We start from the raw sequence: 48,093 nt of genomic DNA, 5'->3' as shown, positions 1-48,093 counted from the left end.
TTTCTTGACCGAAGTCCAATGCATCTTAATTAAGAGTAGATTCTAGCAGAATATTAACGGGAATAAGGTATTTATCAACGGAATAAGCAATTTATCAACGAGAATAAGCAACTTATCAACGAGAATAAGGCATTTATCAACGAGAATGGGGCATTTATCAACGAGAATACCCAATATATCAACGAAGTTCACAACTTTATCAACAAAGTTCATATAGTGTTCGTATTTTCAGCTTTAACTTCCGTTGTATTTTAACAAGCAGAGCCTTCATTAAACAAGAGAAAACAGCTTATGCACAAAAATCACTACCTTATGAACAAAATAACGAACTTTATGCACAAAACCCTCTACCTTATGAACAAAGTTAAAAGTATTATGAACAAAGTACACAAAATATTTGCATTAACTAACCAAAAAAAGTTGCCTCAAAGGTGTCACTTTTGGAGTTACTTTGCACCCCATTTAAGAGATGTTTTGCACTATAAATACAAATAAAAAAGCTATCATACGGAGATAGCCTTTTTATTTGATTCCGATTACTAAACTGTCTCTTGCTGCCTCAACCACTTCGGTTGTTATCTTTTCAAGCTTATTAATTTCAAGAATTCTTTCAATCTGTGTGAATATCCTTTGTATGAGCCTGAGTGGGATCTATTGGAGTGAAATGTTAGTTCATCTTTTTGTCATATGGCTAATAGTTTTAATCACTGTATATTTATTTGTCAATGTCAAAGATTTTTAAAAAATAAATCCCTGCCAAGATAAAGATAGACAGGGATTTATTTTGTTTATCATTAAATTAATCATTTTTGCTCTGTTCAGAAGTAATCAATATTTCTTTTCATTCACAAAAATAGCAACCAACAGTATAGAAGCGAGTGTAAATAAAGTCATTAACCAGATTTCAATAGAAAAATCATTAGTAGCCGAGACAATTAAAGATAAGCCGATTGGCCCGCCAATTTGATGCATGGTATTTGTAACGCCACTCGCAATACCAGCCAGTTCAGTTGGCGCTTCATGAACGCCTGCTGAGGTGACCGGTGCTAAAATCAGTCCTTGCCCCAAACCTAGTATTACCATAGGAATGAAAATAGTACGCCAATAACCATTGGCTGGGTTAGAGAAAGCAAGTAAAATTAACCCTACCACTAATATTATCTCACCAAAAAGTAAAACTTTGCTATTTCCAAATTTAGCGGTTAATCGTGGTAATTGCATGGCTATGATAAAATTGACGATTGTCAGAGGTAAAAATGCCAGACCCGATTGTAAGGCCGAAAAGCCATATTGACTCTGCATCATTTGCGGTAAAAAGAACCAAAATGGCAACATTGCCATCATAAATAAAAGCCGTGCGGCATATGCACCGGATCGTATCTTATTTTTAAAGAGTGATAATGGCAAAATGGGATATGGAACGCTTCGTTCCCAGAAAATGAATAAGCCTAAGATAATCATACCGGAAATGACGAATATACCTTTGCTTTCTGTAAATCCATATATGATACCAATTAATCCTATGATTGAAAATAAACTACCTAGATAATCAATTCTTTCTTTTCGTCGTTCTGAACTTTCTACGTACTTTAATGTTAAGAAAAACAGAAGAAGAGTGAACGGTACATTTATCAGGAAACCAGCTCGCCAAGAAATCAAGCTAGTCAACGCACCGCCAACTAATAAACCGACACTCGAACCAATTCCTGCTGTTGCGCCATAATAAGAAATAGCACGCTGTCTCATATTGTTCTGATACGCATCCATGATTAATGCGAGGGTTGTAGGTGCAATTATCGAGCTGCCAATCCCTTGAATTGCACGCATAGCAATCACCATCTCAGCTGTTCTTGATAGACCAATGATTAGTGAACTGATCCCAAAAATGAGCAGCCCAAACAAAAAAATACGTTTTCTTCCCAGCAAATCAGAAAGCCGTCCACTTAGAAGTAAGAAGCCTCCGAACGTGAGCGTATACGCACTTGATACCCATGAAAGTGCTGCGGCAGATAAGCCCAGGCTTTCTCCTATCTGTACTGAACTGGTAAAAATGATCGAGTTATCCATTAATATCAAAAAGTAGGATAGTAATGTAATCGGTAAGATGATTCCAAATTTTTCTTTATTCAACTTTTCTAACTTCTTTCTATTTCTTTAATTGTTTAATTCTTTCTAGCCAAGTATCTATTTCCTTTGATACCTCAGCTTTATTTTCACCTTTAATTGCAAGCATGATACCGTTAGTTTCTTCTCCGCCCTTTACAGTATATCCTTCTAGAACTTTCGCTCCTTTAGCACCAGCATTTATCTGTCTAAAGGTTGAACCAGAACCGTAACCGCCATTCGTGTTAAATGGAATCACCGTTTTCCCCTCAAAATTATAACTATCTAAAAATGAAACTACCGCTTGAGGCAAAGCCATGTTCCATGTGGGCGCTCCGATAAAAATACGATCATAGTTCTCAAAATTAGTAATGATTGTTTTTAATTCTGGTAGGGTAGCACTCTCTTGTTCTTGCGCATTTTGTTCTACTTCCATTCTGTAATCTGTTGGTCTTGACTCATTTGTTTCAATTTGTACGAGATCCCCACCAACTTTTTCTTGGATAAGTTCAGCAACTGCCTTAGTATTCCCCGTCCTTGAATAATAGACAATCAATGTTTTTGAATTTTTTATGGTTGCTCCTTCCTTTTCATTCTGATTTATTGTTTTTGGTAGAATAATGAGACCAACGATAATGACGCATATAACTGTTATTAGCAAGAAAATAGCATTCTTCTTAATTATCTAAATCTCCACCTTTGCACTGTGCTTTTCCTCCATAAAAAGGCTGTGACATAGTACAAATAATGGACTATGTCACAGTTTTTTCTATTCATTCTGCTGATTGATTTACATTATACTCCCGCTTAAATCAATAAAAATCAGGTTTTGATTTATTTTCTGAGCCAGGTTCCCATAAGCCGATACTTGCTCGGATATCGTTTCGTTTGCCTGTAATATTATCGATAACAAATTGAGCAATTGCATGTCTAGTAATTTGAGCGCCTAAAAATGGTTCTCCTTTTGGGCTTGCGACATAATCCTTTCGTTTGCCATTATATAACCAAGTCATCCGCATATAAGTGTAATCTAAATCACTTGCTTCAAGTGATTCTACTCCGCGGTTATGAGCAACCGATCCGCCCATCATTCGACTATTCCATGTGGCAAAAGGTTCAGCAACTTCGCCGTATACACTTAATACACCTGCTTGAATGATACGCTTAACGCCAGTTTTATGCATTGCTTCAATGACTGTTTCTGTAATTTTTTTATTGTCAAAATTCATATAAACAATCTCTTGGTTTTGCATGGCATTCACCAAATCTGATACATTCCCCGCATCACCAGAAATCTTTGTTACATTCGTATAGGGTAGACTTGTTGCATGACGACCGAACAATGTTAGTTTCACATCAGCTTGTTCTTGTAAAAGTGGTATCAACACTTCTGGAATTTGACCGCCTGCACCAATGATAAGGATATTTTTCATCATTTTTCTGAGTCCAACATGCGATTCATGAACCATTCAACTTGTTGTGGCGCATCATGATCAAAGAAAGCTGATTCTTTCATATCTAAAGCAGCTATTTTTTCAATATCTTCTTTTGAAAGTTCAAAATCAAAGATATCAATGTTTTCAGCCATTCGTTCTGGACGAACAGATTTAGCCAATGCAACAATTCCTCGTTGCATTAACCAACGAAGCACGACTTGTCCAACAGTTTTGCCATATTGTTCTCCGATTTCTGCTAATACAGGATTTGCGAATAGATCGTGACGTCCTTCTGCAAATGGAGCCCAAGCTTCTACTTGTACACCATATTTTTCATGCCATTTTTGATCTTCAATTCTCTGATTCCAAGGGTTCACTTCAATTTGATTGATTTGAGGCTTTACTTCACTCAGCCCAACAAATTCAATCATCTTAGCTGATTTGAAATTTGAAATACCAATTGCACGCAATTTACCTGCTTTTTGCGCTGCAACCATTGCTCTCCATGCTCCATAAACATCGCCATAAGGTTGGTGAATAAGATAAAGATCAAGATAGTCTAGCCCCATAGTATCAAGTGAGTGTTCAATCGTCTCAGTTGCTTTAGATTCCGGTGCTTGTAAAATAAACAACTTAGAGGTGACAAAAAGTTCTTCACGTGTAACAAGCCCTTCGTCAATTGCTCGTTTGATACCTTCACCCGTTTCTTTTTCATTTCCATAAATAGAAGCCGTGTCGATCAATCGATATCCTGCTTTGATTGCTTGATAAACTGCTTCAGCTGTTTCATCCAATGGAATTTGGTAAACTCCAAACCCTAATTGTGGTATTTCCACACCATTGTTTAATTTGATTGTTTGCATGTTGTTTTCCTCCTCTAGATTTGATTACATTACCTATCCTAAACCTTGGAGTTAAGTCCATGGCAAGGAAAAAGTTTTATTTTTTTCGTTCCCACAATTTTTCAACTTTATCAGGTGCCATTACACCTGTCTTGAATTTTGCGAGATGCTCATCATAAGTTTCAATTTTATAAACTAGTAAATCCCTAACTTCCTGCATTACGGCTAACTTTTTATCCAGCTCCTCCAACTGATCAAATAAAATCTGTTTTTGAGCTTCTTCTACATTTTGCGTTTCTCGTAATTGGGCCAACTTGGCAAACTCAATTAAGGATTCAACCGATAATCCGGCATTACGCAAATTTTTAGCTAAATAAATCCAATTCAAATCCTTCGTCGTATAGTCACGATATCCACTTGCATTTCGGTGAACAGGTGGGATAACGCCTACTCGTTCATAATATCGGAGTGTATCAACACTTAAATCAAACATCTCAGCTGCTTTTTGGATATTCATCGAATATTCCTCCTTACTTATATAAACTATAATAAACCTTTGAGCTAACTCAAATGCAAGGATACAGTTATAATTAAAACCCTCACTCTTATAAAATTGATTTTGTTATCAATATCCCCATTTAGGGAACATTCTACATAACACAAAGCTAGGTAATGGTTAATTAGTGAATAAGTATTCTTAAAAAAACGAATACGTTAGTTTAACAAGTGAAAGCATTAAAGATCTTCAACAATCTGGCGCGATTGTTGAGAAACGAAAAAAGCCTAATTTCTCAATTTTAATGAGAAATTAGGCTTTTTATATTTACTTATAGTGCAAAATAGCATTTAAAAAGTGTGCACTTTATCTCTTAAAGTGACACTCAAAGGAGACAGCTACGATCAATATTACAGAATTTCTTCATCCTTCGTTCCATTTATCGTAAAGCTGGCTGTTATATTAGCGTTCAATGAATGAGCAACCGAACAATATTTATCTTTTGATAATTTGATTGCTTTTCGAACTTTTTCTGTATCCAATTCTCCGCCTAATATATAGTGCAAATGGATGTCAGTAAATCGTTTAGGATGCTCTTCTGCTCGATCACCATTTACTTCAACTTCGAATGAAGTCAATTTTAATCTCATTTTTTCAAGGATTAATACGATATCAATCGCTGTACATCCTGCGACAGCATTGATTAATAATTCAACTGGAGTAGGTGCGCTATTCTCCCCACCTAAAGACTCAGCAGTATCCATTTTGATTTCATGGCCAGACGGTGCAGTTCCTGAAAAGGCTAATTTTCCGTCCCATTTAATACTTGTTTTCATCAGATACTTCCCCTTTCAAAGCTTAGATCACTACATCTATTTTATTTTTTCATTTCTACTACTAAATAATGTGAAAAATCTTTTGATTTAATTTTTATATTTTCTTCAATGATTTTCGCAGCATCACCAGCTTCTAGTAGTTCTCCATTTACAACTGCATTTCCTTCTAATAAAACTAAATACGCTTGACGACCATTATTTATCTCAAAAGAAATTTCTTCATTTTCATTTAATGCAAGTGAGTAAATATTTGCATCTTGGTGAATTTTAATTGGGGCATTTCCATCAACTGGAGATACCATATGATACCATTTTCCAACTCTATCTTCCCAATCTGAAACTAAGTCACCGTAATTTGGAGTATGACCTGCTTTGTCAGGAATAATCCATAATTGAATTAATCGTAGTGGATCCTTACCTAAATTGTGTTCACTGTGATACACACCTGTTCCTGCACTCATGTATTGTACATCACCACGTCCAATTTCATGTTTATTTCCCATACTGTCAGCGTGAGTTAATTTCCCGTTTATGACATAAGTTATAATTTCCATATCATTATGTGGATGAGTACCAAAGCCTCTGTGAGCTTTAATTAAATCATCATTTAATACTCTTAGTACACCAAAATTCATATTGTTAGGATCATAATAATTTGCAAATGAAAAATGATGAATTGTATTTAACCAACCGTGATCTGCGTGACCTAATTGTTTACTATTGATTTTTTCGAACATGTTTATCGCTCCTTTAATTTTAATAATAAATTCCACACTCAACATTATCTTTAATTCGAGATATTAAACAAAAAAAATCTATGTGCTTATTTGATTACCGTCTACAATTAACTTCGTTTTTACTATATATAATTTATTAAGTTAGTCTAACTCTTACTTATATTGTATCAATTTTTATCTTTAATTCAAGATATTTTTTAAAGAAAGTTTATCAAAACTTTCTCTTTCAAATATAAAAATTCATATGGGGTTTTGTTTGCTTATAATAATTAATTCGATCTTGCAAAGTCCCTGTATGAAATTCAAACTTATGTCCATCTGGATCTGTAAAATAAATTGATTGTTTATCTCGTTGATCTCTTTCTCGACCATTCAATATATTTACATTAAGTTCTAGCAATTTATCGTACATTTTTTCAAAGTCTTCTTCATCAATTGTAAAAGCCATATGTGTGTAAGATTGATGAATTTCATTTCTAGATATATTCTTTTCTTCATTTAAAGCAAGCCAAATACCATTTAAATCAAAATATGCAGTTGTTCTACCCTTCACTAATAAAGTTGCATTAAATACATTCTTATAGAAATCGATCGCTTTTTCTAGATTAGATACAGAAAATAACAAATGATTGATTCCTTTAATCTCCATCATACTCCCTCATTTCATAGCGTTTTAAATGCTCCATTCAAACCATTTCCCATGACCTTCAGTTTCCCCTACTACTTTCTCATACTTAATCCCATCAATGTAGTAGTCCATATGTAGTTTTCGATCCCAAATATTATTATATAGATGAAATACATCTCGTTTTTTACTAATATCTTCTACAGTTTGTAGTAAACTTTGTTTTCCTTCAACTGGTATTTGATTTGCCACATGTGTGTGAAAAATACATAGAATGGAATCATTTGATAGTTGTTTAACTACCTCTGGAATGATTTTAACTCCATCTGCTTCTATTAAATTGATTTCATTTTCCTTCATACAGTTAACGGCTTTTTCAAATAATTCTCTTCGTTCAATATGCTCTGGCCAAATTAAGGCTTTTAGCCATAAATAGTCTTCTTCGTTTGATAGATTATTAATATGTAGGTCTATTCCATATCGATCAACAACTGGAGGCGCCGTATCTAATAATGAGAGCATAGCTGGTGTTTTATCTTTTACTTCTGATTGAATTAGAACTTTGGATGTTAATTTCCCATAAAGTTCTTCACTTAAATTATAAGAATACTTGTATTGATCCCATAATAGCTGAAGTCCAGCACTTGTTCCTATTTCGATTAATGATATCGGTTTATTGACCTTTTTATAAATATAAGAGAAGCATGGATAAAGATAAGCACAACGTCTAACTTCATTCGTTTGGACCATTTTCGTTTGGATCAAATGAATAATTTCTTTTCTAAATTTTTTACAAAAATTCTGGAAATATAGATAGGAGTCTTTAAATCCTTTTGGAGCATCTACTAAACTTGGATAGAATTCCTTTAACGGATGAGGTTTACCAGACATTAATAAATAATGAACCGAACCAAATAATAAATTAGGAACAGGCTGACCGTCTTGGGCATAAGAACACAGATCAAGTACTTCTTCGTCTTCTGCAATTTTTAATGATAAATATTCATATAAGCTACTAGAATTTTCACATTCATATTTTGCGAATTGTTTAAAACGTTGCTTCAGCTGATTATTCATCTCAATCATCCTTAATATTTTAATTTTTCAAACTTCTATATACATAATAAGGTATAATTTGCTTATTGTACTACGAGTGTTGATTTTAAATAAAAACTTTGAGGTGATTAATTTGATGTCCAGACCAGAATCAAACGAATATAACCCACACTTTAAAGGTTATATTGGCCTAGTTCCTGAAGGTCACTTACGGGATATTTTACGAAAGCAATTAGAGGAATCCATTAGCTTTTTTAAGGCAATCTCTAAAGAAAAATCTGAGTATCGTTACGCAGAAGATAAATGGAGTATTAAAGAAGTCCTTGGACATTTAGTAGATTGCGAACGAATCATGTGCTATCGTCTATTGGCAATTGCAAGAGGAGACCAATCTCCTTTACCATCTTTTGATGAAAATGCTTATAATGAAAATGCAAAATTTAATCGTCTCGAGTTAGAGCATATTATTAATGAATATGAAACTGTACGTCTAGCTACTTTATCTTTGTTAGCAAATTTATCTGATGAAACATTAGAACTTGAGGGTACAGTATTAAATCACCCAACAACACCAAGAGCTATTGCTTATATTATTGCAGGTCATGAATTACATCACTTAAAAATCATCAACGAACGTTATCTTTAAATGAAAAGAAGAGCAGGAAACTTGTCCTGCTCTTTCCCTTTTAATTTTATGAAAAACGACTTTGTAAACGATTTGCTTCAGCGATTACTTTTTCCTCATCGATTGTTAAAGAAATTCGATCTTTTACGATTGCTTTTCCATCAATAAAAACATCACATACATCGCTACCACGTGCAGCGTATAGTAAGTGTGAATACGCATTACTTAATGGTTGTAAATGTTCTTTATCAAATGGATAAATTGTAATAAAGTCTGCTTTCTTATTTGCTTCAAGGGAGCCAGTATTACCCATTCCAATCACTTCTGCGCCACCGCGAGTAGCCAAGGTTAATGCCGTTTGTGCCGAGAATTTAGTAGCATCTTTATACATCCCTTTTTGTAGCAATGCAGCAGTTCTTACTTCTTCAAACATATCAAGATTGTTATTTGATGCTGTGCTATCTGTTGCGATACCGACTTTTACTCCTGCTTCTAGTAGACTAATAACATCCGCTACGCCAGAACCTAATTTCAAATTACTAATTGGATTATGAGCAACACGTACATCGTATTCCTTTAAGATTGCTCTTTCTTCATCATTTAGTATGACACCGTGAGCCATGACTGTCGGCTGATTAAATACACCTAATTTTCGAAGATGTTCGACAGGACGGTTCGAATAACGAGTTTGGATATCTTGAATTTCATAATCTGTTTCAGATACATGAATGTGCATCATTAAGTCATTTTCTTTTGCGATACGCGCACTCTCAATTAAAGCTTCAGGAGTACAAGCATATGGACTATGAGGTGCAACCATCGTTGTCAAACGGCCATTAGCAAAGTTTTTATAATCAATTGAAAACTGCTCAGCACCTTTTAGATTCATTCTTTGCTCTTCTTCTGTCCCGAAGCTAAATATTGAATATGAAAATGCCCCGCGAATTCCAGTTTCACCAATTGTCTCCATTACAACATTTGGATCGATACCATTAGGGTTAAACATATCAGAGAACGTAGTAGTTCCTGACTTTACCATTTCCAAAATTCCTAGTTGTGCACTTACTGAAGCAATCTCAGTCGTATATTGTCTTTCAATCGGCCATATTTTTGTTTCTAGCCAAGGCTTTAATAACATGTCATCCCCAATCCCACGTAAAAGTGTCATGAGTATATGAGAATGCGTATTTACAAGACCTGGCATCACCCATTTCCCCTGAAGATTAACTACTTGATCAGCATCCTTCATTAACTCTTCAGAATGGTTTCCAACATAAGTAATTAATTGATCTTGTACAATCATCATACCGTTATCAAAAATTTGATTTTCCTTATCCATTGTAAAAATCGTTGCATTTATATAAACTGTTTTCATTATTTTTTCCCCCTTAATTATTAGAAAATAAAAAAAATCCTGATTACGAAGAAGGATGTAAATACATTACATTCTTTTTCGTAATCAGGATTTTACGGTTCCTGGTAGAGACCCCCATACCATATCAATGAGGTTATACAATTGGTTTATGTTTTTATATAAAATCATATTAAACGATTAATTAGTAAAGTTCAAGAATTTCTATAAATTGGTATTTTAAATGCGAGCTAATAAGATCAATTTGTCTTTTAAGCACCCTTTAACATCATAAAACTATATGCATAAATTGATTTACCTTTTTTAGTCACTTGAGTCATGATCTCGTTTATTCCTTTAATCTCTTGGTGTGTTTCTAATTTTCCTGTTTTGAGATTGTAAACCTCAATTGAAAATTTATTATTTTTAGGATTATTTCTAAAATAATAGACGTAATTACCTTGAAAATAAACTTGTTCGTTATAATACAATACTGTTTTGTCTGCATCGATCAATGAAAATTTCTTTTGGACTTGTTCAGTTTCTGTATTAAATGTATAAACATCACCTAATCCATCAATATAAAAAAGCTCACCGTTAAAAAGATATGCAGACTGTTTAGTATTATAGACGATCGTGCTTCTAACATCTTCAATATTAGAATAGTGTACAAGTGGCAATGTGTCTAATCTAAATGTTTTCTTATCAATCCTTAACAGAATTTCGTCCTTGTTATGTTCATCACTTGATGCATTTGAAGCGATTATGTAATAAAAATGTTGATCCGCTAATACTTGTGAATCTGGGCTTACTTCATCTTTTGTTTCAAATTTACATAATTGTTTGATAGCTATTTTATTATTTAAAACTACTTCTTGTAAGTTGAATTCTTTTGGCATTTTTGGATTATTCGTTACGATATAAATATTCTCGCCGACTAGACCAGAAGCTACTATATAGCTAGGTATCGTGCCTGTCTGGAAACCATTTTTATTTCCAAAACGAACATCCGAGTTATATCCACCAGTTTTACTGAATCCACTGTTATAAATACTAAAGAATAGATCTTTTCCTTTTATATAACCAGATCGTTCCCCAGTATATTCGCTTTTCCTCATTTGAAAATCCTTGTATTCGTCACCAAGAATTTGAATATGATTTTTATCTTCTAGAAATACTTGATTCGGACTTTTTGTGACAGATCCAAGTTCTAAACCTTTCATTTTTGCACTTTTTGCTTGTCCATTTTCATCAACAAACACTGCGTAACTCAAGCCATCTCCATTTATATCTTGATCAGCAGTAGTTGAAAAGTAAATAACTGCACGTTTATCTTTTAAGAAACTAGTCCTTGTTAATTCATCTTCTTTTGCAATCACTTTCGCACTAGAATCCCAAGCATATACATAAAACCAATAACCTCCGCCTAAACAGAGCGCCACTATAAAGCTGATAATTAAAATCCTTGTTTTCATAATTCCTCCAACATTAACGATCTTCTAGTTCTTAATAATGAATACCGTTTACAATTATATTTACTAAACTACAACAAATCTACCATTTTTTACCAAAACAGTTATATTTAACTGTTATAAATTTTTAATAAATAAGGATTTTCTCTTAATCATTTCTTGAAAATGGCCAAAAAAAAGGAGCCGAAATTGACTCCATTCGCTCCAATATACTCTCTATTCTATTTTCCCAAGTATTCGTATAATCTTGTGCATTGAGTAGTCTAAATCTAGCAAGTCTTCTTCATCAAGCTGCCCAACCCGTTCGATAAAAATATGATAAAAATCTTCCCAACGTTTAGAGACAACCTTTTTCCCTTTTTCTGTCAGTACAATTTTTACGCTTCGTTTATCATTAGCATCTTGAATTTTGGATACATACTCTTTTTCTTCTAATTTCATAATTAACGGGGTCATTTGCTGCTTGGAAATACTTATATTTTGAGCTAGCTCTGTAAGTGAGATTCCATCAGGTGTTTGAAATAATTCCTCAAGTATATGACTTTGCAAATGGGTTAACTCAGACTGTTTATTCTTTAGTGAATTTTTTGAACCTGGCTTGTTAAACTTATTAAAAACTAGCGGGAGTAATTGGATAAATTTCTCTGCTATTTGGTGTGTTTTCGAATTCGTCATGCGACTTTCATACCTTCCTGTACAAAAATTTCCAAATTGACATATAGTAAATAAAGGTTTATTATTTATTCGACCTTAGTTTAGATTATACCACATTTTACAAATAAACCATATTTAAAATAGTAAACAATAATTTACTATAAAAAAAAGGAGAGGTATTATGAAATCAAACGGATTAACTTTCGGAATCTATCCACTTAGCGTAGCCGGTACACCTATAGGATTAGCTACTGGACCAGAAGATAATTATGAAAAAATATCATCCGCACTCAAAGAGCTTAAAGGTAATGCTAAACAGCTTTTACCTAGAATGTATGCAGTCTATATGGGTCCAGAAACGGAAGAAAAAGTATTTAATTCTTTAAATCGCTATAAGAACGCTGGGTTATTAGGTGATTTAACAATTGGATGCCTTATGGAGCAAAGCCTGTCACTAGAATATTGGTTGAATTTCGTTCGTAAAGTAATTAAAGAATATGGTCCTTTTCTTGAATCAATTCAAATTACGAACGAACCTAATTTATCGTTTATGGATGGATCGAAACCATATGTATTTGAAGCACTTGTACAAGGAATACTCATTGCAAAAGAAGAAATAACAAAAAATAATTTAAAAGTTAAAATCGGGTTTGGTTCGGTTCCTGAAGGAGAAAAAACAATTCCACATTTTTGGGAGAACCTAATGAAAATTGGTGGGGATGAATTAATTCATTCAATTGATTATGTTGGTCATAATTTTTATGTGGATGTATTTGAGGAACCACTGGAAATTGAGGAAATTGCAGTCTCAGTAGAGAATATACTACGTAAGTTTCGAGAGACATTAAATCGCAATGGATTCCCAACAACACTTCCAATTCACATTACGGAAAATGGATGGCCAACCGGGAAAAATCCGTTTATTCAAATAGAAAGATCGTATGCAAAGCAATCAGACGTCCTTGAAAAAGTTGTTCGAACGGTCTACGCACTTCGCCAGGAACTAAATATTACTCATTATGAATTTTTCGGTTTAAGGGATGCTGATAGCTCAAAAGACGATCTATTTCATCAATTTGGCATTATGAAGGATGATTATTCACCTAAGCCTGCTTTTTACACCTATCAAAAATTAGTTAATGAATTAAGCAAGTAGATCGATTTTTCATCTTTTGAATGAAGTTAGTCAAATCGTTAAGACTAACTACTATGAAGAATTTCTTCACGTTTCTACTATATATATGGAGGTAATAATTTGACTAAACAAAATAAACCCCTTATAAATGAAGAGCAAATGAAAATACAAGCGAACCTTAATAATCTCGACCCTGGTCATTCAGTGGATGAACTTCGCAAAATTGAAACAGCAAATATGATTTTAGCTGGTGAAGAAATAAGACAGCAAAATGAAAATCTATAAAAAAGATTGCAAATTTAGGAATCCCTCAAAATCAATTTTTGAGGGATTCTTATATTATGATTTTAAAGTTGATTATTACCCCTAATATTAATTACTACATTCCCCTTCTTATGGCCTTGTTCTACATAATGATGTGCTTCAGCAATTTGATCAAGTGGGTAATGCCGATCAATCACAGATGTTAATTTACCCGCTTCAATAAGTGCTTTAATATAATTCAAATCTTCCTTGTTCATATTTGCTACTCCAAGGATGGCTTTTTCATTACTGGTCAAATTACTCCAAAATGCTTTAAAGTACACTGAGGGCTTCCATACTGCACTTAATAAATAGGTCCCATCTTTATTCAGTAATTTTTTACAGTCTGAAAAAGAAGTCTTGCCTACCGTATCAAAAATAATGTCATAAGTTTTCCTACTTTTCGTAACGTCTTCCTTTGTATAATCTACCACTTCTATTGCTCCAAGAGATCTGACCAACTCTAAGTTTGATGTACTACACACAGCAGTAACTTCTGTGCCGAAATATTTTGCGAGTTGTATCGCATAAGTTCCTACACTTCCCGAAGCACCATAAATAAGCACACTTTGCCCGTTTTGGATAATACTCCTTCTTAAAAAATGTAGTGCCGTAATTGCCCCGACAGGCACAGCTGCAGCTTGCTCGAATGACATATTAATTGGCTTTTTGGTAAGCACTCCTTGCTCAGGTAAAGAAATATATTCAGCATTAGCACCAAAAGAAAATCCGCTATACCCGAAAATATGATCACCTGTTTTAAAATTTTTCACTTTTTTCCCAACTGTGACGATTTCTCCTGCTAGCTCACAACCAGGTATTTTATTTCTCGGTTTTGTTAGGCCAAACATAAGTCGAGAAGGTAGCCAATACATAAAAGGGAATTCTGAGGCTCGTAGTTTTACATCTCCTGCTGTTACGGTTGTTGCGTGTATTTTTATCAACACTTCATCATCATTTATTGTAGGTTTTTCAACTTCTTTTAGCTGAAGAACTTCTGGTGGACCGTATTTTGTACAAATTATTGCCTTCATAGGTTCCTCCATTTAAAACTTTGATTTAGTCATTTAAACCTATGAAAAATCATTTTTAAGTATGCCTATCTATATTTGTCTTCTATTAGAATGTAACTCTGTATAAACAAAAAAAGACTGAATACAGCAAATGCCGTATTCAGCCTTAATCTTATTATTATAGACCTGCTTCAGTTTTTAAAACTTCTGCTTTGTCAGTACGCTCCCAAGGAAGATCGATATCTGTACGGCCGAAGTGACCATAAGCAGCAGTTTGTTTGTAAATCGGACGACGTAAGTCAAGCATTTTGATAATTCCAGCTGGACGTAGGTCGAAGTTGTTGCGAATTACTTCAACTAATTTTTCTTCTGAAACTTTACCTGTACCAAAAGTATCAATAGCGATTGAAACTGGTTTAGCTACACCAATTGCATATGCTAATTGAACTTCAGCTTTATCAGCTAAGCCAGCAGCTACGATGTTTTTCGCAACGTAACGTGCAGCGTAAGCAGCAGAACGGTCAACTTTAGTTGCATCTTTACCAGAGAATGCGCCACCACCGTGACGAGCATATCCACCGTAAGTATCAACGATAATTTTACGACCTGTTAAACCTGCATCACCTTGAGGTCCACCAATTACGAAACGACCTGTTGGGTTGATAAAGAATTTTGTATTTTCATCAATTAACTCAGCTGGTACAACTGGTTTAATTACAAGTTCTTTAATATCATTTTCGATTTGAGCTTGAGTAGCTTCTGGACCATGTTGTGTTGATACAACGATTGCATCAATACGAACTGGTTTGTTGTTTTCATCATACTCAACAGTTACTTGAGTTTTACCGTCTGGACGTAAGTAAGAAACTGTTTCATTTTTTCTAACTTCCGTTAAACGGCGAGCAATTTTGTGTGATAATGAAATTGGAAGTGGCATTAATTCAGGTGTTTCATTTACAGCAAAACCGAACATTAAACCTTGGTCACCTGCTCCGATTGCTTCGATTTCTTCATCTGACATGCTACCTTCACGTGCTTCTAACGCTTGGTCTACACCTAAAGCGATATCTGCTGATTGCTCATCGATAGAAGTTAAAACTGCACATGTATCTGCATCAAATCCGTATTTTGCACGATCATAACCGATTTCACGGATTGTTTCGCGAACGATTTTTGGAATATCTACATAAGTAGAAGTTGTGATTTCACCTGCAACAAGTACTAGACCTGTTGTAACTGATGTTTCCGCTGCTACACGAGCATTCGGATCATTTGCTAAAATTGCATCAAGAATTGAATCTGAGATTTGGTCACAGATTTTATCTGGATGTCCTTCTGTAACTGATTCTGAAGTAAATAAACGACGTTGTGACATTGAGTCCCCTCCTAAATTGAATTGACGGATCTCTTTTTTCTCAACATAAGAATAAAAAGTTTGTTCCTATTCCTATGTTTCCCATTTAAGATAAAGATAACTCAGTGTAAATTACGAAATTGCCACTGTATTTAAGTTTTGAGCAAAAAAAAAGCCTTCCTCTTATCAAATATTACCTGAGGAAAGGGTTCTTGGTTATTTGCCTTTCGCTCTTATCGTTCAAGACATAAAAAAAAGTCTTGCATCAGGTTCAGCACCTTTCACTAAAAGTGAGGTTGCTGGGCTTCGTAGGGCCTGTATCCCTCCACCTACTCGGGATAAGAGAGTATCCGTATGAAAAGTATCATATTAAAATTTCACTTTCTTGTCAACAACTTTTATCATTACTTATGACATAATTCTACAATAACTTTTAATTTCTATTTAAATGGAAATTACTATTTATCATATTCTATTGACGAAATTACACCTATTAATTAAATCATTTTACTCAAATTTATTTTTTAATGAAATTCATAACACATTTTGCTAACTAATAGTATACACTATTAAAATAAATGTGTTATACTATTTATCGAGATACCTACATGGCAGACAAATATATTTAAAGGATGGTATTAGTATATGAAGACAGTTGATGTAAACTTTGAATTAAACGAATTACTTATTAGTAATCAAATGTATAACCAACTTAGCGTTTCTGAGTTAGTTGAAAAAGTCCTAACAAGACAAGAAGGAATTTTAACGTCAACAGGAGCAGTTAGCGTTTCAACAGGCAAATATACTGGACGTTCACCTAAGGATAAATTTATTGTTAAAGAGGCATCTGTTGAAAATTTAATCGATTGGGGTTCAGTAAACCAACCAATCTCTGCTGACGTATTCGAAAAATTATATAGCAAAGTACTTAACTACTTAAAAGATCGTAACGAACTATTCTTATTTAAAGGATTTGCTGGCGCAGATACTGAGTACCGTTTACCTATCCAAGTAATTAACGAATTTGCATGGCACAACCTATTTGCTCATCAATTATTTATTCGCCCAACTGAGCAAGAACTTCTAACTCATGAAGCTGAGTTTACAATTGTTTCTGCTCCGACATTTAAAGCAGACCCAGTAGTAGATGGAACAAATTCAGAGGCATTTGTTATTGTATCATTTGAAAAGAAAATAATCTTAATTGGTGGTACTGAATACGCTGGAGAAATGAAAAAATCAATTTTCTCTATCATGAATTTCCTATTACCACAAAATAATGTTTTACCAATGCACTGTTCTGCTAACGTTGGTAGCGAAGGCGATGTAGCATTATTCTTTGGTCTTTCTGGAACTGGTAAAACTACATTATCTGCTGATGCAGACCGCAAATTAATCGGTGATGACGAGCATGGCTGGTCAGATAATGGTGTATTCAATATTGAAGGCGGTTGCTACGCTAAATGTATCAACTTAACATTTGAAAAAGAGCCACAAATTTTCTCTGCAATTAAATTTGGTACTGTTTTAGAAAATGTAGTTGTTAAATCTGATAGCCGTTTAGCTGACTATGATGATACAACTTTAACAGAAAATACTCGTGCTGCATATCCAATGCAAGCAATTCAAAATATCATTGAGCCAAGCGTTGCTGGACATCCACATGCAATTATCTTTTTAACTGCTGATGCATTTGGAGTATTACCTCCAATCAGCAAATTAACAAAAGAGCAAGCAATGTACCACTTCTTAAGTGGATTTACTAGTAAATTAGCAGGTACTGAGCGTGGTGTTACATCTCCACAAGTAACATTCTCAACATGCTTTGGATCACCATTCTTACCGCTTCCAGCTGTAGAATATGCAAAAATGCTTGGTGAAAAAATTGAAAAACATAATGTAAATGTATTCTTAGTAAACACTGGCTGGACTGGTGGAGAATATGGCGTTGGTAAACGTATGAATCTTTCTTACACAAGAGCAATGGTTCACGCTGCACTTGAAGGAGATTTAAACAACATTGAAACTACACAAGATGAGTTTTTCAGATTAGCAATTCCAACTCATGTACCTGGTGTACCTGATAGCGTATTAGTTCCATCAACAACTTGGGAAGATAAATCAGCATATGATCAAAAAGCTCTTGAATTAGTAAAAAAATTCCAAGAAAACTTCAAAAAGTTTGAAGGCTTTGACGCTCAATTAGCTGAGCTTGGTGGACCTTTAAAATAATTTAATAAATAAAAATGTAAGGGCTGTCCTAAAGTCAGAATTAATGACATTTGGATAGCCCTTTTTAATCAGAGTTAAAATTTCGCTATTAATCTAATGCCATATTATAAATCCTAAAATGCAAAAGCATCCAAACTGTTCATTTGGATGCTTTTTTTATATAAAGGCATAATTATCTTTCAGCTGGTGTATTCCCCATTGATATAGAGATTCTATTCCAGCTATTAATTTGATTGATTATAAGGACAAGATTTACATATTCCTTTTCGCTGAAGTGTTTACTAACACGATTATAGAGTTCTCCTGGCACACCTTTATTCGGGATCAATGTGATATGCTCTGTTAACTCTAATGCTGCTTTTTCTGCATCTGTATAAAAAGCACACTCTTTCCATGTAGTAAGACAATATATACGTTGTTCCGTTTCACCTATTTCTCTTGCTTCAGAGGTATGCATGTCGATGCAAAATGCACAACCATTAATTTGTGAAGCACGAATTTTAATAAGTTCACGAAGTTTATGGTCTATACCCGTTGATTTAGTATACTTTTCCATTTCCATCATTATTTTAAGTGCTTCTGGTGCTAACTTATAATAATTAATTTGTTGTTCCATTTTATTTCCCCCTAAAAAAGTTAATTCTAAAAATAAATGTTTAGATGTAGAATTATATTAAACAATTGGCGACTAACTTAATCGCCGATTGATATAATCCATAATAAATCGTTTTTTTTATTTTGTCAAACTCATTTATTTGCTCTAAAAGTAAATGTTTGACAAAGAAATAAAACATTTCTAAGATTAATTAACATAATCTCTTTTATGAAGAAGGTGTTTTAATGCAGTATAGCGTTGGAGTTGAGTATGCACTTCACTGCCTAGTTTATTTAATTGATACTCCTGAAGATTCTCCAATTGGAATAAAGGAACTTTCCTTCTTTCAAGGTGTTTCAGATACATATCTCTCAAAGATTTTTAGTAAATTATCTAAAGCTGGTATTGTAAGTTCAGTTCCAGGAGTTAAAGGTGGTTTTAAACTTGCTAAATCTCCAGAAGAAATTTCTTTTTGGGATGTAATTGAAGCAGTTGAAGGTTCTAAACCCATATTTCAATGTAAAAACATTAAAGATAATGGTTATCTATATAGAGAAAAAGGTTGTACTCCAAGTGCTACCTGCACGATCAATTTAGTCATGCTCTCTGCAGAAGAAAAAATGCATGAATATTTACGTAGTAAAACACTTTCGTGGTTAAACAAAGAATTAGCAACTGTTTTACCTAGCGAAATACGCGAAGATACTCGAAAATATTTTTCGAAGAGCAATAAATAAAAACCTCTCTAATTTCCTAAAAAAGGAATTTTGAGAGGTTTTTTCTTTTGTCCAAAAAATTTCTGCTGTTCTTCAGTCAAACTGCACGTCAGAACTCCGCATTCACCCATTTTCTCCTATTGCATAGGCTAATTGTATATTTTTGATTAGGAGGGATTAAATGAAAATCAAATGGTTCGTTATTTTATTTTTATTAGTTGCTTCTATTTTAGGTGCTTGCTCGAAAGATAAACCAAAAGATGGCAATACAAAAGTAAGAGTTGCAGAGGTGACTCATTCATTATTCTACGCACCTGAATATGTGGCCATAAGTGAAGGGATTTTTAAAAAGCATGGATTAGATGTTGAATTAACGACTACTGCTGGTGGAGATAAAACAATGACTGCTGTGCTATCAAACGGTGCAGATATTGGATTAGTTGGTCCTGAAACAACAATCTATGTATACGCTCAAGGAGCAAATGATCCAGTTAAAAGCTTTGCTCAACTGACTCAAACGGATGGAACTTTTTTAGTAGCGAGAAATCAAACTGGTACATTTAATTGGGATCAACTAAAAGGCACAACGTTTTTAGGGCAAAGAAAAGGTGGCATGCCACAAATGGTTGGCGAATACGTCCTAAGTAAACATGGGATTGATCCACATAAAGATTTGAATCTTATCCAAAACATCGACTTTGCTAATATCGCGAATGCATATGCATCAGGGACTGGACAATATGTACAATTATTTGAGCCTACAGCAAGTATTATGGAAAAAGAAGGAAGAGGCAAAATCGTCGCTTCATTCGGATTAGAATCAGGAAAAGTACCTTACACGGCTTTTATAGCAAAAGAAAGTTATTTGAAGAAGAATGCTAAAACAGCTCAACAATTTACTGATGCAATTTATGAAGCCGAGCAATGGGTTGATTCTCATTCCGCTGAAGAAATCGCAAAAAGTGTTGCACCATTCTTTAAAGATACACCTTTAGATATTTCAATAAAAGTTATTGATCGTTATAAGTCTCAAAACTCTTATTCAACAAATCCAATATTAGAAGAAGATGAGTGGAATAATCTTCAAACGATCATGAAACACTCTGGCGTATTACCAAAAGAGGTTCCACACTCAGTATTAGTTGATACAAAATTCGCTGAAAAATCTACGGAGAAGTAGAAGGTCATTAAAATGAGCTATCTTACAATTGATGATATTTCTCATGTATTTTTATCAAAGCAAAAAGCAATTAAAATATTGGATGGTGTAACGTTTAATGTTGAAAAGGGTGAATTTGTTTCAGTACTAGGTCCAAGTGGATGTGGAAAAAGCACACTTTTGTCTATTATTTCTTCCTTGCTTGTACCATATGAGGGTTCAGTAAAGTTTAAAGGCAAGCCATATAATATAAAATCAGGGGAAATTGGTTACATGCTTCAGCACGATTATTTGTTCCCTTGGAAAACAATTAAGGAAAATATATTTCTAGGTCTTCAAATTCTAGATAAGGACACAGAAGAAAACAAGAATCGAACTTTAGAATTGTTAAATGAAGTTGGATTAAAAGATTACGAAAATGCATACCCAAGAGAACTTTCTGGTGGAATGAGACAACGAGTTGCATTAGTAAGAACTCTCTCTACAAGCCCATCAATTGTATTATTGGATGAACCATTTTCAGCTTTAGATTATCAAAATAAAGTAAAACTAGAAGAATTAGTTTTCAACTTATTTAAAAAGTTAAATACAACCGCTATATTAGTAACTCACGATATCGAAGAAGCTGTAGCAATGTGTGATCGGGTCATTACGCTAACTAATGTTCCTACAAAAATATCAAAAGTTTTTCATTTACCAGATGAATTACGTACGCACTCCCCTTTTGAAGCACGACACCAATCACTTTTTTCATCTTACGTTTCTTCTATTTGGAAGGAGTTGGAGAAACGTGGATAAAGTATATGATGAGCTAAAATCCTATCATGACAAAATAGCAAAAAAAAATCGCCGCAAAAAACTTTTAGTATTTTTTATCCAAATATTAATTATTATTATATTTTTCATAGCTTGGGAGCTCTTAAGCCACCGAAGAATAATTGATCCATTATTATTTAGTGCACCAACTAAAATTTACGATTTATTTATCTCTAAAATCGCGGATGGCTCGATTTATCATGATGCTATGACTACGATTACTGAAACGTTAGTTGGCTTTATTTTAGGCACAATTCTTGGATTAGTTCTAGCCATTATACTTTGGTGGTATCCATTTACTTCAAAAGTACTAGACCCGTTTTTAGTAGTTTTTAATGCAATGCCAAAGGTTGCGCTTGGCCCAATCATTATCGTTATTTTTGGACCTTCGTATTCTTCAATAATTGCCATGGGGATCATTATAAGTTTTGTCATTACAGCACTAGTTATTTATCAAGCCTTTTTACAAGTAGACGAAAATTACGTAAAAGTCATTAAAAGTTTTGGAGCAACAAAAACTCAAATCTTTAAAAATGTCATCTTTCCTGCTAGTATACCTACCGTCATTTCAACATTAAAAGTAAATGTGGGCTTAGCTTGGGTAGGAGTGATTGTCGGAGAGTTCTTAGTTTCCAAAAGCGGACTCGGCTATTTAATCGTATATGGCTTCCAAGTATTTAACTTCACGCTCGTTTTAATGAGTGTATTAATCATCAGCGTTTGCGCTGGTGTAATGTATATTATTGTTGAATATATAGAGAGAAAAACATTAAAAAAATAAGTGAAAAGCTCACCGGAGGTGTGAGCTTTTTTAGCATGTTTGGAAAGTACGAACACTAAGTGAACTTTATTGATAAAGTACTGATTTTTGTTGATATAACAATGATTTTTGTTGATATAACGGGAATCTTTGTTGATAAACATCATTTGAGCATTAATTGAGGGGAGCAATTTCGTGTTTATTATGATTTTTTACATGATTTTGTACTTACTCGAACTATTTTAATGATATTTTTTCTTTTTTTGATTCACACACTACACTTTGTTCTAATTTATTGCCTTTATTTGCAGTTTTGCTGATTTATATTGCAGTTTCTCCTTTTTATTTGCACTTCCCCAGATTTAATTGCAGTTTCTCCTTTTTTATTTGCACTTCCCCAGATTTAATTGCAGTTTCTCCTTTTTTATTTGCACCTCCCCAGATTTAATTGCAGTTTCTCCTTTTTTATTTGCACTTCCCTAGATTTAATTGCAGTTTCTCCTTTTTTATTTGCACTTCCTCGGATTTGTTCCCACCCTCACCTTTCTTTTTTTGCCCAACCCATGATTTATTTTCAAACCAAAAAACGTAAAAAGGCTCACTTATAAAAGTGAGCCTTTTTTATTATTTAAATAACTTAAACTTTGTGAAAATACTTCGTCACGCATGATAAAACTAAATCGTCGATCTCTTTTTATGTTTGGTGGAAATTCATCTAATAGGACAGGGCCGTTTGTTTCAAAATAATGCTTTTGTGTTAACAGTTCACTTATTTCGGCAAAGTAAATATTTTTTATAATGATTTTGTCCTTACCTGTAACACGATACTGCCCTAGGTAATTAATTTTAGATACATTTCCACCGGTTTCTTCTAAAACTTCGCGTTTAGCGGCTTCTTCTGGCGTTTCGCCTTCTTCTACTTTTCCACCTGGAAATTCGTATCCTCTTCTTTGGTGGTCTGTTAGTAACCATTGGTCATTGTATTTACAAATAACCCAAACATGCTTTGGATTGAGTGCAAATGGATGCTTCTCAAATGATAATTCAACTGTATTATGGTAAAAATCTTTAAATATGTACATTTTAACCTTCCTACATTCATACTTGTTTATCCATTGTACTATGTCTATTAAAATGTTTCATCATTATTAAAATAATATTCCTTAATCTTTATGAAAATATTTGAATGCCTTGCATATTGGACAGTATACTATATCATAGTAGTATAACTATTTAGGAGGATTAGCGTATGACTGGAGTATTTGTTGTTAGTGGAATTATTATCGTTGTTGTGTTTGGTGCATTCGTACTTACTGTAAATAAAGGCTATGGAGTACAGCATAAAGTCGATAAGCTAGAAGACGTAAAAATGAATAATAACCATGATGAAAAATAATTCTAGCAGACGTAAGGTTTGTATATGAATAAAATATTAATTGGAATCATTCGATTTTATCAAAAATGGATATCACCTGCAACGCCACCTTCATGTAGATTTTATCCAACATGCTCTCATTATGGATTAGAGGCACTACAGACTCATGGTGCGCTAAAAGGCTCTTATTTAACGACTAAAAGAATACTTAAGTGCCATCCGTTTCATCCAGGTGGATTTGATCCAGTACCTGAGAAGAAAAATAAGGAAATAAAAAAAGATACGGTCAAAGAAACTTGAAATGAATGACAAGTTTAATTTGATCGTATTTTTTTGTCTATTTTTTTAAGCATGTCTATAAATCTTTTTAGAAAGACTTCGGACTCTTGCTTCATCCACTTCTACTCCTATACCAGGCCCATCTGGAACTCTAACTTTTCCATTTATTAATGCTACCTCTGGATAAATAATATCGCGCTCCCAATGTCTAGATGAGGCCGATATATCTCCAGGGATCGTAAATCCTGGAAGAGAGGCTAATGCAACGTTTTGAATTCTAGAGATTCCTGTTTCGATCATACCCCCAACCCAAATTGGAATATTCTTTTCAACGCAATAACGATGAATTTCGATTGATTTGGTTAGTCCTCCGACTCTGCCAGGCTTTACAGTAATGATTTTACATGCTTTTAGTTCGTGGGCAATTTGAACATCCTCAATGGAACAAATACTTTCATCTAAACAAACAGGGGTCGAAATTTCCTTTTGAAGAATAGCATGTTCAATAAATTGGCGCTCACCGAAAGGCTGCTCTATCATCATTAGATTAAATTGATCTAATTTTCTTAGTTGAGGGATGTCGTCTATCGAATAATCCGAATTAGCATCAATCATTAAAGGAATTGTCGGATAGCTATTTCGAATAGTAGATACAATTTCGTAATCATTTTCCCTCGAAACCTTTATTTTAAATCGTTCATATCCTTGTGCTAAATAGTCACCAATTTGTTTTGTCATTTTTCCTGGCTCGTCTATACTAATAACGACCCCAACTGGTATCTCAGCTTTATTGCCCCCTAAGGCTTGCGCTAACGAAATTGAATTTTGTTTACTATACAAATCCCAATACGCACTTTCAAGCCCTGCTTTAGCCATTTGATTCCCTTTAAATTGATTTAACTGCAATGCTACTTCACTAGGATGATTAAATTGTTTATATAATAATTTTGGGATTAAGAAATCTTGTAAAACATGAAGTGCTGAATAAATCGTTTCTTCCGTATACCACGGTTCAGAAAAAGCAACAACTTCCCCAAAACCATGCACTCCATTTTCATCGATAATTTTAACAATAATACTTTCACGTTTTTCATATGTACCATAGCTTGTTTTAAATGGTATCTTTAAAGGCTGTTCAATTAAAAATAATTCAATTTGTTGAATTAACATCATTAATTCCCCTTATAAAAGCTTTAGCAGCTCTCTTCTTACTAGCTTGTTTGTTGCATTTCTTGGTAAGTTTTCTACATAAATTATTTCTTTTGGAATTTTATATCCCGCTATTTTATCTCGACAATACTCGATTAGTTCTTCTTGGGATGGGGGATTAGAGGATTTACTGATCACAAATCCAACAGGTACCTTTCCCCAAGCTGGATCTTCTTTGCCAGTTACACCAGCTTCAATAATGTCTGGGTGCGATAATAATACTGATTCGATCTCTGCAGGATAGACATTCTCTCCCCCAGAAATAATTAAGTCACTTCGACGATCAACTACGAATAAAAAGCCATCTTCATCTACATAACCTAAATCACCTGTGTAAAGGTAATCAGATGCATTCAAATCCCGATCAAGCTTATAATACCCTTTACTTACATTCGGTCCCTTGACGACAATTTCTCCTACTTCTCCAGGTAAGCAAGTTCGACCATCTTCTTTTATTTCAAGTGTACAACCGAATAAAGCTTTACCAGCAGAACCAAGTTTAGAAAGCATGTATTCAGGAGAAAGAGTTGCTATCTGTGAACATGTTTCAGTCATTCCATATGTTTGATAAACTGGTACATTTAAAGAACTTGCCTTTTGTAACAGTGGAAGTGGTGCAGGACCCCCTCCAAGTAAAGCTGCCCTTACACTTTTTAAATCATTTGTTCCTTCAACAAGTGTTAAGAGGTCATTTAAAACTTTTGTAACGACAGATAGAATGGTTACATTATGCTTTATGACGCAGTCTTTAATTGTTTGTGCATCAGCTTTATTTGTTATGACAATTTTCATTCCATAAATCGCACTTTTGTATACAGTTGATAAGCCACCTACATGGAACATTGGTAAACAAACTAGCCATACATCCTGCTGCTCTAATCCTAAATTTAAGACTGATGCAACGGCACTGTTAAAGTGGTTACGATAAGTTTGTAAAACTGCTTTTGGGAAGCCAGTTGTTCCGGATGTGTACATCATTGTAGCGATTTTATCCTCATCAAAATTATACCGGATCGGAAAATCCTTCATTTCGACATGTTCCAACCCATCTATATTTATCAATTTAATATTTTCAGGTACCTTGATTGCATTTGAATTTGTTACGATTAAAAATTCAGAATCACTATTTTCTAATTGGTATCTTATTTCATCATCACTTAATCTTATATTCAGTAAAATTGATGTAGCTCCGATATAATGAAGGGCATATACAACTTGTATAAACTCAACGGAATTATTCATTAAAACAGACACATGGGACTCGTCTTTTATACCTAATTGGTGAAATTTATATGCTAGATTTAAAACCCGGTTATGTAATTCCTTAAACGTAATTTCCTCTACATCGGTTGCAACGGCTACTCGATCAGGAGTTAATCTGACTCTTTCATGTAAAAAATTCGGAATTTGACTCATTTAAATACACTTCCTTACTGTAATGAAAATTAATTCAAAAAAGCTTGATGATTGCTCATCAAGCTTTTATCTTCTTTCAAATCAAGGAAAACGTGGGAATTTATCGAAATCAGGTGTACGTTTTTCTTTAAATGCATCGCGGCCTTCTTTTGCTTCATCAGTTGTGTAGTAAAGAAGTGTTGCATCTCCAGCTAGCTGTTGAATTCCAGCTAAACCATCTGTATCTGCATTCATTGCTGCTTTTAAGAAACGAAGTGCAGTTGGACTCTTTTCAAGCATTTCTTCAGCCCATTTAACTGTTTCAGTTTCTAATTCTTCTAAAGGTACTACTTTGTTTACTAAGCCCATATCTGATGCTTCTTGTGCATTATATTGACGGCATAAGTACCAAATTTCACGAGCTTTTTTATGACCTACAATACGAGCTAAATAGCCTGAGCCATAACCAGCGTCAAAGCTACCTACTTTTGGACCAGTTTGTCCAAATTTAGCGTTTTCTGCAGCGATTGTTAAGTCACAAACTACGTGAAGTACATGTCCTCCACCAATTGCATATCCAGCTACCATCGCAATTACAGGCTTTGGAATAACACGAATTAAGCGTTGTAAATCTAATACATTAAGGCGAGGAATGTGGTCTTGTCCAACATAACCACCGTGTCCGCGAACACTTTGGTCTCCTCCAGAACAGAATGCTTTTCCACCTTCACCTGTTAAAATAATAACACCAATTTTTTGGTCATCTCTTGCATAAGCAAAAGCATCAATTAATTCTGATACTGTTAATGGTGTAAATGCGTTATGTACGTGCGGACGATTGATTGAAATTTTAGCGATTCCATTATATGTAGAATATAAAATTTCTTCATACTTTCTTTCTTGTACCCATTCAATAGTCATGAAATTTCCTCCTTTTCTCTTTCCAATAAAAACCCACTTACTATTGTAGCAAATTTTTCCGATTGTTCCACATGAATTGCATGGCCAGCGTGTGGAATTTTTATAATTTCGCTATTTTTTAGCTTCTCGTTCATTTTCCCCATTATTAGGCAAAACTTTTCATCATATTCACCACAAACTAATAATGTTGTTTTGTGAAATTGATTTAAATCATTCCATAAAGAAGGCTGGATGCCTGTCCCCATCCCTTTTAGACTATTACTTAGTCCAATCGGTGACTGATTTAATCTACCTTGTTTAATCTCTTCCTGTGATGATTTAGGTAGATTCTTTTGTGTAGAAAATAACGGTATGTTTTCCCAATAATTAACAAATGTTTCAATGCCATCATTCAGGATCATCGAGGATAATTTAGTATCTTGTTCGATTCGAGCTAATCTTTCACGCTCAGTATTAAGACCAGCTGTACAACTTTCTAAAATAAGTGAGCTAATTTTAGCTGGGTAGGCCAAAGCAAAATAGAGGGCTAGTCTACCACCCATTGAATAGCCTAATAAATGCACAGAATCAATCTGCTTTTGTTTTAAAAAGTCAGATAGATCTTTAGCAGCATACTCCATTTTATAAAGTTCGTCATCAATTGGAGCATCAGTCTCACCATGCCCTAATAAATCAATTGCTATTACATGAAAATTTAGTTCTAGCTCTTTTATTAAATTTCCCCATGTTTCCTTTGAACCGGTGAAACCGTGCAATAAGAGAATTGTTTGCCCTTGACCAGATTCAGTATATGAATAGGTAACTTCATTAATCTTAATTTCCATTAGCAGGAACACCTAACTTTACTTTTCGTATTTAGATTTTACAATGCTCCAAACTTTTTGATGTAGATCATAATTTTCTTGACGATTTGTTCGAATTTCGATAACTTGTAAACCATCATTCTTTCTAGACAACACATCTTCAAAATCGAACCAATTATTAATTTTTGTATGAATTCCACCGAAAAGTGCTGTAGCATGTTCAAAATCCAATCCTAATGGAGTGCCAAACAATGCTTCGAAATGCTTTTCCTCTTTTGATTGAGGTAAAAATGAGAAGATGCCGCCTCCATCATTATTAACGAGAATAACTCGTAAAGGCAAATGATGTAGCTTAGAAAGTACTAGACTATTTAAATCATGGTAGAAAGATAAATCTCCAATCAATAATGTCACATTGTCTCCAGCTGCTGCCATTCCTAATGCGGTCGCAATTGTTCCATCAATACCATTTACGCCTCGATTACAAGCAATTTTTAACTTTTTAGATTGCGAAAGTAAAAATGTATCTACATCACGAATTGGCATACTGTTTGATACAAATAAAGTACTTTCTTCCTCTATAGACTTTGCTAAAACTTGAACAATTTTCCCCTCAAAAAGTTCATCAAACTGTTCAGCTTGCTGAAGTCCGTTTTTCGTTTTTTCATTAATTGATTTCCATTCATTCAACCAATCAGGTTGAAATTCAGTTGTCTTCTCATATGATTCGAAAATTGCATTACAAAATTCAAGATCATCACATGAAATCATTTGTGTAGCTTTTAATGTTGGATCTCTCCATAGGTCACCTTCATCAATTACAATCAGCTCACAATCTTGTTGCCTTTGTGTATATTGAGTAAATGTCTTAGAGACAGGCATCGAGCCAAATCGAACAATTATTTCAGACTCAAGTGAATTAGCAATATCTTCAAAACGAAGGAACGTATCGTATGTATCGATTACATTTGAATCCTCATTATTATTTGCTCTACCATTTGAAAGCGGATCACAAAGAACTGGGTAGTCTAATAAACTTCCTAAAGCAATAATCCTTTTTAAAGCATCGCCTTCAACATACGGTCCACAAACTAATAAGCCTTTTCTTTTTGATTGAAAAAGCTCGGTGATTTCATTTCTTGTTTCTATTGAAATTGTCGCAAGAGTTTTAGTAAGTATCGTATGAGCAGAATTTTTACGTTTTCCTGCCGAAAATAAATCATCAATTGCAAAATTTGGAACTAATGGTTCTCGTAGAGGCACATTCATATGTACAGGCCCCATGGGAGCAGTCACACATGAACGGTAAAGTCGATTAATACTTGAACGGGCATATTGGTACATTGCCTCAGAAGCTTCTGGTAAGGCCAGTTCAATGAATTTTTTTACAAAAGAACCATATAAGCCAATTTGATTCATGGCCTGCGGTGCACCAATATCTCGCAGCTCATGTGGTCGATCAGCTGTTAATACGATCAAAGGAATTCTAGATTCTCTCGCTTCAGATATTGCAGGTAAATAGTTAGAAGCCGCTGTTCCAGATGTACAAATTAAAACTGTTGGCTGTTTAGTACTTTTGGCAATTCCTAAAGCAAAAAAACCTGCTCCTCTTTCATCCACTGCAATATAAGACTTAAGTTTTGGATGCTCATTTACAAGCATCGAGATTGGAGTAGAACGCGACCCAGGGCTAATTACAACGTTTTGAATATTTAGTGCGCTTAATTCATCTACAAGAGCACCTATATATTTTGTTAATGCTTCATTATCTTTCATTTCGTAACCCTCCTAATGCGTTCAGCATTGGCAGAAACTTTACACCAGTTTCAAAAAATTCTTCCTCTGGTTTTGAATCTTGTACAACACCACAACCGGCATATAATTTTGCTTTTTCTCCCTTAATTAAGGCACTACGTATGCCTACAGCAAAATCGCCATTTCCATTTAAATCAATCCATCCAATTGGAGCACCATACCAACCGCGATCCACAGGTTCAAGTTCACGAATTAATTTGCATGCTTCTTCCTTAGGAAAACCACCAAGTGCTGGTGTCGGATGTAATGCTTGAATTAGTTCGAATAAAGTAACGTTGTTATATAAATTCCCTTCAACTGGCGTAAATAAATGCAATAAGCTTTTAGTCGCCATAATTCTTGGGGTCGACGGAATTAATAATTCGTTACAATATTTCTTTAGAGTTTCTCGGATATAGTTTACAACAAAAGCATGTTCTCCATTATTTTTTTTACTATTTAATAGCCAATTAGAAGCCTCTATATTTTCTTCCTTAGTTTTTCCTTTAGCAGCTGAACCTGCAAGGCACATTGAAGAAACTGTATTATTTTTTTTAGAAATCAATCGTTCAGGAGTAGCACTAATAAATACAGTATCTTTTATTTGATAAGAAATAATATAATTAACATTTCTTGTTGCTTCTAGTTCATATATTACTTTTGTTGAATTTACTTCTGCCGAAAATGTAGCATCCAAAGTGCGATTTAATACAACCTTTTCTAACTTTTCGTTTTTCATTTGTTGTATAGCTTCTTTTACACTTTGAATCCATTCATTTGGTTCATATTCATCCTTATTGATGCATTCCGATTGCGTAAAACTCGGTTGCTTCATTCCAAAGTTTTCTAAAAAGTCATCATATTCTTTATATTGAAGCAATAAATCCTCTACGGAAGTTTGTTCATTTATTTCATAATTAGAAGTAATAAATGTTCCTTCTTTTGTAACCGTCACCATTAATTTAGGTATATAGAAATGAGAGGTTCCAAAATTCTTCCAATCTTGATCATCTTTATAATCATCAAAAAAAGAGAAACCCCCAAGAGCTATAGGTCCTGTACCAAAGCAATGTTCTTGCTCGATATGCACTTGCTCTCCAAAGCGTTTCCATTCTTTTTCTATTGCAGAATACTGTTCTTCTGTACTATGATGAAAAGGAACTAAAGTACCAATTCCTGTGAGAATTAACGAGTTTTCTTGGTTTGACCAATAAAAGCGTTCAGTAAAACCCAATTCATGATAAAAATGGTAAACGCTTAGGGGATGAATATTCATTATTTTTTCCACTTTACAAATAAAGCGTTTTGAACAAGTTTTTGCATTCAAAAGAGAGTGCTCAAAGAATGCAATCGATTCTAGCTGACCTGTTCTAAGCATTATAGTTCCCCCTAGCTTAAATATACGTTAAATACATGATATAACTAAAGATACAACGATGAATGTAGACTGTCAATTTTATGAAGTTCGTCCATACTTTTTTAAAGTAAAATGGCCTACATTTTCAAATAATAATAAAAAGGAGGATGTTAAAAATGCAACCAACAATTCAATCACCAACTTCCTCAACAGGTTTTAGAACATGGTGGAATTTGTTAAGACCACATACATTAACCGCAGCGTTCATTCCTGTTGCGATCGGTGCAATGTTAGCACATATAGATCATTCATTTCATTTACTTTTATTTCTTTCGATGCTTATTGCAAGTTTATTAATCCAAGCAGCTGCAAATATGATCAATGAGTATTATGATTATAAAAGAGGTCTTGATCATGAAGGTTCTGTCGGAATCGGAGGAGCAATCGTAAGAGATGGCATTAAACCTTCAACTGTATTAACACTCGCTTTTTCTTTTTTTGGTATTGCACTACTTTTAGGTATTTATATTTGCATTCAAAGTAGCTGGTGGATAGCAGTTATTGGTCTAATATGTATGGCAGCAGCTTATTTTTACACTGGAGGACCACTTCCAATTGCATATACTCCATTTGGAGAATTAGTTGCGGGCTTCTTTATGGGTGTTGTCATTATTGGAATTACTTATTATATCCAAGCTGGAAATTTACCATCTAATGTAATTTTACTATCAATTCCTACTTCTATTACAATTGGAGCAATTTTAACAGCAAACAATATACGTGATTTAGATAACGATAAAGAAAATGGACGCAAAACACTCGTTATCTTATTAGGTAAAAAGAATTCAATTATCTTTATTGGTTCAATGTTTGCCGTTGCATATGCATTAGTTATTTTATTTGTCATAATGAATTTAATTACACCTTTTGCACTGATTTCTTTAGCAAGCATACCGGTAGCAATTAAAGCAACAAAAGGTTTTATTGGTAAAACTCAACCAATGGAAATGATGCCAGCTATGGCAGCGACAGCAAAAACAAATACTATAATGGGATTCCTTCTTGTTATAGGCTTAATAATTGGAAATATTTTTTCCTAATTAAGACAATTCAATTCCTCAAAAAACTTAACTCATGTTTTCTCCCTTTTTGAACAAAATATGGATAGCCATATTCATTTATTGAAAAGGGGGAGCATGATGCTTTCACAATCACAAATCCAAACATTTAAAACGGAATTACTAAAACAAAAACAACATATAGAAGAAAGATTAAATGATCCAGCTTTTACTCCATATTCACTCAGGGATTCAGTCGACGAACTTTCACTTATAGACAATCACCCTGGTGATTTAGGTACTGAATTGTTTGAACGCGAAAAGGACATTTCTCTTCATGAGCATTTAAGAAATGAATTAACCGATGTAAATACTGCGCTGCAAAAAATTGAAAATGGAACATATGGCATATGTGAAATTAGTGGCGAAGAGATTCCCTTTGAACGTTTACAAGCACTTCCTACAGCGAAAGCAACAATTGAGCATACCCATGATCAACATATTTCAAGTTCTTCTATAAGATACGATCGTCCAATTGAGGAAGAAGTTCTAAATCCTCCATTTAGTAGGGATCCTAAAGACCGCTCAATGATGTATGACGCTGAAGACGCTCTACAAGATGTAGAACGATATGGAAATTCACAAACACCTTCTGATTTTGAATTCAATAATATTGAGGAGTATGAAAACACTTATACTGAGAGCTATGAAAATGTAGGATATGTTGAAGAATTTGAAAACTTTATCGGCACTGATATATACGGAAAAGAACGAACCGTCTACCCTTCTAAAAAGCATGAACAGTATGAACAAGATCTTGATGACTATGAAGAACAAGCCTTAAACGGCGAACTATCCGAAATCGATGTAAAAGACATAGAAAAGTATTAAATTATAGCTTTCATTTAAAAACGATTACTTCATTGTGGTCGTTTTTTTTATATTTTCAAATTATAGACATATACTAAATCAAGACATCTTATTTAAGGAGGGTTTATGAATATAAAGTTAATCGTATTATTTTTCTCCTTATACTGCTTATTTTTTGTAGCTTCTATTTTATTTCCAATTGATTTTAATTGGTATAATAGTCTACATAAACCTAGCTATACCCCATCAGGAAAAACAATCGGAATCATTTGGGCTTTCTTGTATTCTTTTATTTCGCTAAGCGTATGTATAGTCGTTTCAATGGTTGAATCATTTAAAAAGGCAAAATGGTTTTTTATTTTATTTATTATTAATTATTTATTTAACCAGTTATTTAGTTTCTTTCAATTCGAACAAAAAAATATCCTATTAGCAACAATAGACTGCGGATTTGTATCAGTAACAGCTATACTTTTAGCAATCACTGCCTATAAACATTCAAAAACTTCATTTATTTTACTAATCCCTTATTCACTTTGGTCGCTCTTTGCTACCTACCTAAATTATAATATTTACTTACTAAATATATAGATTAATAGATTAAAATAAAAAAGGCATCCTAAATAAGGATGCCTTGAACATAACAAAAATTATTTTTTGTTTACGTTAGCTGCTTGTGGTCCACGGTTTCCTTCGATGATTTCGAATTGAACTTCTTGACCTTCTTCTAAAGTTTTGAAACCTTCGCCTTGAATTGCAGAGAAGTGTACAAATACGTCGTTTCCACCTTCAGTTTGGATGAATCCAAAACCTTTTTCGCTGTTAAACCATTTAACTTTACCGAATTCCATCGATAATACCTCCTAAAAATACATATATACACTATTAAAACGTGCATAAAAGAGGGATGAAGAAAAAGAACGTCATTGTCCAATCGGCTTAGGATTGCTACAACATTGAAAGTGGTCAAAACTTCTTTTCAAGACAAAGAAAAATGAGCGTTACTAAGAATTTTGTAGTGCAAATGTATCGTTAATTTCTTACCTTCAAATAAATATGCAGTTAATAGTAAATTAAATATATCATAGATAAAAAAGAGCGTCAATGACACTAAGGCTAAATTGAAAGAATTTTTTATATAATTCGTCAAATTTATTTTTTTGTATATTTCGACCTAATTTAATTCAATAAAATCGTCATATTTTCACATCAATTGGCAATAATATTTGAGGATTCTGTAGTAATTTATCAAATTATTTATAATTAAAAAACTAGAATTTCATATTACAATATTTGTATAGTGAAACTATAAGGAGGAATAACAATGAAAAATTCACATGAAGTTACATATAAAATTCATGGCCATGATATGCAATTTGTGCAGGTAGAGCTTGATCCAAATGAAACAGTAGTTGCTGAAGCTGGAGCAATGATGATGATGGACGATGGAATTGAGCTTGAAACAATTTTTGGAGATGGCTCCCAGCAAAGCGGCGGATTATTTGGAAAACTAGTTGGAGCTGGAAAGCGCCTTGTAACAGGTGAAAGCTTATTTATGACTAGCTTTACGAACCGAACTAGCTCTTTAAAAACAGTAAGCTTCTCTTCTCCATATCCAGGAACAATTATACCGCTGGATTTACATGAATATGGAAATAAAATTATTTGTCAAAAGGACTCATTCTTAGCTGCTGCAAAAGGGACTTCAGTTGGAATCGAGTTTAGAAAGAAATTAAGTACAGGACTATTTGGTGGTGAGGGCTTCATCATGCAAAAACTCGAAGGTGATGGTCTTGCCTTCCTACATGCAGGTGGTTCAATCTACACAAAAACACTACAACCAGGTGAAAAAATTAAAATTGATACTGGATGTATTGTTGGTTTTACTGGTAATGTTAACTATGAAATTGAGTACGTTGGAAATGTAAAAACGGCTTTATTTGGTGGAGAAGGTCTATTCTTCGCTACACTTCAAGGTCCAGGCACAATTTGGGTTCAATCATTAACTTTAGCAAGATTAGCATCTCGAATTGGTCAATACTTACCAAATTCATCTAAAGAAGAAGGAAGTATTTTAGGTGGCCTAGGGAATTTATTAGACGGTAAAGAATAAACCATTTTTTACGCTGCAACTTAAAAAACTAGTCTCATTTGACTAGTTTTTTTGTTTGATGATTAGATTACTTCCTCTTCCAATGGTTCAGCTTCACGCAATTTATAAGTAAATGTTGGGGTATAGTCATAATCCAGCTTCATCTTTTTAACCCCTTCGATATAAGTCGATAAGAGATGACTATTTTTAATTGATCCCTTATTTAGTGAAAAAGTGATTGGATGTTTCACTTGAACGTATTCTAAATAAATGTGCAAGGGCTTTATTTCTACTTTAAAAGGCGGGCTTAAAGGAACCATGTCATATAAATTAACAAATCTTAAACTATGCCTTACATTTTCATCATAATTTTCTTTAAACTTTATATTGCCAACTTTTGGAGAGCCAAATGTATAAACATTCGGGTTACAAATTCCATTCATTGCAATCTCATAACCTAATAACGTAGCCAATGATCCACCTAAGCTATGCCCGGTTATGAATATTTTTTTTGAGAGAGCCTTTACTTTTACAATTGCTAAGAGCATTTCTCGACAAGATTGATAAATTGATAGAAAACCTGAGTGTACATTTCCACCATCCATCACATAAGGAAATAAATCTTGATCAATTTTCAAATCAGCTAACCAATCTAAATCTGATTTCGTTCCTCGAAATGCGATGATGATCGAATCTTCATTTTCTATAATATAACCAAACCACTCCGGCTCGCTAAAAACACATGCTTTGATTGTATCAACTAATGAATAATCTGCAGGTATCATAAATTGCCCATCTTCTTCATACTGAGTATACGCCTGTTCAATGCAAAGTAGTAATTCTAAGGCTTTATCATAGTCGACTGAAAGGAATTTCAACTTATCTCTCCTTTCCCGCTTTACACAATTATATGAAAAACCTCCTATTAAAATAAGAGGAGGTTTAAGTGTGATGTAAAGTTCTTTCGTGTATATTCCATATTTCTGAAGCGTATTGACGTATAGTACGATCACTTGTAAAAAAGCCTGATTTTGCGACATTATGAAGACTTTTTAATGCCCAGTCTTTTTTGTTTTGGTAAGTATTATTAATACATTCATGAGCTTTTACATATGAAGAGAAGTCCCTTAATAAGAAGTACTCGTCATTATAGGACATAAGTGAATCAAAAATCGGCTCAAATTCTTCTCTTGGTAATGGAAATAATCCATGGAGTAATTGATCTAATACCTTTTTAATTCTAAGATCATGATGATAATAATCACTACTTTTGTATCCACCGTGTTGGTAATAATTTAAAACCTCGTCCGCTGTAAGTCCGAAAGTAAAAATATTCTCCTCGCCAACTTCTCTTAAGATTTCAATATTTGCCCCATCTAGCGTCCCAATCGTAAGTGCGCCATTCATCATAAATTTCATATTTCCAGTTCCTGACGCTTCCTTACTTGCTGTTGAGATTTGTTCACTGACATCAGCTGCAGGGAAAATGATTTCTCCTAACGAAACACGGTAATTTTCGATAAAAATGACTTTTATAAATTGACTTATATAGCGATCATTATTAACGATGTCAGCCACAGAATGAATTAATTTAATAATCTTTTTCGCAAAATAGTAACCCGGAGATGCTTTCGCCCCAAATATAAACGTTCTAGGATGCATTTTAAAATGTGAATCTTCCTTCAAACGATTATATAAATACATGATATGTAAAACATTTAGTAATTGCCTTTTATATGCATGCATCCGCTTCACTTGAATATCAAATATTGAATCTGTGTCTAACGCAATTCCATTTGTATAGTGAACGTAATTTTCGAGCACTTCTTTTCTCTTTTTCTTTACATTCATAAATTCTGTTAAGAAGGCTTCATCTTTTTGATAGTTCAATAGATTGTCAAGTTGAGTTGGTTCGTGGATCCACCCGTCCCCAATCGACTCATTTATTAAGCTACTAAGCTCTGGATTACATTGAAGTAACCATCTTCTATGAGTTATGCCATTTGTTTTATTATTAAACTTAAATGGCTCATGCTCATAAAAGAGCTTCATTTCTCTTTGCTTTAAAATTTCAGTGTGAATTTCTGCAACTCCGTTTACGCTCTTACTACCTACAATTGCTAGATGAGCCATTTTTACGACGTCGTGAGCAATTATTGCCATTTGTTCTATGCGATCCCAGTCACCTGGATATTTGTTCCAAAGCTCTTTACAATATCTTTCATTTATTTCTTCTACAATCATATAAATCCTTGGTAATAAAGGCTTAAATAAATCAACTCTCCATTTTTCAAGCGCTTCAGAGAGCGTTGTATGATTCGTATAGGAAATCGTTTGGGTTGTAATTTCCCAAGCTTCCTCCCAAGATAGCTTTTCAATATCGATTAAAATTCTCATCAACTCTGGAATCGCTAAAACTGGATGTGTATCATTTACATGAATCGCAATTTCTTCGTGAAGCTTGCGAATATTACCGTATTGCTCTTTATATGAATCTACTATTCTTTGAATGCTTGCAGAAACAAGAAAATACTGTTGCTTTAGACGTAAAATCTTTCCTTCATCATGTGTATCATCAGGATATAAGAATTCAGAGACCGCTTCTGCTTCTCTCTTATATTTCATCAATGTTTTATTCGAGGAATGTGTAGACGCTTCTGCACTCCATAATCTTAACGTATTTACCGTATTTGTATGATAACCTATGATCGGTAAATCGTATGGTACTGCTGTGATTGCTTCTGCACTGTGAATTCTGAATTCTAATCGATTTTTGTTATTATATGATTCGACTTCTCCACCAAATAGGACTTCTATTGCTTCATCATCTCTTCGAACTTCCCAAACATTTCCGTATTTCAGCCATTGTTCTGGGAGCTCAACTTGATAGCCATCTACAATCTTTTGGTCAAATAGGCCATGTTTGTAGCGTATGCCACATCCATGACCAGGTAAGTCTTGAGAAGCTAGGGAATCAAGAAAGCACGATGCTAGGCGGCCGAGGCCACCATTTCCTAGACCTGCATCACTTTCAAATTCCTCCAGATCACTTAAAGTAATGCCTAATTTCCCAAGACCTGTTTCACATAACTCTCTAAGGCCTAGATGAATTAAATTACTTTTCAAAAGTTTACCTAATAAGAATTCAATTGATAAATAATAAACTTGTTTTTTTCGCTCTAAACGGTATTGTTCACTCGTTCCTAACCAATTACCGCTTATATGTTCACGTATCATCGTACCAAGTGTTTGAAACTGCTCCTGAGTAGTGCTTTCTGCAATATTCTTTCCATGCATACTTTCTAGCTTTTCTTTAAAACCCCACTCAAATTCCTCCACACTAGAAAACATGGAATCACCTCACCCTATAAGATTTTTACTTTGAGGATTGCATATATAATTTTGCATATTCTTTAGCAGATTTTAACCAACTTGAATCTCTATTAATTGCATTTTTCCTTACTGATTTCCAATTCTTTTTATCCTCGTATACAATAAGTCCTCGTTCAATTGTGTGAAGCATATCGTGAGCATTATAGTTCGTAAATGTAAAACCGTTTCCGCTCTTCGTCTCTTCATTATATGACTGGACAGTATCATTTAGCCCCCCAGTCTCCCTTACGATTGGGACACAGCCATACTTCATTGCAATAAGCTGCCCTAAACCACAAGGTTCAAATAAAGAAGGCATTAAGAATAAATCTGCACCTGCATAAATTTGGTGGGCAAAACTTTCATCAAATCCAATATAGGCCCTTACTTTGTCATAATAATTATGTTCCATTGATTTAAAGTAGTTCTCGAACTCTTCTTCACCAGTACCCAAAATGATTACTTGAACGTTATGATCCATTATTTGAGGGAATACGTGTGTAATAAGGTCAATTCCTTTTTGACTTGTTAAACGAGAAACCATCGCTATAACTGGAATATTTTCGTCCATTTTTAAGGCAAGCGACTCCTGCAGTTTCAATTTATTCTCTGCTTTATTTTCGATTGTAAATTCATCGTAATTAGCATGGATTTTTTGGTCAGTAGCTGGATTATAAATTGTTTCATCAATTCCGTTAACGATTCCGAAAAGTTTGTGATCTTGCTCACGTAATAGTCCATCTAGTTGCTCTCCGAAAAACTCGTGCTTGATTTCTTCTTTATAAGTTGGACTAACAGTTGTTACGATATCACTAGAAATGATTCCAGCTTTCATAAAGTTGATACAATCGTAAAATTTTAAATAGTCATCGCTAAAATATTGCTCATCAATTCCTAAAATGTCATCCATTACTACTTTAGAAAATACACCTTGGAATTGAAGATTATGGATTGTAAAAACAGATTTCATTTTTGGATTAATATCTTTTAATGCGCCATACTCTTTCATGAAAAATGGGATCATCGCTGTATGCCAATCATGACAGTGAATAACATCAGGGATAAAATCTAACTCTTTAATGCATTCAATCGCTGCCAATGTGAAAAATGCATAACGCTCTCCATCATCGTAGTGACCATATAACTTATCTCGATTGAAATAGTACTCGTTATCAATAAAATAATAAGTCGTACCTTCAACCTTTAACTCAAATAATCCACAATACTGTTTTCTCCACCCTAGATTTATAGAGAGCTCTTTTACAAGCTTAGCTTCTTCTCTATATTTAGCTGGAATTAACGAGTAGAATGGAAGCATTACTCTTACATTCATATTTAATTTATTTAAATATTTAGGGAGGGCGCCTGCAACATCTGCAAGCCCTCCCGATTTAACAAATGGTACGCACTCTGAAACAATATATAAAACATTTACCACTGAATCAACGCTCCTTGAACTGAACCTTTTTGAAGCACTACTGGCTCATTTAAGCTTCCTTTTATTTCAACGCCATCTTCTATTCGAACATCCTTATCTAATATAACTCCATCTAATATACAGTTATCGCCAATGTTTGATTTTTGCATAACAACACAATTGCGAATAATCGTATTTTTACCAATTTTCACCGCTCTTGAAATAATACTATTTTCAACAGTTCCTTCTATTACACATCCATTAGCTACAATTGAATTTTTTACAATTGCTTCTTTTGAATATTTTGTTGGTGGCTCATCTTTAACTTTTGTAAAGACAGGATAAGATTTTAAGAATAATTGATTCCAAATTTCAGGATTTAATAATTTCATACTTTGCTCGAAATAATCCTCAATTGTTTTAATGATTGCCACTTGTTGAGGAATTTCATATGCTTTTAATTCGACTTCATTATTTTGATCACGCACAACGTCCATAATTGTTTCATAGCCTTTTTCATGGAAGTTTTCAAAAAGCTTTAACAGTAACTCTTTTTCAAGTATATAGATATTTAAAGATTTACCAAATTGCTTTAACTCTGTAATTTGTGCATCTGTTTCGATATGTCTCTTTAAAATTGGTCTAAAATCGACTGAGCAAATAGTATATGTATTTGCTACAACTACATACTTTTGAGTCGCACGTTGTAAAAATTGGATATGTTTATCAATAAAATCAAAAGTACCAAAAGCTCCATCACTAGGCTCTGGTGTAAAGATAAATAGCCCATCCTTTTTTCGATTTAAGTCCCAGTGTTTACCTGAGCCTAGATGATCAATAATTGATCGATAAGGTTGATCGGGAAATACAGCGACACTCGTAATACCTGAATTCACCATATTACTTAACATAAAATCGATCAAACGATATCGACCTGCATAAGGAAGTGTTGCTAATGGTCGATGTTGTGTTAACGGCTTTAAAGATTCAAAATGTGTTGAAGCCTCAATTATTCCTAGCATAGTATGTTTCATCAAATAACCCTCTCAATCTATTTTTCTTTTTGAGGAATGAGCCACCTCTTAAACTTCGCTCGTAACTAAAATAACCTCTTCATAATCTTTCTCAGGACCTAATAGACTTCCATCGGGAACAATCATCCCAGGAGCTACTACCGCATTTTCAATTCGAACATCCTTTCCAATTACACAACCTGGCATAATGACAGAATCCTTAATCATACTGCCCTCTCCGATTGTTACACCTTGGAATAACACTGAATGTGAGATAAAACCTTCAACAACGCAACCTTCATTAATTAGTGAGTCTTCAACGATTGCTGTAGGTGCAATATATTGTGGTGGTTGATTCGGATTAACTGAATATATGCGCCAATCACGGTCGTATATATTTAGTTCACTTTCTTCATTTAATAAATCCATATTTGCTTCCCATAAGCTTTTTACTGTACCTACATCTTTCCAATAGCCTTTGAAAGGATAAGCAACCACTTTTTTCTTCTCTTCTAGTAATAATGGAATAACATCTTTACCAAAATCATTACTAGACTCTGGATTACGGTCATCCATCTCTAAAAACTCTTTTAAAACATTCCATTTAAAAATATAAATTCCCATTGAAGCTAAATTACTTTTCGGATTTTGAGGTTTTTCTTCAAATTCTACAATGTCCATTTCCTCATTCGTATTCATAATTCCGAAACGGCTAGCTTCTTCATAAGGGACCTCGATCACAGAAATAGATACATCCGCATCTTTTTCAACGTGATAGTCTAGCATTTTGCTATAGTCCATTTTATAAATATGATCACCTGAAAGGATTAACACATATTCAGGTTGATATTGTTTTAAATAATTTAAATTTTGATAGATTGCACTTGCAGTACCTGTATACCATTTAACGCCAGACGCTTCTGAATATGGCGGTAAAACAGTAACTCCACCATTTAAGCGATCTAAATCCCATGCACTCCCTATACCAATATATGAGTTTAGGACAAGTGGCTGATATTGGGTTAGCACCCCAACAGTATCAATGCCTGAATTTGTGCAATTACTTAAAGTAAAATCAATTATTCGATATTTACCTCCGAAAGCTACGGCTGGTTTTGCTAGTTCTTTTGTTAAAGAACTTAACCTACTCCCTTTTCCCCCTGCTAGTAACATTGCTACGCATTTTTTCTGAACCATTGCTGCTAATCCCCTTTCGCATTTTGACTGGACGTATGATAGTAAAACTAAACGCAGGTAGTGCTATTTCAATACTGTATGGTAAACCATGAAATGGTAATTCTTCTGCTTCAATGGATGAACGATTGATTTTACTATCGCCACCAAATTGTACATAATCGCTTGAAAGTAATTCTTTATATCGGTGCTTTGCAGGTACACCAATTCGATATGAGTCATAAGAAATCTCTCTAAAGTTACAAATTACTATGACATAATCTTCTTTGTTTTTCCCTTTACGGATAAATGAAAATACACTTTGATCTGAATTATTTGCATCAATCCAAGAAAATCCATCCCAATGATTATCAACTTCATAAAGTGACTTATTTTTTTTATAAATTGATAATAATTCTTTGAAGTATTTGTTCATCTTCGTATGAGACTCATAATCTTTTATCATCCAATCAACTTGCTCTAAATCCTTCCATTCATCGAATTGACCAAATTCACTTCCCATAAATAAAAGTTTCTTACCTGGATGAGATAAGTAATAACCAAATAACGCTCTTAGTTGAGCAAACTTTTCATCATATGTACCTGGCATTTTATTGAGTAATGATTTTTTACCATGTACTACTTCATCATGTGAAAAAGGCAAAACAAAGTTTTCCGAGAAGGCATATAAAAACGAGAAAGTCATCTTATTGTGATGATGCTTTCTTTCAGCTGGTTGAGTTTCCATATAGGTCAAAACGTCATTCATCCAACCCATATTCCACTTGAAATTGAATCCTAGTCCACCTTCATACGTAGGTGCAGTAACTAATGGCCAATCAGTAGAATCTTCCGCAATCATTAATACTTGTGGATCATGCTCAAATACCACTTCATTTAATCTTCTTAAAAAAGAAGCTGCAAAAGGATTTTCTTCATTTCTATTTTTCCAATACAAAATATTGGCAACCGCATCTACTCGGAAACCATCAATATGAAAGTATTCCATCCAATATAAGGCATTTGAAATAAGAAATGATTTTACTTCTGGTTTAGATAAATCGAAATTCGCTGTTCCCCATACTTCATTTTCTCTAGCTTCGTAACCTTCATATTCATATGTTGGTTCACCATCAAACATGTATAATCCATGAGAATCCTTACAAAAATGACCTGGTACCCAATCCATAATGACACCTATCCCATTCTGGTGACATTCATCTATAAAATTCATTAATTCATGAGGATTTCCATATCGACTAGTGGAAGAGAAATACCCTACCCCTTGATATCCCCACGATCGATCATATGGATGCTCGACTAACGGTAAAATCTCAATATGAGTAAAACCATGCTCTTTAACATATGGAATTAATTCCGTTGCTAATTCTGCATATGTGTAGAAATCACCATTCTTCTTCTTTTTCCAAGACCCTAAGTGCACTTCGTAAATTAAAACTGGTTCTTCATAAACAGACTTTTTAAATTTTTGCTTACGGTATTTTGCATCTTTCCATTTGTATCCTGAAAGATCATAAACAACAGAAGCAGTATTCGGTCGAAGTTCACTAAAGAAAGCATAAGGATCACTTTTTAATAAAATATCTCCCTTTTTGGTTGAAATTTCATATTTGTATACTGTCTCATGACCAATTTCTGGGATAAATATCGTCCATATCCCTTGATCATTCAACCTTTCCATCTTATGCTCTAAACCATTCCAATTATTAAAGTCCCCTACAACTGAGACACCCTTCGCATGTGGAGCCCACACTGTAAAAGTAGTTCCAACTTTATTCCCTTTTTTTACTACATGTGCACCAAAGCATTCATGGCTGTGGAATAAACTTCCTTCATGGAATAAATGCACATCAAACTCAGTTGGCCGTGTCAAAAGCAACATCCTCACCTCATTACAATCTCTTAAATTCTTCTATCTCTTAATATTCTACAAATATATATAAACACCTTGTATTTATGCAAAAAAAATTCAAATATTTTTTCGGTAAAATGAATAACCATTCATGAAAACGTTGCCATTATTGCGTTTGTCGTAAAAATGTCGAATTTGTCGAACGAATATTACTGTATATTTATTCACAACTTCCCTGAAAACCCTTGTAATAATTTGTAAATTTTTGATTTTTCATAAAATTTCATACATAATTCGCGTTTTAAAATCATATAATCTTTGTATTTAAAAAGAATTGTAGAAGATTGTCGGATTGGGAAGGAGAGTTATTTTTTGAAAAAATTTTAAAAGTTTTTATAAAATTTTTAGAATCCCTGCTGCGGAATTGGAAATAAATACTAACTTTAGGATGCAATAAGGACAATTCAAATCTTATGTCGAATCTTCTATGTACAAAATTTAAGACGTTAACAATCTGAACAGATGACCGTGTAGCAAAATAAAAGGATCCTCGTCCGTTTACGAAGATCCTTTTTAGATTATCTATTATTTTTTTGGACGACTAAATCTCCATGTGCTTACTCGTTGCTAATGCTTTTAATCGGATGTCTGAAATTAGGAATACACCACATAATATGACAATAAAACCGAACAGCATTCCTAAAGAGATATGTTCTTTTAAAATAAGAACTCCCCAAATCATTCCAAATACAGGGATTAAAAATGTAACACTTAACGTCTTAGTCGGTCCAACACTTTCGATTAGATAAAAATACAATAAATATGCTATTGAAGTACAAAATAATGCTAATCCTATAACCGACAATATAGCCAATATCGTCACGTTAGTTGTCGAGGTAGGTAAATTTAGTAATGTAAATGGTAAAAGTATAATTGCGGCACCGATTTGTTGTCCAGCGGCAAGTGATATTGGTGGAACTCCAATAAATGCCTTCTTTGCGTAAACACCTGCAAGTCCATATGAAATGGTCGATAAAACAGCAAGTCCCACTGCAATTTTAACATCGTAAGTAAATGGAATAGAGCTCCATCCTACAAGTAAGATTACTCCAATTACTCCTATAACAATCCCAAGCCATTTTCGCATACACAAACTTTCCTTCATCCATATCCATACTACAAGTGCAGTAAATAAAGGTGTCAAAGAGTTTAAAATTGATGACATAGAAGCTGTTAGATACAATGCTGATATAGCTATTAAAGTAAATGGAATTGCAGCATTTAACATCCCAATTATTAAATATTGTTTCCATCTCTTCTTAAAGTGTAATGACTTCTTTGTAATAACTAAATATAATACTAAGGCAATAGAAGCAAATGTAACTCTTGCTTGAATTGTTAGAAATGGTCCAAAAACAGGTGAAGCGATTCTAATAAATAAAAAAGAGGCCCCCCATAACGCTGCTAAGCTAAATAACGCCATTCCATCTTTTAATTTCATTTATTTAACCCCTTTCTAAAACTTGAAGGAGTGTAATGTAAATGCTGGCGGAACATATTGGAAAAATGTGCTGAGCTTTTAAAACCAAGATTATGTGCTATTTCTGTTATCGTTTCATCAGTCTCTCTTAGCAATCTCGCAGCCTCATTCATTTTCAACTTAGTTGCGTATTCTAATGGAGAGAAACCTGTAGACTTTTTAAATAATCTCTGTAAGTGAAATTTACTTACTCCTACTTCAATTGCTAACCGATCTAAAGATAAACTACTTCGATACTCTTTTTCAATAAAGCGTTTGGCTGAAAAAATTATATCCTCCTCACTTGTGTGAAGTAAGTCAGGTTGACATCTTTTGCAAGGACGATAACCATCATTTATTGCTAATGAAAGCGATGGATAAAACGATACATTTTCTATTAAAGGGGTTCTTGACTTACACGAGGGCTTACAACAGATTCCAGTAGACTTAACTGCATAAATAAAAACGCCATCATAGTTTTCATCACATTCCTCAACTGCAGCCCACATAACTTGATTATTTAATCTGTTCATTCGATCACTCACCTCATCCTTAGTATTCACATTTTAGCATCAAGATCCTTCGCTAGCTTTCATTTTCTTGCTTTCTAATTACAGATTAAATATTAAGGGTAAGTATAAAGAATGAATGACTTTAAAAATAGTTTTTCTCCTATCAATTTTCTCAAATTGAAAATCTTTTCTATTTTACCGTTAAAGTATTTAAGGATATTCATCTTTTACATAAATACATTATAGAAGATAACACAGTGGGTTGAAGGATTCATTATAGGAATAATATTTATGAATAATACTGATGTTGTAATTAAGTGCTAGGATATAATCTTGTTGGAATTTAAACTAAGTCATACTGCTAGTAGTTTTAAAGCGAGAAATAAGTTTGTAGCCCGAATGAAGTTCATAGGAAAAGTACAGGCCTACACCATGGAGAGCTACTTCTGAAATGCGTTGTTTCTATTACTATATTTGTTGCATGTACGTGGAAATATTTATTGATTTGCTAGTATCCATAAACACAAATTATCTTTACTAATTGTAGTTTAATTGATTTTATTAAAGAACTAGGGGATGAATTCGATTGGGAGAATATTAATGGAGTTGAGTGAAGGATTAGTAACGAATGCCTTTTTAGATAATGAAATTAAAGCGTTTAAAAAAAGGTGACGAATGGTCAGGCTATTTATTGAGAGAATACTCTTGGCTTTTATATTAATAATTAGGTTCGTCCGTTTTTTCATTCAATAGACATTTTATTGGAGACGTTCACATTAAAACTTTTTCTCTATTTATGAAAATTACTTCTAGTATTACGTATTCGATGTTTATGATGGAGGCATCTATATAAATAGCCCTAGAAGGCATCTATTAGTCCAGCTATACTACTCAAACTACCATTAAATAGATTTGCTCTGATATACTCTCCTACGAAACGTTATTGGATTCGCTGTATTTATAAATCGCACGGAGTTATCACTTCTACCGTGATGATGGAGAATTCTTCCTCCTATTGTTGTTTGAGTCCCTAATTATAAAGACAAATAAAAAACTCAGTTACCTGTGTTATCACAAATAACTGAGCTTTAGTTATGACCCGTACGGGACTCGAACCCGTGTTACCGCCGTGAAAGGGCGGTGTCTTAACCGCTTGACCAACGGGCCAAAAAAAAATATGGCAGAGAAGAAGGGATTCGAACCCTCGCACCGGTTACCCGATCTACACCCTTAGCAGGGGCGCCCCTTGAGCCACTTGGGTACTTCTCTATCATAATGGCTCCGCAGGTAGGATTCGAACCTACGACCACTCGGTTAACAGCCGAGTGCTCTACCACTGAGCTACTGCGGAAAAATTAATTATAAATTTAATGGTGGGCCTAAATGGACTCGAACCATCGACCTCACGCTTATCAGGCGTGCGCTCTAACCAGCTGAGCTATAGGCCCATTAAATTTTATAAAAAAGCGGGTGATGGGAATCGAACCCACGACCGAAGCTTGGAAGGCTTCTATTTTACCATTAAACTACACCCGCATAATATGGGGCGACCGATGGGAATCGAACCCACGAGTGTCGGAACCACAATCCGATGCGTTAACCACTTCGCCACGACCGCCATAAAGAGTGCCGACTAAAGGACTTGAACCCTCAACCTACTGATTACAAGTCAGTTGCTCTACCAATTGAGCTAAGTCGGCTTAATTATTTTAATAAGTGTTTTTTATTTAAGATGGTGGCTCGGG

The 48,093-nt window shown here is 34.0% G+C and carries 45 protein-coding genes, 7 tRNA genes, 1 pseudogene and 2 riboswitches; of the genes and pseudogenes, 14 read left to right on the top strand and 39 right to left on the bottom strand.

Features of this window, described 5'->3' with window-relative positions; translation table 11 throughout:
* Positions 1–522: 522 nt before the first annotated feature.
* The 10 genes and pseudogenes from CN601_RS27750 to CN601_RS23455 form a co-directional block, all read right to left on the bottom strand.
* Positions 523–642 (bottom strand): annotated as a pseudogene (locus CN601_RS27750) (AAA family ATPase); the annotation flags it as partial.
* Between the two features lie 186 nt (positions 643–828).
* The gene (locus CN601_RS23495) at positions 829–2,130 is read right to left on the bottom strand and encodes an MFS transporter (protein ID WP_098172491.1); all 1,302 of its coding nucleotides are present in this window, start codon (positions 2,128–2,130) and stop codon (positions 829–831) included.
* Between the two features lie 16 nt (positions 2,131–2,146).
* On the bottom strand, positions 2,147–2,764 hold the full coding sequence (locus CN601_RS23490) for a flavodoxin family protein (RefSeq protein ID WP_257131799.1): 618 nt from the start codon (positions 2,762–2,764) through the stop codon (positions 2,147–2,149).
* A 151-nt stretch (positions 2,765–2,915) separates the two neighbouring features.
* Positions 2,916–3,539 (bottom strand): NAD(P)H-binding protein, encoded by a 624-nt coding sequence (locus tag CN601_RS23485; protein ID WP_098172490.1) that lies wholly within the window; start codon positions 3,537–3,539, stop codon positions 2,916–2,918.
* Entirely contained in the window at positions 3,536–4,402 is an 867-nt protein-coding gene (locus CN601_RS23480; RefSeq protein WP_098172489.1) for an aldo/keto reductase, read from the bottom strand. Before CN601_RS23480 ends, CN601_RS23485 begins: the two co-directional genes overlap by 4 nt.
* A gap of 76 nt (positions 4,403–4,478) precedes the next feature.
* Positions 4,479–4,898 carry a MerR family transcriptional regulator gene (locus CN601_RS23475; RefSeq protein WP_098172488.1) on the bottom strand — a complete coding sequence of 140 codons (420 nt, stop codon included), beginning with the start codon at positions 4,896–4,898 and terminating at the stop codon, positions 4,479–4,481.
* Positions 4,899–5,287: 389 nt separating this feature from the next.
* A complete protein-coding gene (locus CN601_RS23470) occupies positions 5,288–5,713 on the bottom strand; it encodes an OsmC family protein (protein WP_098172487.1) in 426 nt (141 codons plus the stop codon).
* 41 nt (positions 5,714–5,754) lie between these two features.
* Positions 5,755–6,450: a pirin family protein gene (locus CN601_RS23465; protein ID WP_098172486.1), complete on the bottom strand. Its 696-nt coding sequence runs from the start codon at positions 6,448–6,450 to the stop codon at positions 5,755–5,757.
* Between the two features lie 226 nt (positions 6,451–6,676).
* Positions 6,677–7,099, bottom strand: coding sequence for a FosM family fosfomycin resistance protein (fosM, locus tag CN601_RS23460; protein ID WP_098172485.1), 423 nt, complete (start codon positions 7,097–7,099; stop codon positions 6,677–6,679).
* A gap of 24 nt (positions 7,100–7,123) precedes the next feature.
* Positions 7,124–8,158 (bottom strand): DUF2332 domain-containing protein, encoded by a 1,035-nt coding sequence (locus tag CN601_RS23455; RefSeq protein ID WP_373605002.1) that lies wholly within the window; start codon positions 8,156–8,158, stop codon positions 7,124–7,126.
* Positions 8,159–8,267: 109 nt separating this feature from the next.
* On the opposite strand from CN601_RS23455, the gene CN601_RS23450 reads away from it, so the two are divergent.
* On the top strand, positions 8,268–8,777 hold the full coding sequence (locus tag CN601_RS23450) for a DinB family protein (protein WP_257131798.1): 510 nt from the start codon (positions 8,268–8,270) through the stop codon (positions 8,775–8,777).
* Positions 8,778–8,823: 46 nt separating this feature from the next.
* On the opposite strand, the gene CN601_RS23445 is transcribed toward CN601_RS23450, so the two are convergent.
* From CN601_RS23445 to CN601_RS23435, 3 genes are all read right to left on the bottom strand, one after another.
* Entirely contained in the window at positions 8,824–10,149 is a 1,326-nt protein-coding gene (locus CN601_RS23445; protein ID WP_179865671.1) for an amidohydrolase family protein, read from the bottom strand.
* Between the two features lie 43 nt (positions 10,150–10,192).
* Positions 10,193–10,292: riboswitch (purine riboswitch) on the bottom strand.
* 87 nt (positions 10,293–10,379) lie between these two features.
* Complete coding sequence (locus CN601_RS23440; protein ID WP_098119563.1) at positions 10,380–11,582, bottom strand: hypothetical protein; 1,203 nt, start codon at positions 11,580–11,582, stop codon at positions 10,380–10,382.
* 213 nt (positions 11,583–11,795) lie between these two features.
* A complete protein-coding gene (locus CN601_RS23435) occupies positions 11,796–12,254 on the bottom strand; it encodes a MarR family winged helix-turn-helix transcriptional regulator (protein ID WP_098119564.1) in 459 nt (152 codons plus the stop codon).
* Between the two features lie 160 nt (positions 12,255–12,414).
* On the opposite strand from CN601_RS23435, the gene CN601_RS23430 reads away from it, so the two are divergent.
* The gene (locus CN601_RS23430) at positions 12,415–13,389 is read left to right on the top strand and encodes a glycoside hydrolase family protein (RefSeq protein ID WP_098172481.1); all 975 of its coding nucleotides are present in this window, start codon (positions 12,415–12,417) and stop codon (positions 13,387–13,389) included.
* Positions 13,390–13,488: 99 nt separating this feature from the next.
* On the top strand, positions 13,489–13,653 hold the full coding sequence (locus CN601_RS27125; protein WP_179865669.1) for a hypothetical protein: 165 nt from the start codon (positions 13,489–13,491) through the stop codon (positions 13,651–13,653).
* Positions 13,654–13,715: 62 nt separating this feature from the next.
* Here CN601_RS27125 and CN601_RS23425 read toward each other — a convergent pair whose 3' ends face one another.
* Positions 13,716–14,705 carry an NAD(P)-dependent alcohol dehydrogenase gene (locus CN601_RS23425; protein WP_098172480.1) on the bottom strand — a complete coding sequence of 330 codons (990 nt, stop codon included), beginning with the start codon at positions 14,703–14,705 and terminating at the stop codon, positions 13,716–13,718.
* Positions 14,706–14,862: 157 nt separating this feature from the next.
* The gene (gene metK / locus CN601_RS23420) at positions 14,863–16,059 is read right to left on the bottom strand and encodes a methionine adenosyltransferase (RefSeq protein ID WP_098119567.1); all 1,197 of its coding nucleotides are present in this window, start codon (positions 16,057–16,059) and stop codon (positions 14,863–14,865) included.
* 209 nt (positions 16,060–16,268) lie between these two features.
* Positions 16,269–16,383: riboswitch (SAM riboswitch) on the bottom strand.
* A 300-nt stretch (positions 16,384–16,683) separates the two neighbouring features.
* Between metK and pckA the strand changes: the two genes are divergently transcribed.
* Positions 16,684–18,270, top strand: a complete 1,587-nt coding sequence (pckA, locus tag CN601_RS23415) for a phosphoenolpyruvate carboxykinase (ATP) (RefSeq protein WP_098172479.1) — start codon at positions 16,684–16,686, stop codon at positions 18,268–18,270.
* Positions 18,271–18,442: 172 nt separating this feature from the next.
* On the opposite strand, the gene CN601_RS23410 is transcribed toward pckA, so the two are convergent.
* Complete coding sequence (locus CN601_RS23410; protein ID WP_098119569.1) at positions 18,443–18,886, bottom strand: carboxymuconolactone decarboxylase family protein; 444 nt, start codon at positions 18,884–18,886, stop codon at positions 18,443–18,445.
* Positions 18,887–19,110: 224 nt separating this feature from the next.
* Between CN601_RS23410 and CN601_RS23405 the strand changes: the two genes are divergently transcribed.
* From CN601_RS23405 to CN601_RS23390, 4 genes are all read left to right on the top strand, one after another.
* Entirely contained in the window at positions 19,111–19,602 is a 492-nt protein-coding gene (locus tag CN601_RS23405; protein ID WP_098119570.1) for an RrF2 family transcriptional regulator, read from the top strand.
* A 166-nt stretch (positions 19,603–19,768) separates the two neighbouring features.
* Positions 19,769–20,761, top strand: coding sequence for an ABC transporter substrate-binding protein (locus CN601_RS23400; protein WP_373605001.1), 993 nt, complete (start codon positions 19,769–19,771; stop codon positions 20,759–20,761).
* A gap of 12 nt (positions 20,762–20,773) precedes the next feature.
* Positions 20,774–21,538 carry an ABC transporter ATP-binding protein gene (locus CN601_RS23395; RefSeq protein ID WP_098172478.1) on the top strand — a complete coding sequence of 255 codons (765 nt, stop codon included), beginning with the start codon at positions 20,774–20,776 and terminating at the stop codon, positions 21,536–21,538.
* Positions 21,531–22,337: an ABC transporter permease gene (locus CN601_RS23390; RefSeq protein WP_172447118.1), complete on the top strand. Its 807-nt coding sequence runs from the start codon at positions 21,531–21,533 to the stop codon at positions 22,335–22,337. Before CN601_RS23395 ends, CN601_RS23390 begins: the two co-directional genes overlap by 8 nt.
* 581 nt (positions 22,338–22,918) lie before the next feature.
* On the opposite strand, the gene ytkD is transcribed toward CN601_RS23390, so the two are convergent.
* Entirely contained in the window at positions 22,919–23,398 is a 480-nt protein-coding gene (gene ytkD / locus CN601_RS23385) for an RNA deprotection pyrophosphohydrolase (RefSeq protein WP_098119574.1), read from the bottom strand.
* A 167-nt stretch (positions 23,399–23,565) separates the two neighbouring features.
* Here ytkD and ytzI point away from each other — a divergent pair, with 167 nt between their 5' ends.
* Both ytzI and yidD read left to right on the top strand, forming a co-directional pair.
* On the top strand, positions 23,566–23,712 hold the full coding sequence (gene ytzI, locus CN601_RS23380) for a YtzI protein (protein ID WP_098119575.1): 147 nt from the start codon (positions 23,566–23,568) through the stop codon (positions 23,710–23,712).
* Between the two features lie 24 nt (positions 23,713–23,736).
* Positions 23,737–23,991, top strand: a complete 255-nt coding sequence (yidD, locus tag CN601_RS23375; protein ID WP_098119576.1) for a membrane protein insertion efficiency factor YidD — start codon at positions 23,737–23,739, stop codon at positions 23,989–23,991.
* Between the two features lie 45 nt (positions 23,992–24,036).
* Here yidD and menC read toward each other — a convergent pair whose 3' ends face one another.
* The 6 genes from menC to CN601_RS23345 all read right to left on the bottom strand — a co-directional run bounded on the left by menC (position 24,037) and on the right by CN601_RS23345 (position 31,470).
* Positions 24,037–25,140, bottom strand: coding sequence for an o-succinylbenzoate synthase (menC, locus tag CN601_RS23370; protein WP_098172477.1), 1,104 nt, complete (start codon positions 25,138–25,140; stop codon positions 24,037–24,039).
* Positions 25,141–25,152: 12 nt separating this feature from the next.
* Positions 25,153–26,595, bottom strand: coding sequence for an o-succinylbenzoate--CoA ligase (locus CN601_RS23365; RefSeq protein ID WP_098172476.1), 1,443 nt, complete (start codon positions 26,593–26,595; stop codon positions 25,153–25,155).
* Between the two features lie 81 nt (positions 26,596–26,676).
* The gene (menB, locus tag CN601_RS23360) at positions 26,677–27,495 is read right to left on the bottom strand and encodes a 1,4-dihydroxy-2-naphthoyl-CoA synthase (RefSeq protein WP_098119579.1); all 819 of its coding nucleotides are present in this window, start codon (positions 27,493–27,495) and stop codon (positions 26,677–26,679) included.
* On the bottom strand, positions 27,492–28,319 hold the full coding sequence (menH, locus tag CN601_RS23355; protein WP_098172475.1) for a 2-succinyl-6-hydroxy-2,4-cyclohexadiene-1-carboxylate synthase: 828 nt from the start codon (positions 28,317–28,319) through the stop codon (positions 27,492–27,494). The genes menB and menH overlap by 4 nt, the downstream gene beginning before the upstream one ends.
* An 18-nt stretch (positions 28,320–28,337) precedes the next feature.
* Positions 28,338–30,074 (bottom strand): 2-succinyl-5-enolpyruvyl-6-hydroxy-3-cyclohexene-1-carboxylic-acid synthase, encoded by a 1,737-nt coding sequence (gene menD / locus CN601_RS23350; protein ID WP_098172474.1) that lies wholly within the window; start codon positions 30,072–30,074, stop codon positions 28,338–28,340.
* Positions 30,064–31,470: an isochorismate synthase gene (locus CN601_RS23345; protein ID WP_098172473.1), complete on the bottom strand. Its 1,407-nt coding sequence runs from the start codon at positions 31,468–31,470 to the stop codon at positions 30,064–30,066. Before CN601_RS23345 ends, menD begins: the two co-directional genes overlap by 11 nt.
* A gap of 155 nt (positions 31,471–31,625) precedes the next feature.
* Here CN601_RS23345 and CN601_RS23340 point away from each other — a divergent pair, with 155 nt between their 5' ends.
* From CN601_RS23340 to CN601_RS23330, 3 genes are all read left to right on the top strand, one after another.
* The gene (locus tag CN601_RS23340) at positions 31,626–32,549 is read left to right on the top strand and encodes a 1,4-dihydroxy-2-naphthoate polyprenyltransferase (protein ID WP_142317432.1); all 924 of its coding nucleotides are present in this window, start codon (positions 31,626–31,628) and stop codon (positions 32,547–32,549) included.
* A 99-nt stretch (positions 32,550–32,648) separates the two neighbouring features.
* Entirely contained in the window at positions 32,649–33,398 is a 750-nt protein-coding gene (locus CN601_RS23335; RefSeq protein ID WP_098119584.1) for a TraR/DksA C4-type zinc finger protein, read from the top strand.
* A gap of 105 nt (positions 33,399–33,503) precedes the next feature.
* Complete coding sequence (locus CN601_RS23330) at positions 33,504–33,968, top strand: TspO/MBR family protein (RefSeq protein ID WP_098172472.1); 465 nt, start codon at positions 33,504–33,506, stop codon at positions 33,966–33,968.
* A 59-nt stretch (positions 33,969–34,027) separates the two neighbouring features.
* On the opposite strand, the gene CN601_RS23325 is transcribed toward CN601_RS23330, so the two are convergent.
* On the bottom strand, positions 34,028–34,228 hold the full coding sequence (locus CN601_RS23325) for a cold-shock protein (protein WP_098121901.1): 201 nt from the start codon (positions 34,226–34,228) through the stop codon (positions 34,028–34,030).
* A gap of 473 nt (positions 34,229–34,701) precedes the next feature.
* Here CN601_RS23325 and CN601_RS23320 point away from each other — a divergent pair, with 473 nt between their 5' ends.
* Positions 34,702–35,490 carry a TIGR00266 family protein gene (locus CN601_RS23320; protein WP_098172471.1) on the top strand — a complete coding sequence of 263 codons (789 nt, stop codon included), beginning with the start codon at positions 34,702–34,704 and terminating at the stop codon, positions 35,488–35,490.
* A 62-nt stretch (positions 35,491–35,552) separates the two neighbouring features.
* Here CN601_RS23320 and CN601_RS23315 read toward each other — a convergent pair whose 3' ends face one another.
* The 15 genes from CN601_RS23315 to CN601_RS23245 form a co-directional block, all read right to left on the bottom strand.
* The gene (locus CN601_RS23315; RefSeq protein ID WP_179865670.1) at positions 35,553–36,347 is read right to left on the bottom strand and encodes a lipase family protein; all 795 of its coding nucleotides are present in this window, start codon (positions 36,345–36,347) and stop codon (positions 35,553–35,555) included.
* 64 nt (positions 36,348–36,411) lie between these two features.
* Positions 36,412–38,820, bottom strand: coding sequence for a glycogen/starch/alpha-glucan phosphorylase (locus CN601_RS23310; RefSeq protein WP_098172469.1), 2,409 nt, complete (start codon positions 38,818–38,820; stop codon positions 36,412–36,414).
* A 25-nt stretch (positions 38,821–38,845) separates the two neighbouring features.
* Positions 38,846–40,279, bottom strand: coding sequence for a glycogen synthase GlgA (glgA, locus tag CN601_RS23305; protein WP_098172468.1), 1,434 nt, complete (start codon positions 40,277–40,279; stop codon positions 38,846–38,848).
* Entirely contained in the window at positions 40,273–41,292 is a 1,020-nt protein-coding gene (locus CN601_RS23300) for a GlgC family sugar phosphate nucleotidyltransferase (RefSeq protein WP_098121896.1), read from the bottom strand. The genes glgA and CN601_RS23300 overlap by 7 nt, the downstream gene beginning before the upstream one ends.
* A 48-nt stretch (positions 41,293–41,340) precedes the next feature.
* The gene (locus CN601_RS23295; protein ID WP_098121895.1) at positions 41,341–42,468 is read right to left on the bottom strand and encodes a glucose-1-phosphate adenylyltransferase; all 1,128 of its coding nucleotides are present in this window, start codon (positions 42,466–42,468) and stop codon (positions 41,341–41,343) included.
* On the bottom strand, positions 42,416–44,344 hold the full coding sequence (gene glgB, locus CN601_RS23290) for a 1,4-alpha-glucan branching protein GlgB (RefSeq protein ID WP_098121903.1): 1,929 nt from the start codon (positions 44,342–44,344) through the stop codon (positions 42,416–42,418). Before glgB ends, CN601_RS23295 begins: the two co-directional genes overlap by 53 nt.
* Before the next feature lie 574 nt (positions 44,345–44,918).
* The gene (locus CN601_RS23285; RefSeq protein WP_098172467.1) at positions 44,919–45,818 is read right to left on the bottom strand and encodes a DMT family transporter; all 900 of its coding nucleotides are present in this window, start codon (positions 45,816–45,818) and stop codon (positions 44,919–44,921) included.
* On the bottom strand, positions 45,815–46,369 hold the full coding sequence (locus tag CN601_RS23280; protein ID WP_098172466.1) for a bifunctional transcriptional activator/DNA repair enzyme AdaA: 555 nt from the start codon (positions 46,367–46,369) through the stop codon (positions 45,815–45,817). The genes CN601_RS23285 and CN601_RS23280 overlap by 4 nt, the downstream gene beginning before the upstream one ends.
* Before the next feature lie 1,074 nt (positions 46,370–47,443).
* Positions 47,444–47,515: transfer RNA gene (locus CN601_RS23275), tRNA-Glu, on the bottom strand.
* An 11-nt stretch (positions 47,516–47,526) separates the two neighbouring features.
* A tRNA-Ser gene (locus tag CN601_RS23270) sits at positions 47,527–47,617 on the bottom strand.
* Between the two features lie 7 nt (positions 47,618–47,624).
* Positions 47,625–47,699, bottom strand: a tRNA-Asn gene (locus tag CN601_RS23265).
* Between the two features lie 20 nt (positions 47,700–47,719).
* Positions 47,720–47,796 (bottom strand) — tRNA-Ile (locus tag CN601_RS23260).
* A 17-nt stretch (positions 47,797–47,813) separates the two neighbouring features.
* Positions 47,814–47,884: transfer RNA gene (locus CN601_RS23255), tRNA-Gly, on the bottom strand.
* Between the two features lie 6 nt (positions 47,885–47,890).
* Positions 47,891–47,966: transfer RNA gene (locus CN601_RS23250), tRNA-His, on the bottom strand.
* A 9-nt stretch (positions 47,967–47,975) separates the two neighbouring features.
* A tRNA-Thr gene (locus CN601_RS23245) sits at positions 47,976–48,048 on the bottom strand.
* Positions 48,049–48,093 lie beyond the last annotated feature (45 nt).

Origin of the sequence: Bacillus sp. AFS017336 (genome assembly GCF_002555445.1) — a bacterium.
In the GTDB taxonomy this organism is placed as follows: domain Bacteria; phylum Bacillota; class Bacilli; order Bacillales; family Bacillaceae_G; genus Gottfriedia.
Note: the sequence above shows the minus strand (reverse complement) of the source record. Positions and strands in the feature narration are given on the sequence as shown.

Excerpts from the sequence above, each read along its gene's own strand:
- menC (WP_098172477.1), bottom strand. The coding sequence starts at position 25,140 with ATGTTAATTCAACAAATTGAATTATTTTTAATTGAACAGCCTTTAAAG.
- CN601_RS23450 (WP_257131798.1), top strand. The coding sequence starts at position 8,268 with ATGTCCAGACCAGAATCAAACGAATATAACCCACACTTTAAAGGTTAT.
- metK (WP_098119567.1), bottom strand. The coding sequence starts at position 16,059 with ATGTCACAACGTCGTTTATTTACTTCAGAATCAGTTACAGAAGGACAT.
- CN601_RS23330 (WP_098172472.1), top strand. The coding sequence starts at position 33,504 with ATGAATATAAAGTTAATCGTATTATTTTTCTCCTTATACTGCTTATTT.
- menB (WP_098119579.1), bottom strand. The coding sequence starts at position 27,495 with ATGACTATTGAATGGGTACAAGAAAGAAAGTATGAAGAAATTTTATAT.
- CN601_RS23465 (WP_098172486.1), bottom strand. The coding sequence starts at position 6,450 with ATGTTCGAAAAAATCAATAGTAAACAATTAGGTCACGCAGATCACGGT.
- menH (WP_098172475.1), bottom strand. The coding sequence starts at position 28,319 with ATGGAAATTAAGATTAATGAAGTTACCTATTCATATACTGAATCTGGT.
- menD (WP_098172474.1), bottom strand. The coding sequence starts at position 30,074 with ATGAAAGATAATGAAGCATTAACAAAATATATAGGTGCTCTTGTAGAT.
- yidD (WP_098119576.1), top strand. The coding sequence starts at position 23,737 with ATGAATAAAATATTAATTGGAATCATTCGATTTTATCAAAAATGGATA.
- CN601_RS23300 (WP_098121896.1), bottom strand. The coding sequence starts at position 41,292 with ATGAAACATACTATGCTAGGAATAATTGAGGCTTCAACACATTTTGAA.
- CN601_RS23345 (WP_098172473.1), bottom strand. The coding sequence starts at position 31,470 with ATGCTTAGAACAGGTCAGCTAGAATCGATTGCATTCTTTGAGCACTCT.
- CN601_RS23325 (WP_098121901.1), bottom strand. The coding sequence starts at position 34,228 with ATGGAATTCGGTAAAGTTAAATGGTTTAACAGCGAAAAAGGTTTTGGA.
- ytzI (WP_098119575.1), top strand. The coding sequence starts at position 23,566 with ATGACTGGAGTATTTGTTGTTAGTGGAATTATTATCGTTGTTGTGTTT.
- pckA (WP_098172479.1), top strand. The coding sequence starts at position 16,684 with ATGAAGACAGTTGATGTAAACTTTGAATTAAACGAATTACTTATTAGT.
- CN601_RS23435 (WP_098119564.1), bottom strand. The coding sequence starts at position 12,254 with ATGACGAATTCGAAAACACACCAAATAGCAGAGAAATTTATCCAATTA.
- CN601_RS23430 (WP_098172481.1), top strand. The coding sequence starts at position 12,415 with ATGAAATCAAACGGATTAACTTTCGGAATCTATCCACTTAGCGTAGCC.
- CN601_RS23405 (WP_098119570.1), top strand. The coding sequence starts at position 19,111 with ATGCAGTATAGCGTTGGAGTTGAGTATGCACTTCACTGCCTAGTTTAT.
- CN601_RS23285 (WP_098172467.1), bottom strand. The coding sequence starts at position 45,818 with ATGAAATTAAAAGATGGAATGGCGTTATTTAGCTTAGCAGCGTTATGG.
- CN601_RS23470 (WP_098172487.1), bottom strand. The coding sequence starts at position 5,713 with ATGAAAACAAGTATTAAATGGGACGGAAAATTAGCCTTTTCAGGAACT.
- fosM (WP_098172485.1), bottom strand. The coding sequence starts at position 7,099 with ATGGAGATTAAAGGAATCAATCATTTGTTATTTTCTGTATCTAATCTA.
- CN601_RS23480 (WP_098172489.1), bottom strand. The coding sequence starts at position 4,402 with ATGCAAACAATCAAATTAAACAATGGTGTGGAAATACCACAATTAGGG.
- CN601_RS23475 (WP_098172488.1), bottom strand. The coding sequence starts at position 4,898 with ATGAATATCCAAAAAGCAGCTGAGATGTTTGATTTAAGTGTTGATACA.
- ytkD (WP_098119574.1), bottom strand. The coding sequence starts at position 23,398 with ATGTACATATTTAAAGATTTTTACCATAATACAGTTGAATTATCATTT.
- CN601_RS23485 (WP_098172490.1), bottom strand. The coding sequence starts at position 3,539 with ATGATGAAAAATATCCTTATCATTGGTGCAGGCGGTCAAATTCCAGAA.
- CN601_RS23410 (WP_098119569.1), bottom strand. The coding sequence starts at position 18,886 with ATGGAACAACAAATTAATTATTATAAGTTAGCACCAGAAGCACTTAAA.
- CN601_RS23335 (WP_098119584.1), top strand. The coding sequence starts at position 32,649 with ATGCTTTCACAATCACAAATCCAAACATTTAAAACGGAATTACTAAAA.
- CN601_RS23365 (WP_098172476.1), bottom strand. The coding sequence starts at position 26,595 with ATGAGTCAAATTCCGAATTTTTTACATGAAAGAGTCAGATTAACTCCT.
- CN601_RS23280 (WP_098172466.1), bottom strand. The coding sequence starts at position 46,369 with ATGAACAGATTAAATAATCAAGTTATGTGGGCTGCAGTTGAGGAATGT.
- CN601_RS23440 (WP_098119563.1), bottom strand. The coding sequence starts at position 11,582 with ATGAAAACAAGGATTTTAATTATCAGCTTTATAGTGGCGCTCTGTTTA.
- CN601_RS23310 (WP_098172469.1), bottom strand. The coding sequence starts at position 38,820 with ATGTTTTCTAGTGTGGAGGAATTTGAGTGGGGTTTTAAAGAAAAGCTA.
- CN601_RS23320 (WP_098172471.1), top strand. The coding sequence starts at position 34,702 with ATGAAAAATTCACATGAAGTTACATATAAAATTCATGGCCATGATATG.
- CN601_RS23395 (WP_098172478.1), top strand. The coding sequence starts at position 20,774 with ATGAGCTATCTTACAATTGATGATATTTCTCATGTATTTTTATCAAAG.
- CN601_RS23425 (WP_098172480.1), bottom strand. The coding sequence starts at position 14,705 with ATGAAGGCAATAATTTGTACAAAATACGGTCCACCAGAAGTTCTTCAG.
- CN601_RS23295 (WP_098121895.1), bottom strand. The coding sequence starts at position 42,468 with ATGGTTCAGAAAAAATGCGTAGCAATGTTACTAGCAGGGGGAAAAGGG.
- CN601_RS23340 (WP_142317432.1), top strand. The coding sequence starts at position 31,626 with ATGCAACCAACAATTCAATCACCAACTTCCTCAACAGGTTTTAGAACA.